At 71.6% G+C, this 57,671-nt stretch carries 36 protein-coding genes (1 of these 36 running past the window's edge); 17 read left to right on the top strand and 19 right to left on the bottom strand.

The genetic code is table 11. From position 1 onward, the window contains the following. Nucleotides 1-765: the 3' portion of a hypothetical protein gene (locus ACWDNU_RS24965; RefSeq protein ID WP_449670677.1), read on the top strand. It extends 426 nt beyond the left edge of the window; 765 of the gene's 1,191 nt are visible here — the last part of the coding sequence; its start codon lies off the left edge, out of view; its stop codon occupies nucleotides 763-765. Nucleotides 766-1,152: 387 nt separating this feature from the next. Here the strand turns inward: ACWDNU_RS24965 and eccB are convergent, their stop codons facing one another. The 4 genes from eccB to ACWDNU_RS24945 all read right to left on the bottom strand — a co-directional run bounded on the left by eccB (nucleotide 1,153) and on the right by ACWDNU_RS24945 (nucleotide 5,311). Then, nucleotides 1,153-2,586, bottom strand: a complete 1,434-nt coding sequence (gene eccB, locus ACWDNU_RS24960) for a type VII secretion protein EccB (protein WP_449670676.1) — start codon at nucleotides 2,584-2,586, stop codon at nucleotides 1,153-1,155. A gap of 3 nt (nucleotides 2,587-2,589) precedes the next feature. Further along, complete coding sequence (gene eccD, locus ACWDNU_RS24955; protein ID WP_449670675.1) at nucleotides 2,590-3,963, bottom strand: type VII secretion integral membrane protein EccD; 1,374 nt, start codon at nucleotides 3,961-3,963, stop codon at nucleotides 2,590-2,592. A 299-nt stretch (nucleotides 3,964-4,262) separates the two neighbouring features. Then, the gene (locus tag ACWDNU_RS24950; protein WP_449670674.1) at nucleotides 4,263-4,946 is read right to left on the bottom strand and encodes a hypothetical protein; all 684 of its coding nucleotides are present in this window, start codon (nucleotides 4,944-4,946) and stop codon (nucleotides 4,263-4,265) included. A gap of 20 nt (nucleotides 4,947-4,966) precedes the next feature. Beyond that, nucleotides 4,967-5,311, bottom strand: a complete 345-nt coding sequence (locus ACWDNU_RS24945) for a hypothetical protein (protein ID WP_370936721.1) — start codon at nucleotides 5,309-5,311, stop codon at nucleotides 4,967-4,969. A gap of 163 nt (nucleotides 5,312-5,474) precedes the next feature. On the opposite strand from ACWDNU_RS24945, the gene ACWDNU_RS24940 reads away from it, so the two are divergent. Next, nucleotides 5,475-7,511, top strand: a complete 2,037-nt coding sequence (locus ACWDNU_RS24940; protein WP_449670673.1) for a protein kinase domain-containing protein — start codon at nucleotides 5,475-5,477, stop codon at nucleotides 7,509-7,511. 11 nt (nucleotides 7,512-7,522) lie between these two features. On the opposite strand, the gene ACWDNU_RS24935 is transcribed toward ACWDNU_RS24940, so the two are convergent. Genes ACWDNU_RS24935 through ACWDNU_RS24920 form a run of 4 tightly spaced genes read right to left on the bottom strand, consistent with a single transcriptional unit; the run spans nucleotide 7,523 to nucleotide 13,739 of the window. After that, a complete protein-coding gene (locus ACWDNU_RS24935) occupies nucleotides 7,523-9,640 on the bottom strand; it encodes a transglutaminase TgpA family protein (RefSeq protein WP_449670672.1) in 2,118 nt (705 codons plus the stop codon). After that, entirely contained in the window at nucleotides 9,637-10,758 is a 1,122-nt protein-coding gene (locus ACWDNU_RS24930) for a DUF58 domain-containing protein (RefSeq protein ID WP_449670671.1), read from the bottom strand. The genes ACWDNU_RS24935 and ACWDNU_RS24930 overlap by 4 nt, the downstream gene beginning before the upstream one ends. 3 nt (nucleotides 10,759-10,761) lie before the next feature. Next, the gene (locus ACWDNU_RS24925; RefSeq protein ID WP_449670670.1) at nucleotides 10,762-11,715 is read right to left on the bottom strand and encodes an AAA family ATPase; all 954 of its coding nucleotides are present in this window, start codon (nucleotides 11,713-11,715) and stop codon (nucleotides 10,762-10,764) included. Nucleotides 11,716-11,726: 11 nt separating this feature from the next. After that, on the bottom strand, nucleotides 11,727-13,739 hold the full coding sequence (locus ACWDNU_RS24920; protein ID WP_449670669.1) for a fibronectin type III domain-containing protein: 2,013 nt from the start codon (nucleotides 13,737-13,739) through the stop codon (nucleotides 11,727-11,729). A 151-nt stretch (nucleotides 13,740-13,890) separates the two neighbouring features. Here ACWDNU_RS24920 and ACWDNU_RS24915 point away from each other — a divergent pair, with 151 nt between their 5' ends. Then, a complete protein-coding gene (locus tag ACWDNU_RS24915; RefSeq protein WP_449670668.1) occupies nucleotides 13,891-15,174 on the top strand; it encodes a type VII secretion protein EccE in 1,284 nt (427 codons plus the stop codon). Nucleotides 15,175-15,192: 18 nt separating this feature from the next. On the opposite strand, the gene ACWDNU_RS24910 is transcribed toward ACWDNU_RS24915, so the two are convergent. From ACWDNU_RS24910 to ACWDNU_RS24885, 6 genes are read right to left on the bottom strand one after another with little or no spacing between them, the layout of a single operon-like run. Further along, the gene (locus ACWDNU_RS24910) at nucleotides 15,193-16,917 is read right to left on the bottom strand and encodes an ABC transporter ATP-binding protein (RefSeq protein WP_449670667.1); all 1,725 of its coding nucleotides are present in this window, start codon (nucleotides 16,915-16,917) and stop codon (nucleotides 15,193-15,195) included. After that, a complete protein-coding gene (locus ACWDNU_RS24905) occupies nucleotides 16,914-18,581 on the bottom strand; it encodes an ABC transporter transmembrane domain-containing protein (protein WP_449670666.1) in 1,668 nt (555 codons plus the stop codon). Before ACWDNU_RS24905 ends, ACWDNU_RS24910 begins: the two co-directional genes overlap by 4 nt. After that, nucleotides 18,574-20,538 (bottom strand): B12-binding domain-containing radical SAM protein, encoded by a 1,965-nt coding sequence (locus ACWDNU_RS24900; RefSeq protein WP_449670665.1) that lies wholly within the window; start codon nucleotides 20,536-20,538, stop codon nucleotides 18,574-18,576. Before ACWDNU_RS24900 ends, ACWDNU_RS24905 begins: the two co-directional genes overlap by 8 nt. Then, a complete protein-coding gene (locus tag ACWDNU_RS24895) occupies nucleotides 20,523-23,855 on the bottom strand; it encodes an amino acid adenylation domain-containing protein (protein WP_449670664.1) in 3,333 nt (1,110 codons plus the stop codon). The genes ACWDNU_RS24900 and ACWDNU_RS24895 overlap by 16 nt, the downstream gene beginning before the upstream one ends. Next, nucleotides 23,852-26,137 (bottom strand): lantibiotic dehydratase, encoded by a 2,286-nt coding sequence (locus ACWDNU_RS24890; protein ID WP_449670663.1) that lies wholly within the window; start codon nucleotides 26,135-26,137, stop codon nucleotides 23,852-23,854. Before ACWDNU_RS24890 ends, ACWDNU_RS24895 begins: the two co-directional genes overlap by 4 nt. Further along, complete coding sequence (locus ACWDNU_RS24885; protein ID WP_449670662.1) at nucleotides 26,130-31,355, bottom strand: type I polyketide synthase; 5,226 nt, start codon at nucleotides 31,353-31,355, stop codon at nucleotides 26,130-26,132. Before ACWDNU_RS24885 ends, ACWDNU_RS24890 begins: the two co-directional genes overlap by 8 nt. Before the next feature lie 159 nt (nucleotides 31,356-31,514). On the opposite strand from ACWDNU_RS24885, the gene ACWDNU_RS24880 reads away from it, so the two are divergent. The 4 genes from ACWDNU_RS24880 to ACWDNU_RS24865 are packed head-to-tail and all read left to right on the top strand — an operon-like array spanning nucleotide 31,515 to nucleotide 38,196. After that, nucleotides 31,515-32,624, top strand: coding sequence for a hypothetical protein (locus ACWDNU_RS24880; protein ID WP_449670661.1), 1,110 nt, complete (start codon nucleotides 31,515-31,517; stop codon nucleotides 32,622-32,624). Continuing rightward, complete coding sequence (locus tag ACWDNU_RS24875; protein ID WP_449670660.1) at nucleotides 32,594-33,940, top strand: DUF6002 family protein; 1,347 nt, start codon at nucleotides 32,594-32,596, stop codon at nucleotides 33,938-33,940. Before ACWDNU_RS24880 ends, ACWDNU_RS24875 begins: the two co-directional genes overlap by 31 nt. 3 nt (nucleotides 33,941-33,943) lie before the next feature. Continuing rightward, nucleotides 33,944-36,604 carry an amino acid adenylation domain-containing protein gene (locus tag ACWDNU_RS24870; RefSeq protein WP_449670659.1) on the top strand — a complete coding sequence of 887 codons (2,661 nt, stop codon included), beginning with the start codon at nucleotides 33,944-33,946 and terminating at the stop codon, nucleotides 36,602-36,604. Further along, complete coding sequence (locus tag ACWDNU_RS24865) at nucleotides 36,601-38,196, top strand: beta-ketoacyl synthase N-terminal-like domain-containing protein (RefSeq protein WP_449670658.1); 1,596 nt, start codon at nucleotides 36,601-36,603, stop codon at nucleotides 38,194-38,196. The genes ACWDNU_RS24870 and ACWDNU_RS24865 overlap by 4 nt, the downstream gene beginning before the upstream one ends. A 371-nt stretch (nucleotides 38,197-38,567) precedes the next feature. Here ACWDNU_RS24865 and ACWDNU_RS24860 read toward each other — a convergent pair whose 3' ends face one another. The 4 genes from ACWDNU_RS24860 to ACWDNU_RS24845 all read right to left on the bottom strand — a co-directional run bounded on the left by ACWDNU_RS24860 (nucleotide 38,568) and on the right by ACWDNU_RS24845 (nucleotide 42,223). Beyond that, nucleotides 38,568-39,533: a hypothetical protein gene (locus tag ACWDNU_RS24860; RefSeq protein WP_449670657.1), complete on the bottom strand. Its 966-nt coding sequence runs from the start codon at nucleotides 39,531-39,533 to the stop codon at nucleotides 38,568-38,570. A 182-nt stretch (nucleotides 39,534-39,715) separates the two neighbouring features. Further along, on the bottom strand, nucleotides 39,716-39,946 hold the full coding sequence (locus tag ACWDNU_RS24855) for an MbtH family protein (RefSeq protein ID WP_449670656.1): 231 nt from the start codon (nucleotides 39,944-39,946) through the stop codon (nucleotides 39,716-39,718). A 155-nt stretch (nucleotides 39,947-40,101) separates the two neighbouring features. Continuing rightward, entirely contained in the window at nucleotides 40,102-40,572 is a 471-nt protein-coding gene (gene cynS / locus ACWDNU_RS24850) for a cyanase (RefSeq protein WP_449670655.1), read from the bottom strand. A gap of 49 nt (nucleotides 40,573-40,621) precedes the next feature. Then, nucleotides 40,622-42,223, bottom strand: coding sequence for a flavin monoamine oxidase family protein (locus tag ACWDNU_RS24845; RefSeq protein ID WP_449670654.1), 1,602 nt, complete (start codon nucleotides 42,221-42,223; stop codon nucleotides 40,622-40,624). Nucleotides 42,224-42,609: 386 nt separating this feature from the next. On the opposite strand from ACWDNU_RS24845, the gene ACWDNU_RS24840 reads away from it, so the two are divergent. The 6 genes from ACWDNU_RS24840 to ACWDNU_RS24815 are packed head-to-tail and all read left to right on the top strand — an operon-like array spanning nucleotide 42,610 to nucleotide 50,364. After that, complete coding sequence (locus tag ACWDNU_RS24840; RefSeq protein WP_449670653.1) at nucleotides 42,610-43,935, top strand: hypothetical protein; 1,326 nt, start codon at nucleotides 42,610-42,612, stop codon at nucleotides 43,933-43,935. Further along, complete coding sequence (locus ACWDNU_RS24835) at nucleotides 43,932-44,963, top strand: hypothetical protein (protein ID WP_449670652.1); 1,032 nt, start codon at nucleotides 43,932-43,934, stop codon at nucleotides 44,961-44,963. The genes ACWDNU_RS24840 and ACWDNU_RS24835 overlap by 4 nt, the downstream gene beginning before the upstream one ends. A gap of 1 nt (nucleotide 44,964) precedes the next feature. Continuing rightward, nucleotides 44,965-47,955: a hypothetical protein gene (locus ACWDNU_RS24830; protein ID WP_449670651.1), complete on the top strand. Its 2,991-nt coding sequence runs from the start codon at nucleotides 44,965-44,967 to the stop codon at nucleotides 47,953-47,955. Between the two features lie 54 nt (nucleotides 47,956-48,009). Then, nucleotides 48,010-48,537, top strand: a complete 528-nt coding sequence (locus ACWDNU_RS24825) for a hypothetical protein (protein ID WP_449670650.1) — start codon at nucleotides 48,010-48,012, stop codon at nucleotides 48,535-48,537. A gap of 9 nt (nucleotides 48,538-48,546) precedes the next feature. After that, nucleotides 48,547-49,359, top strand: coding sequence for a DUF3592 domain-containing protein (locus tag ACWDNU_RS24820; protein ID WP_449670649.1), 813 nt, complete (start codon nucleotides 48,547-48,549; stop codon nucleotides 49,357-49,359). Nucleotides 49,360-49,380: 21 nt separating this feature from the next. Then, complete coding sequence (locus ACWDNU_RS24815; protein ID WP_449670648.1) at nucleotides 49,381-50,364, top strand: hypothetical protein; 984 nt, start codon at nucleotides 49,381-49,383, stop codon at nucleotides 50,362-50,364. Here ACWDNU_RS24815 and ACWDNU_RS24810 read toward each other — a convergent pair whose 3' ends face one another. Next, nucleotides 50,365-51,528 carry a PucR family transcriptional regulator gene (locus tag ACWDNU_RS24810; RefSeq protein WP_449670647.1) on the bottom strand — a complete coding sequence of 388 codons (1,164 nt, stop codon included), beginning with the start codon at nucleotides 51,526-51,528 and terminating at the stop codon, nucleotides 50,365-50,367. Nucleotides 51,529-51,608: 80 nt separating this feature from the next. Here ACWDNU_RS24810 and ACWDNU_RS24805 point away from each other — a divergent pair, with 80 nt between their 5' ends. From ACWDNU_RS24805 to ACWDNU_RS24790, 4 genes are read left to right on the top strand one after another with little or no spacing between them, the layout of a single operon-like run. After that, the gene (locus tag ACWDNU_RS24805) at nucleotides 51,609-53,657 is read left to right on the top strand and encodes an acetate--CoA ligase family protein (protein ID WP_449670646.1); all 2,049 of its coding nucleotides are present in this window, start codon (nucleotides 51,609-51,611) and stop codon (nucleotides 53,655-53,657) included. Continuing rightward, entirely contained in the window at nucleotides 53,650-54,969 is a 1,320-nt protein-coding gene (locus ACWDNU_RS24800; protein ID WP_449670645.1) for an alkyl sulfatase dimerization domain-containing protein, read from the top strand. The genes ACWDNU_RS24805 and ACWDNU_RS24800 overlap by 8 nt, the downstream gene beginning before the upstream one ends. A gap of 47 nt (nucleotides 54,970-55,016) precedes the next feature. Further along, nucleotides 55,017-56,339, top strand: coding sequence for an MFS transporter (locus ACWDNU_RS24795; RefSeq protein ID WP_370936693.1), 1,323 nt, complete (start codon nucleotides 55,017-55,019; stop codon nucleotides 56,337-56,339). Continuing rightward, nucleotides 56,339-57,520, top strand: coding sequence for an alkyl sulfatase dimerization domain-containing protein (locus tag ACWDNU_RS24790; protein WP_449670644.1), 1,182 nt, complete (start codon nucleotides 56,339-56,341; stop codon nucleotides 57,518-57,520). Before ACWDNU_RS24795 ends, ACWDNU_RS24790 begins: the two co-directional genes overlap by 1 nt. The last annotated feature ends 151 nt before the right edge of the window (nucleotides 57,521-57,671 follow it).

The following is a 57,671-nucleotide window of genomic DNA, read 5'->3' as shown; positions in this document are numbered from 1 at the left end:
GGCGGGAACTTCGACATGTCGATGCTCAAAGTGGTCTCCGGAGCGGGGCTGGAAACACCCGGCGACGTGCTTCCGTCGGCGCCCGGCGGCAACGCCTCCGCCGAAGGCAACTCGCCCGCCGACTTCATCAAGGCGGCCACGTCCGGCGTCAGCTTCGCCTCGGCGGGCCTTGACGATCTCCAGGACCTGCAGAGCCTCGGTTCCGCACTGGGCGGCAGCGGCGACGCGGGCTCCGCGCTCCCGCCCGCGCACTCGGGCGGTCTCTCGCTGGCGGGTCTCAGCCCGGATCTGCCCGCGGCGCTGTCCGCCGCGGGCGGCTCGCTCGGCCTCTTGCCCGGGCCCGGAGCCGGGGGCGCGCCGGCCGTGTCCGGGCTGCCGGGTCTCGCCGGGGCCTCGACCGCCGCGAGCCTGCTGCCCGCGGCGAGGCCCGTCACCGGCAAACGCGCCCCCGGTCTCGCCGGAGAAGTCCAGGCGGGCTGGGCCGAAACCCCGGCGGCGGCCGCGGCTCCTGGCGCCGCCGGGCCGATGATGCCGGGGCTCGGCCAGGGCATGTCCTCCGGCACGCTCCGGCCGGGCTCGAGCGAGTCTCCGACCGGGCGCTCGGGCTCCGCCCGGAAACCGGCAAAACGCACGGAGGGGGTGCCCTCGGCGTTGCGCGGGCGCGCGGGCGCCGGCGACCCGGCCGGATTCACCCTGTCCGCCCGCCGGCGCCCGGACGAGTCCGGGCCGCCGCTCGACGAGGATCTCTGGTCCGCCACGCGCTGAGCGGACGGAAAAGCGCCGGTCGACTGGGTTGTCGACCGGCGCTTTTCGTTGCCGGAAACACTGTTCTCTCCGCACTGCCCCGGATCGGGTGCCCCGGCCCGCCCGGCATCAGCCGGCCGACGCTTTCTCTTGCCAGCGAACGCTGTTCCGGCAAGCGAACGGCGCCGTCCTGAATCATGTCGCGCGCGGCAACGCCCGGACCGACCCGAGCAAAGTCAGATGTTCGGCACTCCCCTGCCGGGAATCACTGTTCCCGCCGCACAGTCCGGCGGCAGGCGCCCGAGCCCGCCCGTCACTCACCGCCGCAACCAGGTTTTCCTTGCGCGGCAACACTGTTCCGCGCCTCGCCCAGAACGCCGCTCCCCGGGTCCAGCGTTCCGGGCCGGGTCAGCCGACCAGGGTCTGGCGCTTGGCCGCCTCCGGGTCGAGGCTCGGCCCTTCCGGCAACCGGGACACCAGCCCGGCGGGCAGCCGGACCGGCGGCGCGGCCCCGTAACCGAGGATCTTTCGCACTTCCGGCGTCGCCAGCGGATACCGCCTGCCCAGGTCGGTGACGAGAGTCAGCGTGCCCGCCGGAGCCTGCGCGGACGGCATCGCTTCGACCAGCGCGGCCGAACCCGGCGGAACGTACACGCGGTCGGCGAGCGGGGTGCCGTCCGCGGAACGGCGAGCGGTGGCCGCCATCGGGTCCGCGGGCGGCAAAGACGGGTCGAGGCGCAGCGACGGCGCCGTCTGGCCCGGTGCGAAAGTCGCGCACACGGTCGCTTCGCCGTCGCCAAGCCGGACGATCGGCGGGCGCGACGACGGCGCCGCGTCCGCCGCCGCCGGGGCCGGGTCGAGTTGCCGTGCGGCGGCCGCCTCCGCGGGCGCCAGCTGGGCCGCGGCGGGCCGGCCGCCTGGATACGCGGCCGTCATCAGCCGCGCGTCAGCGAGCTGGATGTCGTACTGCAGCTCGGTGATCGGCTGCAAGGCATCGGGCCCGGCGAGGTAGTACTGCTGCCCGCCGCCCGCTGACTGGACGACGAGCAGCATCCCGGTGCGCAGTGTGCGGCCCGGCACCGCGGTCGACGGCGAACCCGCCTGTGCTACCGGGAGCGGGCCGAGCGGGGCGCCTTCCGGCAGGACGTCCAGCCATGCCTGGCCGACCCGGAGCCACGGCTGGGACGCCAGCGCCAGTCCCGTGCCCACCGCGTCGTAGTCGGCGATCCGGTGCCGGCGCCCGTGCCAGACCAGGTAGCGGTCCCCGTTCGACACCAGCTGGACCAGCAACGCGCCGTCGCCCGGCTCGGCGCCGCCGCCGGGGCCGGTTCCGGCCAGCAGCACCGATTCCTCGATCCGGCTGCCCGCGGCGTCGCTGGCCGGAACGGAGCACAGCGACCACGATCCGGTCAGCAGCCGGTCCGCGCCCGGCAGCGCGTCCGGCGCGTCCGCGATGCCGATCCGCGGCCCTCGCCGGACCCCGGCCAGCGAATTGCGCGAAACCTCTTCCGCGGCGCGGTAGTCGCCGAGCAGCAGCAGCGCCGACGCGTAGTTGGCGACCGGGTAGAGCCGGTCGTTCAAGTAGACGTAGCGCGTGCCGGTCTCCTTCTCGACGATCACCGCGGAATTCTTCTTCCAGGATTCGTCGCCTCCCGGCGAGATCATCCCGAACAGGCCGACCACCGCCAGCGACACGACAGCCAGGGACAGGCTGACGAACGCCGCGCCCGCCGGACGCCGGAACGGCGGCTGCTCCGGATCCGTCTCCCGCGCGACGAGCGCGGAAATCGCCCGCTGCACCAGGAATTGGTACGCCTGCAGCTGGTCCCTTTTGGACACCACGGCTCAACCCCCCAGTCCGCGAGCGTAGGCGTAGAGGCCGAGCACCCAGCACACCAGCGGCACCACCGCGGCGACGACGAGGATCTCGCAGTATTCGCCCGCCCGGCCCAGATACGGGTTCGCGGCCCGGGTGCTGAGCAGCACTCCGGCCGCCAGCACGACCGCGGCGAGCGCGAACAGGATCGCCAGCACGGAGGCGCCCGGGAGCGCGGCCGCGGGCCCGGCCGCCAGGCACGCCGCCCCGAACAGCCCGGCGGCCAGCAACGGGATCCGCTGCCGGGCCACCGGGTACAACCGCGCCCGCAAGAGCAATCCGGCCGACAGCACGGAAAGCAGCACCACCGAGGAGGGCTGGCCGGCGGCGGCGAGCGACAGCTCGCACCAGAGCACGGCCGCGGCCGCCCCGCACAGCATCCCGGTCAGAAGCCCGTCCGCGCGGGCCACCGCCGCGTGCACCTTGGCGACCGGCGGCTGCGGATCGTCTCGGACGAGATCGGCGGTCGAGCGCGGCAGCACCGGCATCGGCACCTTCCCGAACCGCAGGGCCATCGGCGCGAAAGCGATGGACAGCAGCAGGAGTCCGCCGGCGACCACGGCCGCGGCCTGTGCCCCGGTCAGGTCCGCGGCCGAAGCCAGCGACCCGCCGAGCACTGCGGACACCCCGGCCGTGCCCGCCGCGACGAAGAACGGCTGCGCCGCGGTCGCCCCGAGCAGGCCGATGACCGAGGCCACGAGCAGCGCCGCACCCGCGAGGACCACCTGCCCCGCGGACAGCTCGGCCAGCGAATGGCCGTCCGCCAGCGCGAGCGCCCCGCCGACCGCGGCGTACGGCAGCGCGACCCCGGCCGGGACCGCTCCCGCCGCCGCGTCGCCGACCGCGCGCGCCAGCACCGCCCCGGCCGCCAGCAGCGCCAGCGCGGCCAGGAAAGCCCACAGCGCGGGCGTCCCCCAGGGAGGTCCGGCGCGCAGGACCGCGAACAGTCCCAGCAGCGCCAGCAGCGCCCCGGCAGCCAACCCCGCTCGCCGCGTGTGCCGAGGTCCCCAGCTGCCGCCGGTCCGACCGGCTCCGGTCGCGATCGCGTCGACGAGGTCGTCGTATTCCGGCTCCGGCCAGTCGAGGTCGCCCGGGGTGAGGTGGAGGATCTCGCCGTCGCCCACGCGATACGCGCGGAGCGTCCGGTTCAGGTCGAACGCGGTGCCGTCGGCCCGGCGAAGCTGCCAGCCGCCGCCGGAAGCGCCCTCGTCGGCCAGCCCTTCGCCGGCCCGCGCCAGCAGGCCGGGCAGCAGCTCGGCGACGAGCGCGTGCTCGGGCAGTGCCATGTCGATGCGCCGGCGCGGTGCGGCGACGGTGATCCTGAGGAGGCCAGCGGTCTGCATGCCTCCAGGATCGGCCGGAACCGGCTCGCGCGGGGAGCCGAGGCAGGAACCTGCCGCGCCCCTGGACCGTCCATGATGGACAGTTCGGCTCAGCCGCGGGACCGACGCACGAGCACGACCCGCTTCGGGGAACGGCCAGAGCGGACCCGGGCCGTGTGAACGTCACCGGCACCGGCGGGCACTTCCGGTATTTCGCTTGCCGCGCAGCGCTTTCTCCCCAGGCGGTTCACTCCCGCGCACGACAAAACCGTGCCCTCGCACCGGATTGGGCCGGTGCGAGGGCACGGTTCGGCGCGAGTTCAGCCGCGCACTCCGCACAGCGTCGTTTCGAGCCGGGCGGCGAAGTCCAGGACGGTGTCCGCGCGCAGCTGCCAGCCGGACGAGACCACGCGGTGCAGCGTGCGCACCACCAGAACCGCGCCGTCCGCGCCTGGCGTGATCATCAGCAGGCGATCGACCTCCCAGCTCTGGTGGGCAGTGCCGCTCGGCAGCGTTTTCGTCTGGCCCGCGCGGGTGCTCGACAGGCGGTTGGCGGCTTCGAGCAGGTCCGCGTCGGCGTTCAGCCGGTCCGCGACCGCCGGGTCGCCTTCGAACGGGGCGAGTCCCCGGCCGCCGGGTGCGCCGAGCGAAACCCGGACCGGCTTCGGCAGGTACAGGGGCACCGCGTAGACCAGCGCGCCCAGGCCGAGCGCCCGGCGCACCGCGGTGCGGCCGCTCATCACCGCGGCCCGGAGTTCGAACGGGCGGGGCTGCTGAGCGTCGAGGTAGACGAAGCAGTCGGTCGGCGCGGGCATGCCGCTGAAGCGTTCGCGCGGCGGCAGAAGACTGCCTGCCGGGACGCCGGTGCTGTTGCCCGGCAGTGTCATCGCCGTCATCGCCGCCGGAGCGGCGGCGAGGCCGAGTTCCTTCCGCACGGTCGCGGCGACGTCGGCGGCGACCGTGGCGGGTTCGGCGCGACGGCCGGTCCACAAGGCGGCGGACATCGGAATTCCCCCTTCGGTTTTCAGGCCGTGCGCGCGGACCCGCTCAACTCATGCAGGCGCGCTGAAGCCGCCTGCAATTCGGACTGGAAGCGGCCCGGCCGCAGCTGCGCGAGTTCCTGCCAGCTGTCCACCGCCGCGCGTGCCTTGGCGAGCGCGTCCTGTCCGCGGGCGGCCAGCTCCTCGCGCTCGGCGTCGAACTGCTGCGCCTGCCGGAGCACGGCCTGCGAGCGGTCCTCCACCGGAGCCGGAGCGGCGGCTTCCGTACGGGCGACACGGCGCTTGCGGATCGTCATGCTGAGCCAGCCGACGCCGAAGATGATCAGGCCGGTGAGGATCGGCTTGGCGAGGATGTGCCAGATGTCCATGGGTGGTTCCTTGTCCGTTCCAGGCGGCGCGCGGCCGCCGAAGCTGTGGTGACGGGGTCGAAACTAGGCAGCGGCGGATGAGGTTTCGATGACACGCGCACGCGAGGCAGGAACCTGCCCGGGCATTGCGCCGGACCCGGCCGCACAGGGGAGAATGGCGGTCATGAGCATCGGGGTGGGCGAGGAACGGCTGCTCGCCGAGGGACCGGTCGCCAAGGTCTACGCGGGCCGGCTGGCGGGCGAGGACGTGGCGGTCAAGGTGTTCGACGGCGTCCTCGACCGCGACACGGCGGCCCGGTTCGACCGGGAACGCAAGGCACTCGCCGCCGTGCGCGGCGAACGGGCGATCCTGCCGGCCGACGAGGTCGGCGAGCTGTCGGACGGCCGTCTGGGCGTGCGGATGGAGCTGTGCCAGCGGTCGCTGGCGCACCTGCTCGACGGACAGCTTCCGGTGCGCGACGTCCTCGCCGTCGGCTGGACCGTCTCCGCTGCGTTGGCCGCGGCGCATCAGGTGGGCGTCGTGCACGGCGGGGTGACGCCGCACAACGTGCTGCTGCGCCGTTCGGGGGAGCTCGCTCTTGCTGATTTCGGACTGGCCTTGCGCCGCCGCTTCCCGCGCGATCCGCTGCACGCGGTGGACTACGCCGCGCCGGAAACGCTGCGCGACGACGCTCTCTCCGAGGCCAGCGACCTGTACGGCCTCGGCGCGGTGCTCTACACGGCGCTCACTGGTTCGTCGCCGTTCCCGCGCCACACCGGGCAGCAGCGGGCCGAACGGATCCTGCAGGTGTTCCGCGATCCCGTGCCGCCGATCCGGGTGCCCGGGGCGCCGCCCGCACTGGTCGACCTGATCGGGCGGCTGCTGGCCAAGGACCCGGCGGACCGCCCGCAGGATCCGGCCGCGGTGGCGGAGACGCTGGAGCGGCTGTACCAGGCGAGTGCTGCTCCGGCCGAGGTGGAATTCGACGATTTCGCGGGGCATGGGCAGCAGGGTGGGTTTGGCGGGGTGCCGCAGCCGGGCGGGTTCGGCGGGGTGCCGCAGCCCGGAGGCTGGCTTGGCGCCGCGCCGCGGGCTGGCGGTTTCGCCGCTGCCCAGGCTGGCGGTTGGCCCGGTTCAGGCCAGCAGTCCGGGAATTCCGCCGCCCTTCCGCAATCCGGCGGTTTGGGGGGCGCGGCACCGCAAGCCAATGACTGGCCCGGCCAACAGCCCGGCAGCTTGGCCGCACTCCACCAGCCGCCCGGAGGTCCCGGCACTGCACAACATCAGCAGAGCCCCGCCCCGCAGCTGCCCGGAGTCGGCCAAGCACCCCAGCAACCAGACGGCGGTCCCATCGCCGCACCGCACCAAGCCGCCGACTCGCCCGGCCCTGCCCAACCGGCGAGCGGCTTCACCACATCCCAGCACCAATCCAGCGGTTCGGGCGGCGCGCCGCAGCAGCCCGAGGGCTTCCCCGGCGCACCTCGCCAAGCCGACTGGCCCAGCCCCGCCCAGCAGCCCGCCAGCTTCGCCGCGCCCCAGCAGCAACCCGGCAGCTCAGGCAGTGCACCGCAGCAACCCGGCGATTTCTCCGGCGCACCCCAGCAACCTGCCGACTCCTCCCACCTCGCCCAGCAGCCGGGCAGCTTCGCCGCGCCCCGGCAACCCGGCGGTCTGGGCGGCGTTCCGCAGCACCCCCACAACCTCTCCGGCACAACCACCCCAACACCGGGCCGGACCCTCCTGCACACCTTCGACGACACCAAAGAACCCCGCCGCGCCAAGAAGCTCCCCGGCATCGCCTGGTGGCCCGCACTCGCCGCCGGACTGGTCGCGGCCGTGGGCGCGCTGATCGCGATTCCGATGCTCACCTCGAAACAGGACCCCCGCCCCGCGCTCCCCCTCGCGAACGCGCCGTCGTCCGGGCAGCTGCCGCCTGCCGAGCGGGCCCCGGTGCCGGACGTGCATCTCGCCCTCGCCGCACCCGCCGATCTCGGGACTCAGATCAAGCTCACCTGGACTGCCGAGGGGAATCTGGACTTCGCGGTCGTCGTGGGGGCCGAGCGCATCCCGCCGATGGTCCTCACCGCCCACCGCAATCGGACGATGTCGGTCCCGGTCGACCCGGCGCGCAAATACTGCTTCCAGATCCGCGCGACGGACGGCAACCACGTCTACGAAACTCCCCCGGTCCCGATCCGCGGCGCGGTCTGCACGTCCTGACCGGCACTGTCCTAAGCAGACCGCCGAAACAACGAACGCGGGTCGAAGACCGCGCGCACCCGGCTCAGCAAGGGACGTCCGGCCAGCGCCCGGCGCAGTTCCCGGATTTCCATCCACGCCACGCCGACCGCGCTCTCCGACGGCGGGAACCGCGACCACAGCGCCGAATCCATCACCCCGGACAGCCGCAGCACCGGATCCCGCACCCGCTCCCCCAGTGCCGACCCGGCCGATTCCGCCAGGTCCCGGGGCGTCATTCCCACCCGGTAAGCGACGCCGTGGGCGCGCAGCCGGTCCCGGGCTTCCGCCCACGCACCGAAAATCGCGTCTTTGCCGAGGCGGCGGCGTCGGCGTCTCGTCCGGAGAAGCTTCGCCAGCGGCACGGCGACCAGCGCGCACAGCATCAGCCCGGGTACGACTGCCGCGGCGATCCACCACGGCCAGCCAGCCGATCCGGAGACGAACGAAGCCGCTTCCGGCTTGCTGTCCGGCGGCGCTACCGGCGGCTGGAGTTTTTCCAGCGGCGGCAACTGCGACTGCGCCCGTCCCGCCGCACCCGCCAGCCCGGACGACTTGGCGGACGTCGCGGCGGACTTCGTCGGGTCCAGCGGCACCCAGCCGACCCCGGCGACCGCCACCTCCGGCCACGCCAGCGCGTCCCCGCCGTGCACGACGTGCGCTCCGGCGGTGTCGGCACCGCGATAGCCGACCACGAGCCGGGCGGGGATGCCGGTGATCCGGGCCAGCGCGACGTACGCGGCGGCGAACTGTTCGCTCGTCCCGCGTTTCGACACGGTCAGGAACTGCCGCAACTGCGGCCAGGACGCCCCGGTCGGCAGGTCGTCGCCGACCGCGAGCTGGTAGTTCTGCTGGAGGAAACGCTGCAGTTGCAACGCGGATTGGAACGTCGGGCGCAGGCCGTGCACCGCGGTCCAGGCGAGCCGCGCGACGTCGTCGGGCACCGCGCCGACACCGCTGAGGCCGCCCGGCGTGTCCGCGTCGACTGGTGCTGTGGCTAGAGATTTCGGATCAGCTTCCGGGGCCGACCAGGTCATCCGGTAGTCGGTCTGCCCGCCCGGGGATGCCGAAAGCAGCACGCCCGCACCGGGATCCACCAGCGGCGCCGCACCGGTCACGCTGGTCAAGCCGGGCTGGCTCGGCAGCCACGGCCCGGACAGCGGAGGCACGCTCAGCTCCGCCGAGACCTCCGGCGCGCCGGGCACGCCGTCGATCCGCGCGCCCAGCCGGCGCAGTTTCGGTTCGGCCGACCAGTTCGCCCCGTCGAACCCGTTCAGCACGACCAGCCGCCACCGGTCGACCGGAGCGGTGCTGCGGTAGCTGAACACCGGACGCGCCGGATCGGCCAGCTGCCCGGCGATCTCGTCGAGGGGGTTGCTGACCGGGGTTTGCGGGGGCGGCACCGGATGGCCGTCGGCGAGCCGGAACGGCACCCGCCCCGCCGGGTCCAGTCCGCCGAAAGCGAGTGCTCCGGCGGCGATCGCGACCACCAGCGGCAGCACCGCCAACGCCGCCGAACCGGACGGCCGCCGAAGCCGCAGAGAACCGCCGCCGGACCGCGACGCCCACAGCAACAGCCCGGCTGGCGCGAAATACGCGACAGCGGCGTACAGCGCGGTAAAACCGGTAAGCGCCTGATACGCCTGCGCCAGACCCGCCACCGCCAGGCTCGGCAGCAGTGCCACGAGCGGCATTCGCAGGCGCAGCAACAGTTCCAGACCGAGCACGACGGCCAGCAGCACCGCCAGCGGCACGAACAACAGCTGTCCGGCGTCCGGCCGCGCGGGCCAGGTCGATTGCAGTGTTTGCAGCCAGCTCTCGGTCAGGCCATGGCTCAATCCCTGAAGCGAGGCTCCCGTCGGCAGCCCGGAGATGGTGGTCGAAAACAGCGTGGTCTCAACGATTCCGAGCAATCCGGCGACCAGCACGATCAGCGGACGCCACGCCGAGAGCCGAGGCAAGCGAAGGCACAGTTCGGCGCTCGCATAGCCGAGCAGCACGACCACGAGCACCGGCAACAGCAACGCCGACAATCCGAAAACGGGTGCGAACAACAACCCGGCCACCGTGGTGGAGCCGAGCAGTCCGGTCACCGCCAACCGGGCGTTCACCCTTCGCCCCGGGCATTCCACTTCGCCGCCGCGTCCGCCGCATCCACCGCGTCGATCGAACCGGCGCGCACGCCCGGCTCGCGAACGCCCAGCCGGATCACGGTGTCCGGCCGCCAGCGCAGCGCCGCCCCGAGATCGGCCTGCGGTCCGGTGACCACCACCAGCGCCCCGCCCGGCCGCGCACCAGCCAGCCGCGCCGCGGGCAGCAGCAGCAGCGAATCGTCCGAATCCTGCGCGGCCAGACAGAGTTCGTCCAGCAGCAACCGAGCCGTCGGAACCCCGCTCCCCACTGGGGTTTCGAGCCCGGACGACGTCAGCAACCGGCAGTGCTGGCCCGCCATCGCGGACGCGTACAGCAGCGACGCAACGACCTCGACAGCCTCCTCGAACACCTCCGGCCGCATCGCCTCCGGCCGAGTGTCGAGCACGGCGGTGAGCCGCGATTGCGCCGGATCGGCGTAGTCGCGCACCATCAATCGTCCGGTCCGGGCGCTGGCTTTCCAATGCAGGTGCCGGACTTCGTCGCCGAGCATGTACTCGCGCACAGCCAGCAAATCCGCCGAACCGCGCAGCGGCGGATCGGTGATCGGGCCGTCGTGGTGGTGGCGCGGATGGCCGGAAGCGGCCGGGCGCATCGGGTTCAGCCGCGGGTACACCCACAGGCACGCGGCCGCGCCCAGCGTCCGGTCGGCGCGCGCGAACCCGAACGGATCCGATCGGTGCAGCACCAGCGGCCCGACCTCGAGCCTGCCGCGCGCACTGGTCGGAAGCTCGTAGTGGTAGGTCGCCGCGGCGCCGGGCGCGAGCGCGCGGACCTGCACCTCGCGGGTGTCCGCGCCGACGCAATCCTGCGCGGAGAACCCGCCGTGCCGTCGCTCGCTTTCGTTGCGCACCGCCAAGGTCGCCAATGCCGGACGGCCGCGTTCGATGCGTTCCGGGTGAACGGACCGCGAGACCTCCGCCTTCGGCCGGGCCCGGGTCACGAGCACCGCGGCGAGCACGGCGCCCGCCACGATCCCGGCAAGCACGCGCAGCAGCGGGTATCCGGCCAGTTCGCCGAGCCCGTAGCCCAGCACAGCACCGGCGAGCGCCGCGATTCCGCGGCGGGTGAGCCGCACGCCTCAGCGCCCGGGCGCGGCCGTCGGGGCGGCGGTGTCGGCGAGCAGTTCGGCCACGACGTCCTCGGGCCGCCGCTGGTTCAATTCGGCGTCCGGGGTCAGCACCAGCCGGTGGCACAGCACCGGAAGCGCCACGTCCTTCACGTCGTCCGGGGTCACGTAATCGCGGCCGTGCGTGGCCGCGAGGCCTTGCCCGGCACGGATCAGCGCGATGCTGCCGCGCGGGCTCACGCCGTAGCGCACGGCCGGATGCCTGCGGCTCGCCGCGGCGAGGCGGACCGCGTACGAAACGACCTCGGGCGCGAGGTACGCCTGCCGCACGCGGGCGATGACCTGCTGCACGTCTTCGATCCGCAGCACCGGCCGCAGTTCGTCGGCGGTGACGCCCGCGCAGTCGCCCATCACGACCATCACTTCCGCGTCGTGGCTCGGATAGCCGACCGACAACCGCATCAGGAACCGGTCCAGCTGCGCCTCGGGCAGCCGGTAGGTGCCCTCCATCTCGATCGGGTTCTGGGTCGCCACCACCAGGAACGGCCTCGGCACCGGCTGGGTGACCGCGTCGACCGTGACGCGGCGCTCGGCCATCGCCTCGAGCAGCGCCGCCTGCGTTTTCGGGGTGCCGCGGTTGATTTCGTCGGCGAGCACCACGTTCGCGAAGATCCCGCCGGGGTGGAACTGGAACTGCTCGGCGTGCTGGTGGTAGACCATCACGCCGAGGATGTCGCCGGGCAGCAGGTCCGGGGTGAACTGGATGCGGTTCCACCGGCCGCCGACACTGGCCGCGAGACAGCGCGCCAACGTGGTCTTCCCGACGCCGGGCACGTCCTCGATCAGCAGATGCCCCTCGGCGAACAGCGCCGCGACCGCCATCCGGACGACGTCCGGATGGCCGCGCAGCACCGTCTGCACGTTGTCGGCAATGAGGTCGTAGGCCGCTTTCGGCGTGAAGCTCACGTTCGCCCTTCTCATGAAGTGGTCGGAACGCCGGTCCAGCTGTCGCTCGCCGAACCCGCGGAATTCCGGATCGTAGCCTTGATAGTGATCGCGCCTCCCCAGATCACGTTGGAAATCGTGAGCTGAGTGGTGCCGGAACAGGACTTCGAGGGCGAAGTCGCGCCCATGAACGAGGCCTGGCAGGTGGCCGCGCCGCCGTTGGGGTCCGCGTTGACCGTCACGATCAGCGCGTTCGTGCTGCGCACGCTCGTGATCTTCACCGACGGCGGGCCGGACGCGACAGTCGCCCGCGCCGAACCGGGGCTGCCGGTGAGCTGCCCCGAGCCGTACGAGGTGATCGCCCGGACCGTGAAAGTGACGGTGCCGCTCAGTCCTTGGAAACTGGTCGACGTCCCGGACACCGACCGGTCGCCCTGTCCGGACGCGCTCACCGCGTAGTGGTCGAGGTCGGCTCCGTGCAGGTCCGGGGTCGTCCAGCTCACCGAAACCGCGCCGTTCGACCCGACGGTCGCGGTGACCTTCGGGGCCTCGGCGGCTCCGCCCGGCACGACCGAGCGGGAACTCGCCGCCGCGCCCCGGCCCGCGGAGTTTTCCGCGGCCACGCTGAAGGAATAGGACTGGCCGTTGGCCAACCCGTCCACGGTGACCCGCGACCGCGCACCGTCCACTGTGGTCGAACCGCCGGACCAGGAAACGACATACCGGACCACCCGGGAACCGTTGCTGGGAGCGGACGACCACATCACTGTGGCCGAACCGGTGCCCGCAGTCGCGCGGACGTTGCGCGGCGCGCCCGGCGGGGTCGGCTTCGCGACCGGCGGAGGCGGATTGTCCCGCTGCGCGGGCGGACCCGGCGGCGCGGGCGGCTGGCTGCTGGGCGTGGTCTCCGGCTGCGGCGGCGGGGTCGGCTTGGGCTGCGTCTTCGCGCTGACGTCCACGTCCGCGGCCACGCCGTCGCCGCCGTCGACGACGACCATGTGCGAGCCGTCGTGGTTGTCGACGTAGATCCGGTGGTCCTGGCCGAGCGACAGCCGCGGCTCGCCGCCGCCCTCGGGCACCGCCTTGCTGCTCTTCAGCGCGCCCTTGCTGTCGTAGGTGCGCACCTCGTGCCGGGCCTGGTCGACCACGGCGACGGTGTGCGCCGTCGCGACCGGGCCCGCGTAGTGGCCGCCCTTCTCCAGCGGGACCGACACCGGCCGCGCGACCGGACGGCTCTGCAGCAGGCCGGCGGCGTCGATCAGGTGCAGCTGGCCGTGATCCGGGTCGACGACGGCGAGCCGGCCGTCGACGTCGTCGCTCGCCACCTGCGCGGTCGCGGGCAGCGAAAGCCCGAGGTCGGCCGGTTCGCCGAGCCCGTTCGCGCCGACCGAGCGGAGCACGCTGGCCGTCGTGTCGAGCACGACGGGCCGGTCGCCGACGACCGAAAGCGACGCGTCGTGGCCCTGCGGCAGCTGCGCGGGGCAGGTCAAGAGCGTGGCGCCGCGCGGGAGGTCGCAGATCGAGCCGTTGTCGATGCGGTGCACCCAAAGCGTGCCGTCGGACGTCGCCACCGGCGCGGACAACGGGCCGCCGGTCGGCGCGGTGGCCGCCGGGTCGCCGAGGCGCGCGATCTGCCCGGCGTTGCGGTACACGAGGTACGGGCCGCCCGCGACCTCCAGCACGACCGGCTCCTCGGCCGACGGCGGCGCTTTGCTGCTCTCCACGCCGAGCGTCGACTTGCTGAACTCGGTGATCCGCGTCCGGTCGACGACGTAGCCCGACCGGCCGCCTTGTGCCACCGGGCTGCCCGCCTCCGCGCCGGGGACCGCCGCCTGGGCGTCGACCTGGCCGGTCGCGCCGTCGACGTGCACCGCCGACTGCGACGAGGTGTTGTAGACCCAGTGCCCGGCGTCCGCGAACTGCAGGTCCGTGGGCAGCGAGGCGTGCCCGGTGACGGCGATGCCGACCACGGCCAGTGCGGCGACGACGACCGTCCCCAGCCGGAACATGGCGGCGCGCCTCGCGCGCGGCGTTTCTGTGGTCACCGGCGGACCGTAACCGCGTCGGCTACAGCCGAGATACATCCGGAACCCATGCCCGGACGCTAGAGGACGCCGTTGAAATCCTGATTAAACGTGCTGTCACGGAAACCTCAGCTTCTCCCCGCGACCCTGTCCGGGACGTGAGGAGGCTGCCGTGACCCATCCCGGCGAGGCACATCCCGGCCGGCGCGCCAGCGCCCCGGCGCGACCGGTCGCCGGCCCGGTGCCGCTCGCCCGGCCGATCGGCCAGGGCCAGCAGATCCCCGTGCCGGCGGATGCCCAGGCAGCGGCCCGCACCGCGGCACTGGCCGCCTTGACCGCGGCGAGAGCAGCGGCTCCTTCCCCGGTGGCGACCTATGCGCAGCCGTGGCGCCCGGTCGTGACGACACCGCCGCCGCCAGTGCACCTTCCGGTTGAGCGACGTCGCCGGTGGGGCGCACTGCAGATCGTCTGCGGGCAACTGGTGCTGGTGGCCGCTGTCCTGGCGATCGGCCGACCATGGCCGGTGGCGGCCACGATCGGACTCGGCGCCGTGGCGCTGCTGACCCTGACCTCACTGCGGTACCGCGGCCGCTGGGGCTACGAATGGCTGTCGCTTTCCCTGGGCTACGCGCTGCGCGACCGGGAACGCGAACTGGCCGACGCCGACGAGACCGGCCGCGCCCTGCTGCGCACGCTTTCGCCGGAAGGTTCCGGACATCCCGGGCAACTCGGCGACGATCCGGTGTTCCTCTTCAGCCGCACGGACGGGATCTCCGCTGTCCTGCGCCCGAACTCGCTTCCGCCGACTCCGATCCCCGGCCCCGAAGCGCTGCTGCCGCCTGCCGAACCTGGCACCGGTTTCGTCGCGCAGGTGCTCTATCACGCGGGCGTCGACCGTCGGCAACCGCCTCGAATTTGGCTTGCGCTGCAAGCATTGCGCACTGTCGAGCGCTACGAGGACGATGCGGTGCGCCAAGCGCTGACCAACGCGCTGCGGCGGGTGCAGCGTCGCCTGCGCCGCGACGGCGTGCCGACGAGTCCGTTGGGAGAGCCCGAATTTCTCGGCTCCATCGCGTCGCTCGCGCACGTCACCGCTGGCCGCACCCAGGTCCGGGAGCAGTGGCGGCTTTGGCACAGCGGCCCGGTGTCCCAGACGGCGTTCCGGCTGGACGGCTGGTCCGCGCTCCCGCCTGCGACGACTCCCCGGCTGATCCACGCGGTGCTGGGCGCGACGTCCCAGACCGCGGTGACGCTGTCGCTGGCCGCCCGCCGCTTGGGCGGGGTGCCTGAGGTGGCGGCCGTCGTGCGCGTCGCCTCTCCGCATGCGGCGGCGGTCGAGCAAGCGGGGCAGGTGCTGGCTCGGCTCGCCGGGGAATGGGGGCTGCGGCTGGATCGGCTTGAGGGGCGGCAGAGCGACGGGTTGACCGCTACTTTGCCGCTGGGGGCGGTTTGCTGAGCTTCGGTTCCGGGAGGTTCAGCTGTGCCACGACCGCCACAGCGCCGCGTAAGTTCCCTGTGCGGCAAGCAAATCCGCATGGCTTCCGAGTTCCGTGAGCCTCCCGTGTTCCAGCACCGCGACGCGGTCGGCGTCATACGCCGTGTGCAGGCGGTGGGCGATCGCGATCACCGTCCGGCCTTCCAGGACCGCGGCGAGGGATCGTTCGACGCGGCGCGCCGCGTTCGGGTCGAGCATCGCGGTGGTCTCGTCGAGGATCACCGTGTGCGGGTCGGCCAGCAGGACGCGGGCCAGTGCGATCTGTTGCGCCTGAGCGGGATCGAGCGGATGGTCACCGCGAGTCGGATCGCCGAGTTCGCTGTCCAGGCCGTCCGGCAGGGTTTCGGCCCAGCCGACCGCCTCCAGCGCCCAAGCGAGCCGGTCGTCGGGGGCTTCGGGGGCTGCCATGGCCAGGTTGTCCCGCAGCGTTCCGACGAACACGTGGTGTTCCTGCGTGACCAGCAGCGCCCGGCCGGGGGCGAGCCGGTGCACGTCCACGCCGCCGAGGGTGACGCTGCCCGTTCGCGGGGTGTCCATTCCGGCCAGCAACCGGCCTAGCGTGGATTTGCCCGCGCCGGACGGGCCGACGATCGCCAGCCGTTCGCCGGGGTGCACTGTCAGGTCCAGATCGTGGAGGACGTCGGCGGTGCCGTCGTAGGCGTAGCGCAGGGCCTTGACTTCGATCCGGTCGTCGACGGGCGCCTCGGCGGTCGGCTCGTCGTCGGCCGCGGCTTCGGCGACGCCTTTGATTCTCGCCAGGGACGCACCGCTGCTTTGCAGTTGCTCCAGCCAGAACAGGACGTGATCGAGCGGGTCCACAAGCTGCCACAGGTACAGTCCGGCCGCGATCACCGCGCCGAGGCTGAGCAGCCCGGCCCGGTGTGCGGCGCCGCCCCCGACGAGCGTCACCGCGACGGGGATCGAGTGGGAGAACACTGTTCCGGGGATGAACACCGTTCGGAGCGACAACGTCCGCATCCGGGCAGCGTACGAGGCCTCGATCGCGCGTTCCGAGGCGTCGATCCGCTGCTGCTGAAGGCCGAACACCTCGACGGACCGGGCGCCTTCGGCGGTGGCGGCCATGGCGTCGGCGAGCGCGGAGTTCGCTTCGCCCTCGGCGAGGTAGGCGGTCCGGGACCGGTTCAGGTACCACCGGGTCACGCACCACATCAGCGGGATGCCCGCGAGCGCGCACAGGCCGAGCAGCGGATGCAGCGCGAAAACGGCGCCGAGGATGAACACCGCTTGCACCACCGAGACGAACAGGTCCGGGACCGCGTCGCGCAGGGTGCCGCCGACCTGTGCGACGTCGCTGGAGCCGCGCGTGATCAGGTCGCCGACGCCCGCGCGTTCCACGACGGAGACTGGCAGGGCGAGAGTGTCGTCCACGAACCGCTCGCGCAGGCTGGCCAGCGACCGTTCCCCGAACCGGAAAGCCGCGTACCGCGCGAACCGGGTGACCAGCAGCTGCGCCACCGCGAAGGCGACGATAGCGACGGCCAGGAAGTCCACAGTGGACACTTCAGCGCCCGCGGCGACCCGGTTGACGATCTCGCCGACGAGCCACGGGGCGACGAGGCCGAGGGCCGCCGCCGCGCAGTTCAGCAGGACGATCACGGTCACGGCGCGCGGGTCGGCGCGCAGGAGTCGCAGGGCCTCGTGGCGTACCGCGCGTTTGTCCGCGACGGGCAGCGAGCCGCTCACACCTCGCCTCCACGAGCCACCAGCGATCGATACCCAGCCTCCCGGCCCAGCAGCTCCGCATGCGAACCCGCCGCGACCACCCGTCCGTCGCTCAAGAAAGCGACCCGATCCGCCTTCGCCAGGAACAGCGGCGACGTGCTCACCACCACCGTGGTCCGGCCCTGTCGCGCCGCTCGGAGCCGGTCCGCGATCAGCGACTCGGTATGCGCGTCCACCGCCGCGGCCGGATCGACCAGCAGCAGGACGTCCGCATCCGCCAGCACAGCACGCGCCAGCCGCAGCCGTTGCCGCTGTCCGCCGGACAGGCTCCAGCCCTTCGCGTCCACGGTGGAGGAAAGCCCGGAAGCCAGTACGTCTTCCGCGGCCGCGACCTCCAGCGCGGCGGTGATCGCGTCGTCATCCCGGTGAGCGGCAAGGGTTTCCCGCAGCGAACCAGCGAACAAATACCCGTCGACGTCGCTCAGCACGACCCGGCGGCGAACCTCCGCCAGCGAGACCGCGCCCAACGGAACGTCGCCCCAACGGACGTCCGAATCCGTGAGCCGGGCGAGTCGTTCCAGGACCGCGGCGGCTTCGGCCGTCGTCGAGGTAGCGAGCACCAGGAACTCCCCCGCGCGCACCTCCAGGCCAGAGACGCCGTCAGCGATCGCGGCTTGCCCCGGCGGGCCCGAAACCGCACCGGCCCGCGAGGTGACCTCCGGGCGCAGCAACAAGATCCGCACCACCCGCCGCGCGGCCACCAACCCGAGGCTGATGTCCCCCGCTCCCTCGATGAAGTACGACACCGGCACCACCAGCACGGCCACATACCCGTACACCGCGACCAGCTCGCCGATCGTGATCTCCCCCGCCGCGGTCATCCGCGCCGCGATCCACGTGGCCGCGCCCAGGAACAGCGCGGGCAGGCCGACTCCGAGCGCCTGGATCCAGCTGATCACCGCGCCGATCCGGTTGCCCTCCGCGCGCAGCGCCTGCGAAGCACGCCGGTAACCGCCCGCGAACCGGTCCTTTCCGCCGATTCCGCACAGCACCCGCAATCCCCCGGCGATATCCGCGGCCCGGGTCGTCAGCGCCGCCTCCTGTCGCCGGTACTCGGTCTCCACGTGCTGGAGCCGCCGCAGCAGCGGTCCGGTGAGCACGACCAGCAGCGGCACCCCGAGCAGAACCACGAGCGCCAGCGTCGGCGACACCGAGAACAGCAACACCGCGACCACCGCGAAAGCCACGATGCCGCCGAAACCGGGGCCGGTGACCGTCAGCGCCCAGCTGATCCGCATGACGTCGGTCGCCGAGATGCTGACCGCCTCGCCCGCCGAAACCTTCCGCGGCAGGGTCGCGCCGACCTCGACGGCCTGACGCGTCAAGGCCCGCACGGTACGGAAAGAAGCGTCCATCCGTACCTGGGTCATGGTGCGGTGCCGCACCGTCTCCAGCGTCGCGTTCACCGCGCCGATGCCCACGATCGCGGCGGCCCAGCCCAGCAACGCGGCCATGCTCCCGCCGCGCAGCCCCTCGTCGACGGCACGGGACAGGAAGTACGGCGGCAGCATCAGACAGCCCATCCACGCCGCGCTGACCAGCCCGCCGGACAGCACCCGGCCGGGTTGGCGCCGCACCAGCCACCACAGGTAGCGGCCCGGCCCCCGGGTGTCCGGGTCAGGCACCGGCACCGTCCTGAACCGTCACCAAGCCTTTCGCCACCAGTGCGTCCACAGTGGAATGCAGTTCGCCGGCGCGCGCATCACCTTCGGCCAACCGGCGCAGGACCTTCTCCTCGTTGTCCCCCAACGGGTGCACACGCGAGTGATTGCGATCGAGGGCAATCGTGATCGCCAGATGAGACTTCTCGAAACCCGCGTGCGAGGACTCGGCGTCGCCGAAGTGGACCGCACCGGAGTTGGCGACCAGGACGCGATGCAGCACGACCCCGTCGGCCAGCGACAGCTTCGCCTCGGCGGGCAGCGGATCGGCCGCTTCTCCGCCGCCGTCGAAGAACATCCGGAACGCGTTGGGGCCGAAGCGGGCGGTGTAGAGGATGTCCTCCGGCACGTCGATCAGCGCGACCTCCGGGTAGAGCCGCTGGATCCGCTCGGCCAGCCCGGTGGAGACGCCGGTGTCCTCCTCGTAGTCGAGGTGGTACCAGCGGCGCGCCGGGTCGTCCTTGACGGTGATCCCGTACACCTCGGGCTCGTCGGCGATCGGCGCGCCCTTGAGCAGCCGGAACGTGCCCGCGTCGGCGCGGCCGATCACGTGCCGGTGGTCGCGGACGAAGCGGTAGGTGTCCTCCGCCTCGGCCGCGGTCTCCGACGGGAAGTCGCTGAACACCCCGGCTTCGACAGAGATCCCGGCGGCGTGGCACATCGCGAGGATGTCGGCCATCCGCCGCGGGGTCGTGCCCTTGTCCATCGCCTTGAGCACGCGTTCGTTCGCGCTTTCGAGTCCCATGTAGAGCCGGATGCACCCGGCTTCGCGCATGGTCGCGAACACCTCCGGCGTGAAGCCCTTCTCGAAGCGCGCGACGCCGTGCCAGCTGATGTTCGTCTGCCGTTCCAGCAACGCCTCCGACAGCGACCGCAGGTGCGCGGGCAGCATGACGTCCGCCTCGAAGGAGAACACGTCTTCGCCGGTGGACGCGACCACCGACGCCACGTCCTCGGCGATCAGTTTCGGCGAGCGCATCCGGTAGGGCGCGATCTTGATGAAGGCGTAGTTGCAGAACGCACACCGGTTGAAGTAGCAGCCACGCGTGGGCATCATGCAGATGACCCGCTTGGGCGCGAAGTAGTCCTCCAGCGGCAGCATGGTGAAATCCGGGGCGGGCAGCCAGTCCAGGTTGAGCTGGTAGGTGGGGTCGAGTTGCTCCAGGACCGCGCCGCCGACGTACCGGACGATGTTCCGCACCGACGCCGGGTCACGGCCTCCGGCAAGGGAATCCGCGAAGTGCAGGAGAGTCTCGTCGGCCTCTCCGACGAGGAACGAGTCGAGCCAGCGGCTGAACCGGGCGTCGGCGGTGAGCACTTCCCGGCCCCACGTGATCACCGGCCCGCCCGCGGTGACGTGCACGCTCGGATCCTGCCGGCGGATCTCCTCGGCGAGCAGGAACGCCGGGATCAGCTGCGAGAAGTACGGCACCGAAAGGCCGATCAACCGCGGTTTCCGCGCCAGCAGCGACGGCACGGCCACGTCGCGGAAGTAGCCCGCGAGCGGCCCGGCTTCGGTTTCGACCGCGTGCGCGACCTCCTCGTAGCTGTCGTAGGTCGCCTGCGAGTAGGAGTACTTGCCGAACCGCGACTCCGGTTGTCCCGCGGTGATCAGGTCGCCGGCGAGATGGAAGATCCGCTTGGCGTAGAGCAGTTTCGCCGGATCGTAGAAGTCGACCGGATCCCGCAGGATGCGCCGCGACTCGGCGATGTTCGCGACGACTTCGGCGGCACCGCCGTCTGACACCGCCGCGAGCGGTTCCGGCCGCAGCAGGTGGTCGAAGGCCTCCAGGTTGAGGTCGCGGAGTTCGACCTCGTCGTGCCCGCCGCGCCGGAGCACCGCGCCGAGCAGCGGCAACGCGCCGTGCGGCAGCGAAGGATCCGCCGCGGGCGGGAAGACGAGCGTTACCGGGAGGCCCATGACCGCCCTCCTCGTGTCTGGGCCCGGTTCCGGCGGGCGCGGGCCCGCCGGTCGGCCGCTTCGAGTGCGGTGTCCGCGGCCTGGCCGTCCAGGAACGCCGCGAACGCGCGCACGGTGGGATAGCGGAACAGGTCGACGAGCCGGGCGCGGCTGCCCCACTGCCGTTCGATCCGGCCGTGCAGGACCGTCAAAGCGAAGGAAGTCCCGCCGAGGTCGAAGAAGTTGTCGGCGACTCCGACCGAGCGTCCGTCCAGGACCTCGGTCCACAGCCGGGCCAGGTCTCGTTCGGTGTCGGACCAGATGCCTTCCTTGACCGCTGGCTCCTCGGCCGTCGCGACTTCGTGGATTCCTTTGCTGAGCAACGGGTCCAGTTCGGGTTTCTCGCCGGTGGTCACCAAGGCGGCGATCCATTCGAGGTACGCGGTGAGCAACCGGTCGATCCGGTCGGCCTCGTAGAGCGCGCGGTCGTAGAGGAGTTCGACGCCGAATCCGTCCTCGTGGCGTTCGACGTAGACGGTCAGGTCGAACGCGGAGCCGGGCTGTCCGGCGGGCAGGGTTTCCGTCGCGACGCCCGGCAGGACGAGTTCGCCGGGCGCGAAGCCGTAGACGTTGAAGAGCACCTGCACGAGCGGACCACGGGTCGGCTCGCGGGGCACGCGCAACTCGGCGACGATGCGTTCCAGCGGTGCGGCGGGGTGCGCGAGTGCCGCCACGAACTCGGCCGCCGCGCCCCGAACCGTGTCGGCGAAGCTCCGCGTCTCGTCGGCGCGGCAGCGCAGCGGGGCGATCTCGACGAAGAAGCCGACCAGGTCGTGGAAGGCGACGTGGCCGCGGTCGGCGACCGGGGTGCCGATGACGAGGTCGTCGCGGCCGGTGACGCGGTGCAGCAGCTCGGCGAACGCCGCGAACAACACCACCGACGATGTTGTGTCCACAGTGGACGCTAGTGCTTCGACCGCGGTGGAGACGTCTTGGCCGAGCTGGCCCTTGACGAGGGCTCCCCGGTGCGTTTGCGCTGGTGGCCGAGAGTGGTCGCGAGGGAGATCGAGGACGGTCGGCGCGTCCGAGAGATGTTCGCGCCACCACTGGAGGTCTTCGGCGGAACGACGCCGGTCGCGTTCGCTTCGCCAGGCCGGGTAGTCGGCGTAGCTGACCGGCAGCGGGGCCAGCTCGCCGGTATAGGCGGTGGAGAGGTCGCGGCAGAACGGGTCGAGCGACCATCCGTCGAACACCGCGTGGTGGAAGGTGATCGCGAGGACGTGGTCGTCCGGGGCGAGCCGCAGGAGCTTCGCCCGTACCAGCGGGCCGCTAGCCAGGTCGAACGGCGCGGTGGCTTCGGCGGCCAATTCCGCCTGGAGCTGGAGGGCGGACGTGTCCAGAACCGGCAGCGGCAGTGCGGACGGTGGGTCGGCCACCGCTCGGGGCGTGCCGCCGTCGGCCGGGAACCGCCACCGCAGTACCTCGTGCCGGGCGAGGACTGCGGTCAGCGCGGCCTGCAGCTTCGCCGGGTCGACTGGTCCACGCAGTCTGCGGGCCATCGGCGTGTTGTACGCGGCAGAGCCGGGGGCAAGCTGGTCGAGGAACCACAGCCGTCGCTGTCCCGGCGAGAGCGCTGGCGGATGTCCGGTGGTCAGTTCGATCTCGTCGGTGCGCTTCGCTGTTTCAACGCGGGCAGTGAGCCCGGCGAGGGTGCGGCTTTGATAGATATCGCCGACCCCGACGTCACGGCCCAGCTCGGCGCGCAGGGCGGCGGCCATGGTCATCGCGGTCAGGGAATGCCCGCCGCCGGCGAAGAAATCCTCCCCTTCGCCGAGCAGCCGGTGCCACACGCGGGCCACCACCGCGGGCAACGGCTCGTCCGCCGCACCAGCCGCCACGGGCTCGGCGGCGACCAGCTCTCGGAGCCGGTTCAGATCGACCTTGTGCGAGGCCAGCAGCGGCAGCTCGGGCAGGCAGAACACCCGCGTCGGGACCATCGCGGCGGGCAACCGGCCAGCGCAGTACTCCCGCAGCGCCGACGGCTCCACGGTCTCCGGGACGCAGAACGCGACGACCGTTCCGGAAACCGTGTCCGCGACGGCGTGCTGGACCTCCGGATGTGCCCGCAGCGCGGTCTCGATCTCGCCGAGTTCCACGCGCTGCCCGCGGATCTTGACCTGGCGGTCCAGCCGACCGAGGAACTCCAGGTCCCCGTCCGCGGTGCGGCGCACGAGGTCGCCGGTGCGATACGCCCGGCCGCCGCTGCCGAACGGATCGGCGATGAACCGTTCCGCCGTCAGCCCGGGCCGCCCGAGGTAGCCGCGAGCGAGCCCGGGGCCGCTGATCAGCAGCTCGCCGGGGGTGCCAGCGGGCACCGGGCACAGCTTCTCGTCGACCACGTGCAGCCCGTGCTCCCCCAGCGCACGCCCGATCGGGATCGGCCGGGTCCACTCGCCGCGGGCGTCGAAGGAGGACACCATGACCGTGGTCTCGGTCGGCCCGTAGCTGTTGAGAAACCGGCGGCCCGGCGCGGTCCACCGTGCGACCTGCTCCGGTCCCGGTGCCTCGGAACCCGTCCCGAGCACCGTCAATGCGGGCAGTCCGTGCGGTTCGACCAGCGGCAGCACCGAAACCGGCAGGTTGGCGTAGGACACCTCGTGGGCGCGCAGGAACTCGTGCAGCCGGACCGGATCGAGTCGGTCGGCCTCATTAATGAGCGCCACCTCCGCGCCGAACGCGAGCGCGACCCCGATCTCGTGCAGCGAGAGGTCGAAGCCGCACGACGCGAAGGCCAAGACGCGGGCGTTCCGGTCGAGCCCCACCCACTTGGCGGCGGCTTCCAGATGGGCGACGAGGCCGCCGTGTCCGAGCGCAACGCCCTTCGGTTCGCCGGTGGAGCCGGAGGTGTACATCAGGAACGCGAGGTTGTCCGGGTCGATCTCGACCGGCGATGCGGCCGCTGCAGTGCCCTGCCGGAGACGCGGAATGCTGTGGTACGCCAGGGCTTTCTCGCCGTCGTCGTCGACGAGGACCAGCTTCGGCCGGGCATCGGCGAGGATGGCGTCGCGGCGGTGGCGAGGATGGGACAGCTCCAGCGGCAGGTACACCCCGCCCGCCAGCATGATCCCGAGAAGGCCGACGAGCATCTCCGGCGTGCGTCGCTGGCACAGGCCGACGGGGGTCTCCGGGCCGACACCGCGGGCACGCAGGGTCGCGGCGAGGCCAGTAGCGGCCGTAGCCAGCGAAGCGTAGGTGAGGCGCCGGTCCCATTGGCGCACGGCGATCGAGTCGGGGCGCTGCTCGGCGTGAGCCAGAACCCGTTGTGGCAGAAGGGTCATTCGGCCGCCTCCGGATCCCGCAGCTGGACACGCAGCTCCGACAAGTACGTCCGCCCTTCGGCATCAGGCACCCACGCGTGCTCCGGGCCCGGCAGCAACTCGGTGAGCGTCAGCGCGCTGTCCGCTCCGGCACGAGCGGCCGCCCGCAGCGCGGAGCAGAATCCCGCCACGTAGACCGGGCTGGTGAAGTCGACGTAGAGCGGTTTGCCCTCGGTCGCGAACTTGGCGAAAACCCGTTCCGGCAGGCGCAGCGCACGCCGCCAGCGCCGCACCGCCAGGTACAGCTCGCGATGCCCTTCGATCTCGGACAGCCCGGTCTCGCCGACGGTCGTCCGCCAGCTTTCCCGGCACACCACCAGCCGGTCCACAGTGATCCGCGGCGTGTGCGGTCGCACGGTGGCCGAGCGGAACGCGTCGACCGCCCGCATCATCAGCAGTTCGGAGAACAAGTCGAGCACTGGACGACGGAAGCCAGGACCGAGCACGAAGAGTTCGCCGTCTTCGTCGGTGACGGATAAAGCAGCGATCCGCACCAGCCGCTCGGGATCAGCACCCGGCGCGTCGACGAAACCGAACTGACGGTCGTCGGAGTTCTCCAGGCAGCGGTTCACCCGCGCGGTGACCCGCGGCCACGTGGAGGGGAACAGCGGCAGCATCCGGCCAGCACCGAGGTCAGTGCGCAGGTCGGCGCGCAGCTGCTCGGGATCGGGGTGGACGCGGACGGTGACGCCGGAGTCGAACGTCGGCCACGAAACGTGCAGCTCGCCGAGGACGGCGAAGAACTCCCCGCGGCGCAGAGCGTCCAGATTCTCCGCGCACAGCTGGAGATCCGGACTGTGCAACCGCGCCCCGGCCCACCCCGGGCGGCTGGCGGGGAACAGCGCCTCGACGTCGAGGCTGGCGCTGTCGCAACGGATGTCCTCGGACTGGGAGTCGAGCGCGAACAACGCCGCCCACCGCCAGGAGAACCCGGCCAGCACGGCGGCGACCGGTCCGTCGTCCTGGCCGAAAAGGACGCCGCGCGCGAGGTACCACAACTGGCCAAACGGGACATCCTGGCCGCCGTTGTCCTCGGCCAGGTCGGCATGCAGCTGCTTTAGTCCATTGTGGACCGCAGTGGCGAGTTCGGCGGTGAGCCATCGGGCGAGGTGCGCCATCCGGGTGAGCGCGGGCCCGAGTCCGGCCAGCAGCCCGGTGCCGAAGCTGACGTCCAGGTCCCGGATCGTGTCCTCGTAACAGGGAGTCCGGCCCGCATACATCTCGCCAGCACGCTGCCGTGGTGCGCTGCCGGTGACCGCGGTGACCTCGTCGTCCAGTTCCGCGAGGGCGGTCAGCAACGCGTCGGCGTCGCCCGCCGCCTCGGCCACCCGCGCCCGTGCCCGGTCGAGACGGTCGAGCCCGGCGAGCGCGTCGTGCCGGATCCGTTCGTCGCCGATCGCCTGGATTCCCCGGTACAGCGTCGATTGGGCGGTGTAGTTCAGCGGCAGATCGATGCCCCACGACACCAGCGAACGGTCGTGCAGGTCGGCGAGCATGCGTTCCAGGTCGGCCCGCGCCGCGAGGGTTCCGTCGAGCTCGGCCAGGACTTCCCGGGCGGGCCGCCCGTCGCAATGAGCGAGCAGCTGTGCTTGCTGCGGGGTGAGGGTCCGGGCGGGTTCGGTGGGGTGCAGCAGCCGGGTTCCGTCGAGCGCGAGGTGCGGGGGCAGCCGGACCGGGAGCCACGACCGGGTCTCGCTGTCCTCGGCCAGGTGCCGGGCGTACGCGTCGAGCACCCAGTACTCGAGGTGGGTCGCGCGGGCCCGGACCAGGCGCGGACCGATCTCGGCGGTGACGACGTCCGGCCGGGAGCTGATCTCGGTCCAGCTGACCGGGCCGAAGAAGCCGATCGTCTCGGTCTTGGCGCAGTAGCGCTGCCAGTAGCGGGCGAGCAGGTCCTCGTCCCGGCGGCGGCGCCGGTTCAGCCGCGCGGGTTCGGGCTCCGCCGCGATCGAATCGGCCACGCGCAGAACGCGCGCGTTCTGCCACACGAGCGCCTCGCGGAACAGCGGGTCGGCCGCGATCTTCGACAGCGCCCGGCTTCCCTGCGCGGCGGCCTCGGCGAACGCCTGCTCGGCCTCGTGCTGGTCCACGGTGCCGTCGAGGTGCGCATCGACGATCGCCGCGGCTTCGGAGCAGGTGAAGGCCGCGAGTCCGTCGGCGGGGAAGCCGGTCGTACGGAGCAGGGCCGCGCGCCAGACCTTCCAGTCGCCGCCGGGGACCTCGACGAGGTGCGCGTCAGCCACTGGCGTCGCCCCGCATCCGGGCGACCACGCCCGCCATCGCCGCGACGGTGGGCGCTTCGAACAGCACCTGCATCGGCACCCGGACGCCGACCGCGCTCCGCACCTGGGAAATCAGCTGGACCGCGGTCAGCGAGTTCCCGCCGAGTTCCGCGAAATCCTCGTCCACGCCGACCTCGGCGATCCCGAGCACGTCGGCCCACACGCGAGCGATGGCGGTCTCCAGGTCGTCGGCGGGCGCGGCGTCGGGGCCGGAAGCCATGATCGCCTCGGAGCGCTGGCGGATCCTCGCCAACGGGACCGCCGAGACGATCGCCCGAGGCCCGAGGCCCGCGCCGAGGAGCCGGTCGAGGAGGTCCACCGCCTCCTTCGGACGCAGCCCCTCGCCGGTCGGCGCGGCGGGTTTGCCGCTGAGCGCGGCGACGTCCGTGCGGCGCATGACGAAGTCGGCGACCGTGAGCACCGGGTCGCCGCGTTCGTCCACAACGGACAGATCAGCGGTGATGACCTCGCCGTCTCGGGTGCCCTGGTAGCGCGCCCAGGCCCACAGCCGCGCGGGGAACGGCCGGTGCACGACCAGTCGTCCGTAGCTCAGCGGCAGGTACTTGCCCTGTCCGTCGCTGGCCACCGAGGTGACCTCGTCGAGCACCGCGGGGTGCAGCGGCAGCCTGGCCGCCTCCGCCTGGACGGCGTCGGGGAGTTCGAACCAGGCCAAGCGGCTCGTGCCGTCGGCGGTGTCGGTCGTGTGCCGCAGGCTGCGCCACCTCCCGCCCAGCGCGAAGCCGCCCGCCTGCCCGAGACGTTCGCCGTTGTAGTCCTGACGCTGTCCGCTGTGGCTAGCGCGAAGCGCGCGCAGATCGACAGGCTCGGCGTCAGCGGCGGTCCACCTTGCCCGGGCCTCGGCGTGCACGCCGCTCTCGCTGGCGACTTCGACTCGGTACTCCCCCGCGTCGGCGCGCACGGTGACCCGGATCCGGGCGCTCTCCTCGTCGGCGAGCACCAACGGGCGCACGAACACGAGATCACTGAGTTCGGTCTGATGCCGCGGCGAGGATCGCGGCACGTGGTTCTCGAACGCCTCCCGGATCAGCTCGACGTGCGCGGCTCCCGGCATGAGGGCGCGGCCTTGGTGCCGGTGCTCGTCAAGCACCCAATGCGTTGCCGGGGAAACCGTCCCGCGGTATCCGCCGTTGCCGTCGCGATGAGTCAGGATCGGGTGGTCCCAGGCCTCGCCGGGCTGGTCGAGGACGCGCCGCCATTCCCGGGGCACCTCGGTCTCGACGGCCATGCCGACCTCCAGCCACCGCCCCCAGTTGACCGACAGCCGCCGTACCGGCCACCCGTCGGCGGCACCCGCGCACGCGTCGAGATAAGCGTTCGCCGCGCTGTAGTCGACCTGTCCCGGGGCTCCGACCAACGCCGAGGTCGAGGAGCACAGCACGAGGAAATCCGGCGACAGATCGCCGAAGGCGGCGCGGAGGAGGCTGGTGCCGAGCAGCTTCGGGCCGAGCACGCGTTCGGCCTCGGCGCGGTCCCACGCCTCGATCATCTGACCGCCGGCGACGCCCGCCGCGTGCACGATGCCGTCGAGGCGGCCGAACCGTCCGATCAGGACCTCCCGCACGCGGGCCAGGTCTTCGGCGGCGCTGACATCAGCCGCGACGACCTCGACTTCCGCCCCGGCCGCCCGCATCCGGCGGATCGCCGCGACAGCCCGGCCGAGGCGATCGGTCTCGCCCAGCGCGTCCCACTCGTGCTCCGGCGGGAGACCGTGGCGGCTGGTGAGGACGAGCCGTGCCGCGACCCGCTGCGCGAGGTGCTCGGCGACGGTGATCCCGATCCCCCCGGTACCGCCGGTGATCAGGTACACGCCTTGCTGGCGCAGCGTTGTCGAGTCCACTTCGGACAGTCCGGGAACGGGCTGGTGCTCGGGTACCCACCGGCGTCCGCCGCGCAGGGCCACGACCGGATCGCCCGGAGCAGCGCGCAGTTCCGCCAAGAGAGCACCGGTGGCGCGGTCGCCCGGCCCGAGGTCGAGGTGACGGACGCGCAGGACCGGCAACTCGATCGGGGCGACCTCAGCGAACGCAGTCACCGTGGCGCTGGCCGGATTGACGAGGTCGGCACCGGTGACATCGCGCGCGCCCCGGGTGAGGACGTCCAGTCCGATCGCGCCGCTCTCCCCCGACTGAGCCTGCGCGGTGCCCGCGAGCGCCCGCGCGCAGGCGATGAGGCTGAACAATCCGCGGTCCTGGGCACGAAGCGGGTCGTCCTCGTCGGCGTCGAGCAGCCAGGCGTGGGCGATCCGCGTCGGCATTCCGCCGCGCGCGGCGAGGTCGGCGAAGAGGCGGGCGTAGTCGTCCGGTTCGGTGGCGCGGACCCGGTAGGAGTTGCCCGGCTCCTCGCCTGCGACGACAACGTCGGCACCACTGCGCCGGAGCGCCGCGACCAGGTCGGCGCCGCGCGGGCCGTCGCTGAAGACCAGCCAGCTGGACGGTTCGCCGGTCGCCGTCAGCGGCGCGGTCTGCCGCCAGGTCGGCACGGAAACCCAGCTGTGGTCGACAGGTTCCGGAGCGGGTTGCGGCGTGCCCGGCGGGTCGGGTTCGACGAAGTAATGCGTGCGCTCGAACGGATAGGTAGGCAAAGGCACGCGACGTCCGGGAGTGCCGATGCGATCGGTGCGCACCGGGACTCCGACCGTCCACAAGCGACCTGCCGCGGCATACAAGGTCTCGACGTCGCCGCGAGAATCGCCAGGCGTCGGCAGGCTGGGCAGGGCGAGCGGCCCCTTCGACCGTGCCGCGCCGCGTGGCCGGATCCGCGCCAGCCCGGCCAGCTGCCGCCCGGGACCGCATTCGACCAACGCCCAGGAACCGTCCGCGAGCAGCCGCTGCACGCAGTCGCCGAAGCGGACGGTGTCGCGCAGCTGCCGGACCCAGTGGTCAGGGTCGACGGCCTGTTCCGGAGTGATCCAGTCCCCGGTGCGGGTCGAGAGGTAGGGCCGGTTCGGGCGGCGCAGCGACACTGCCGCGACCTCGGCGCGGAACTCCGGGAGGACCTCGTCCATCAACGGCGAGTGGAACGCGTGCGAGGTACGCAGGCTGCGATGCTGGATCTTCTCTGCGGACAGTTTCGCGGCGAAGTCTTCGATCGCTTCGCCAGGTCCGGCGACCACACAAGCCCCCGAACCGTTGACCGCGGCGAGCGACAGGTCCGCAGGCAGCCATTCGCGAAGCCGGTCCTCGTCCATCGAGACGGCCAGCATGGCTCCCGGCGGTGCCTGCTGCATCAGCCGTCCTCGCGCACACACCAGCCGGACCGCCTCGGGCACGGTGAACACCCCGGCTTCGGCAGCCGCCACGTACTCGCCGACGGAATGGCCGATCATCGCCTCGGGTTCGACGCCCCACGACCGCCACAACCGGCTCAAGGCGTAGCCGACGGCGAACAGCGCGGGCTGCGCGAACTGGGTCTCCTCCGGATGCTCGGCGAGCAACTCTCGCAGATCAGCGCCGAGTTCGTGTCGCGCCAGCGCAAGACATTCGTCCATTGCAGACTGGAAGACCGGTTCGGCGCGGTGCAGCTCGTCGCCCATGCCCGGGTATTGGCTGCCCTGTCCGGAGAACAGGAACGCGACCTTCGTGGCGGGATCGGCGACCGCTGCGGCGGGACGAGCCAGCGCCCGGACAAGGTCTTCCCGAGTCCGCGCGACCATCGCGGCGCGGTGCGGATGTTCGTCCCGCCCAGCGCGCAACGTGTGGGCGATGTCGGTGAGACTCAGTTCCGGGGAGTCCGCGACGTACTCGGCCAGCCGCGTCGCCGCCGTCTGCAGGGCGCTCTCGGTCTTGGCGGACAACGGAATCAGCGCGACTTCCGCAGCCTCAGTCACAGGCAGCACGGGCGGTTGTTCGACCACCAGGTGCGCGTTCGTGCCGCCGAAGCCGAACGAACTCACGCCCGCCCGGCGCGGCCCCGTCGCATCCCAAACCCGCGCGACTGTGTTGACGGTGAACGGCGAGTTCGCGAAATCGATGTCCGGATGCGGCGCGGTGACGTTCAGCGAAGGCGGCAGCATCCCGTGGGACACCATCAGCGCGGCCTTGATCAGGCCGACCACCCCGGCCCCCTGGCTGAGGTGGCCGATGTTGGACTTGGCCGAGCCGATCGCGCACCGCTGCCCGTCGCGCGGCTCGCGGCCGAAAACCTCGGTCAGCGCGGCGATTTCGATCGGATCGCCGAGCCGGGTGCCGGTGCCGTGCGCCTCGACGTAGCCGATCTCCGCCGGAGTCACCCCGGCGACGCTCAACGCCTGCGCGATCACCGCGGTCTGCCCCTTCGGTCCGGGGGCGGTGAAGGACACCTTTTCCGAGCCGTCGTTGTTGACCGCGTTGCCGAGGATCACCGCGTGGACGTGGTCGCCGTCCTCGACCGCCTCGGACAGCCGCTTGAGCACGACGGTCCCGCCGCCGCTGCCCCACACCGTCCCCGACGCCTGCTCGCTGAACGGCGCGCAATGCCCGTCGCTCGAATCGACGCCGCCGACGCGGGGCAGATAGCCGCGGTGGTGCGGGAGTTCGATGTTGGTTCCGCCCGCCACCGCCAGGTCGCATTCGCCGGACCGCAGGGCCTCGCACGCGAGGTGCACCGCGACCAGGGACGTCGAGCACGCGGTCTGCACGGTCATGCTCGGTCCGCGCAGGTCGAGCTTGTACGAGGTGAAGGTCGCGAGGTAGTCCGGCGAGTTGCCGACCATCGTCAGGCCGCGGCCGGCCGACTCCCAGATCCGCCGGTTGCCGCGGATGTTGCGCCAGAGGTAGTCGTCCACGCCGGTGCCGCCGTAGACCCCGACCTCGCCGCGGACGCGGCCCGGCGGATGGCCGGCGTCCTCCAATGCGGTGTGGCACAGCTCGAGGAACAGCCGCTGCTGCGGGTCGGCCAGTTCGGCCTCGCGCGGGGTCATCCCGAAGAACGCGGCGTCGAAGCCCGCCATGTCGTCGAGCACTGGGGCGGCCGGGACGAACGCGGGGTCGTCGAGCTCCTCGACCGGCACGCCGGCGGCGAGCTGCTCGGCGCGGGTGAACCGCCGGACCGACTCGACCCCGGCGGTCAGGTTGCGCCAGAACTGGCGGACGTCGGCCGCGCCCGGCACCCGGCAGGCCATCCCGACGATCGCGACCGGTTCGACGGCCGGGCCGGGGTCAGCGGAGTCACCGATGGCCATACCGCCTCACTCATCGCACATCTCGGCCGACAACCTTCTCCTCGCCAGTAGATCCAGGCCGCCCGCGTGCGTCCATGCTTTCGGACCCAGGCGAAACCACGGTGGCGAGCGGGCGGACGCGGCTACCGTGAGCCCCGTTCTCCCGCGAAAGGACCCAGATTGACCGAGAATTCGGCCCGGGTGCCCCACGTCGTCGTCGCCGGGAGCGGATCCCTGGCGCGCAGTGCGTGTTTTTCGCTTGCCCTGGCGAGGATTCCGGCCGCGGTGCACGTCCTGGCGCGCAGGCCCGGCAAGGCTCAGGAAGTCGCGGATCTCGCCGAAATGCGGGCGCGGCTGAGCGGCTCGCCAGTCTGCTTCGAAGCCGGGGACCTGACCGACCTGAGAGAGGTCTTGGCGCGGGCTCAGCCGACGGTGGTGCTGAACTGCGCCTCGCATCAGTCGCCGTGGGAACGGATGACGAGCCCGTCGGAGTGGACGAACCTGCTGCGCCGCGGCGGTTTCGGGCTCACCCTGCCGCTCCAAGCCGGACCCGCGATCTCGCTCGCCCAGGCGGTGGCGGCGGCCAGTCCGGAGTCGCTGCTGGTCAACGGCTGCTTCCCGGACGCGGTCAACCCTCTGTTGAAAGCCCTGGGGCTGCCGGTGTTCTGCGGCATCGGCAATGTGATGACCCTCGCCGCCGCACTGCGCGCGACGCTCCCCGCCGACGACACCCGGACGTTGCGCGTGCTCGCCCACCACGTCCACCTGCACGCGCCCGACGACGATGCCGACGAAGCGTTGGCCTGGCTGGACGATGAGCCGTTGGCCGACGTCACGGCCCGGCTGGCCAAGCTCCGCGCGGTCGACCGCCGAGAGCTGAACGCGGTGACCGGGCACGCCGCCGCGCTCCTGGTCGAAAGCCTGCTGACCGGCGCGGACCTCCGGACGAACGTGCCGGGACCGCTCGGGCTGCCGGGCGGGTATCCGGTGCGGATCCGCGCCGGCTCGCTGACCCTCGACCTGCCCGTCGCCGAAGACGTCGCGGTGCAGCGAAACCAGCACGATGGGCACCGCGACGGAGTCGTGGTCGCGGGCTCCGACGTCGTGTTCGGCGAAACCGCGCGCGCGGCCTTGCTGGCTTACCTGCCCGACGTCGCGGCCGGATTCCCGGTCCAGGACACCGCTTCCGTCTGCGACCGCCTCCTGGAACTGCGCGACCGTCTGCGCTCCCCTGCCCCTGTCCCGAACGAGGAGGAGCGATGCCCGTCCCCCGCGCGTCCCGGAACCTGATCACCGACTACTACGCCCGGATCCGCGCGGACATCGAACGCCGCGTGCCCGCTCCGGTCACCTCGCCTGGCCGGTTCGCTCCCGGGTCCGCACTGCCCGATCTCGACACCGCGACCCGGGAGTACTTCTCCGTCGCGACCGCCGCGTGGGGCCCGTTGGCAGAAATCGACGGCCACTCGATCCGGCTGCTCGACCTCACCGGAAACCCCGGCACCCACACCACGAAAACCTTCGCCTCCCTGCTGATCGTCGCGAGGGCGGTCGAGCACATCCGCCGCACCGGCGAGCCGATCGTGATCTTCACGCCGACGTCCGCGAACAAGGGCGTCGCGCTGCGCGACGCAGTAGACCGCGCGATCGCGACCGGCCTCGTCCGGCCCGGCCAGCTCCGGGTGATCGTGCTCGCGCCCGCCCGTTCCGAGGCGAAATTCCGTTCCAGCGCGCTGTCCCGCGAACCGGAGCTGGCCCGCCGCAATCCGGTGCTCCTGCTGGACAGCCCACGACCGGAGCAGGTCAAAGACCTCGCCCGCGAATTCGTGGCCCGCGAGGAAGTCCGTCCCGGTTCACCGCGGCTTTGGTTCACCCTCGACCTCGACAACTACCTGGTCGCCGACGCCGCCCGGGCCTTCTTCGAACACGACGTCGACCCAGCTCGCGGCAACCGCTGGCACGCGCACGCTGTGTCGAGCGCGTTCGGCCTGCTCGGCTACCACCAGGGCCGGGAACAGCTCGAAGCGGATCCGGCCGCGCACCCGGGTTTCCTGCTGGTCCAGCATCTCGGCGCGCCCGACATGGTGCTGAGCCTGCTCCACGGCGACCACGACCCCGCGAACGCGCCGCAGTACCGCCGCTCGGCCGGGCACTACGTCCAGGACGCCGACCCGCACTTCCCGCTGTCCACAGAGGACCCGGACGAGGTGCTGGAGCCGACGTTCTACACCCGCCGCCCGGCCACCTCGCAGACGATGGACCCGCTCGTGCGGCGCTTCGGCGGAACCGGGATCGTCGTGTCCCGGCGGGAGTGCACGAGCCGGTACGCGATGATCCGCGACCTGCTGAACGCCGCCGGACGGCCGATGCCCGCCGACCACGCCGAGCTGCGGGAGTGGTCGCTGGTGATGGCGATGACCGGCGTGCTGAACGCGATCGAGCGACGGCTGGTCCCGGCGGGCACCGAGATCGTCCTGCACGCGTCGGGGACGTACACCGCCGCCGACTACCAGCCGATCGAACCGTCGGCGCTCGTGCCGGTCGCCGGGTTGGACCAGGTGCGGGCCGCGGTGGACGCGGCGCTGGCCGTCCCGGCGGGGCGGTGACCCGTGCGGGCGCTGCGCATCACCGGACCGCTCGACCGGGCGGAGCTGTCTGCCGTCCTGAAGCGGATCGCCGCCCGGCTTCCGGACGATCCGCCCTCCACAGCGGACGCTCTGCCAGAGGACGCGTCTCCTCTGCGGGCAAGCCTGCGTTCTCTAGCCGAGGACGAGCACGAGTTGCTGGTCGCTCCGCCCGACGCCACTCACCTGTGGTTCGGGCAGTTCCTGGCACACCTCGTCGCTGAACTTTCCGGTTCTTCCGCACCCGAGTTCACCCCAGCCGTCGCAGCGAGCCACTCGGTCGGCTCCCGGCTCGACCTGGCCGCGTCCGGCCGCTGCGCGCGGTTGACCACCGACCTCGACGCGCGCTTCGCCGATCAGCCCGCGACGGTGTTTCTCACCGCGATCGCCTTGCTGCTGCGGCGCTACACCGGCACCGCCGCGGTACCACTCGGCCTGCCCGACGGCTCGGCGCTCATCGTCGACCTCAGTGAGGATCGATCGGTTTCGACCGCACTCAGCGACGTCGCCACCGCCCAGCGCACGGCGGTCACTGGAGTCGAAGTAGCGGTTGCGGCCGACGAATTCCTCACCGGACTCGACAATCGGAGCCTGCGCGCTTTCGCCCTCGGCGAGGACGGCCCGCCCATCACCGCAGGCAGGCTCAGCCTGGAACCGGTCGCCCGGTCCTCGACGTCGTACGACCTGGAGATCGTCCTGTCCCTCCGGACGAACCGCCCCCGGATCACCTGGCTCGGGCGCCTGCCGGAATCCCTGCTGGCCGATCTCGCCGCCGACCTGCCCACCCTGTTGGCCGAGATCCTCGACCACCCGGGTCGCTCCACGGCGGCGTTGCTGCCCCACGCCCGCGGCGACCGGACAGCGACCCTCGAGCCCTCCGGCGAGCCCCTGTTCCCCGCCGACGCGACCTCGATCGCACACCGGTTCGCCGAGATCTGCCAACAGTTTCCCGCCAATCCGGCGATCCTCACCGACACCGAAACCCTCACCTACGAAGAACTCGCCGCCCGCGCCGCCGGAACCGCCGCCCTGCTGCGGTCCGGCACTGGCCCCGTCGGGTTGCTGCTCCCGCACGGACCAGCGCACATCGTCGCGATCGTCGCCGCCGCCCTCACCGGACGGCCGTACGTTCCGCTAGACCCGCATCATCCGCCCGACCGGCTGGCCGCGATCCTGTCCCACGCAGGCGCCACCACGGTCCTGACCGACCCGGAACACCAGCCCCTGTGCGACCGGATCGCCCCGACGCTGACCGTGCACCAGCTGTCCACAGTGGAATCCCGCCCAGCGGACATTACGGCGTCCGGTGATTCCCTCGCCTACGTCCTGTACACCTCGGGATCGACCGGCAAGCCGAAGGCAGTCGCGCAGCCGCACGCGAACGTCCTCTTCCAGGTCCGCAACCACGTCGACAACTTCCGGATCAGCCCCGCCGACCGGCTCGGCCTGCTCACGTCCTTCGGCTTCGACATGGCCGTCACCGACCTGTTCTCCGCGCTGCTCAGCGGTGCCGCCGTGGTGCCGTTCGACGTCGCCGCGCACGGCGTCACCGCACTCGGCGAGGTCCTCGCGAAACACGAGGTGACGGTCTACCACTCGACGCCGACGATGTTCCGCTACCTGACCGACTCGCTCGGCGACCGTCGACTGCCCGCCCTGCGCGCGGTTCTCCTCGGCGGCGAACAGGTGCGCCGCGACGACGTGGAACGGGCACGCCGCGTCGGTGCGCCGGATTGCGTGTTCGTCAACGGCTACGGTGCGACCGAGATCAGCTTCGTCACGCAACACCATCTGGGACCCGACGCGGTCATGGACGGCGAGGTAGTCCCAGTCGGCCGCCAGTTGCCGGGCGTCGAAGTCGTCCTGCTCGACCCGGCAGGCCGCCGCACCTGCCTGCGCGGCGAAATCACCGTGCTCAGCCAGCACATCGCGCCGGGCTACTGGCGGGATCCATCCGCGTCCGCCGGGAAGTTCGTGACGATCGACGGCGTGCCCGCCTACCGCACCGGAGACCTCGCCCGCAGGCTGCCGGACGGCACCCTGATGCACCTCGGCCGCGCCGACCGGCAGGTGAAAATCCGCGGCTACCGAGTCGAACTCGGCGAGGTCGAAGCGGCTCTGTGCGCTCAGCCCGGGGTCGCGCAGGCCGTCGCTGTCGCCGGGCAGAGCGAAATCCTCGCGTACGTCGTGCCACGGGGCTCGCGCCCGGATCCGGCCTCGCTGCTCGACGCGCTCGCCCGGAAGCTGCCGCACTACCTGGTCCCGCGTTCGGTCACCGTCCTCGACACTTTCCCGCTGACCAGCACCGGAAAGGTCGACGTCCGCGCACTACCCGTTCCGTCGCCGGCCCGCCGACCTCAAGGCGACGTGCGCCAGGCGATCACCCGCGCCTGGTCGACCGTGCTCGGCCTGCCGAACCCGCCTAGGGACAAAGACTTCTTCGCGCTCGGCGGCCACTCCGCACAGGTCCCGGTGCTGAAACGCCTGCTGGAGGAGGAACTCGGCGTCGAAATCCCCCTCGGCCGGTTCTTCGACCACCCCACGATCACCGCGCTTGCCGACTCCCTGGCGACCAACCCCGACGGTGCGCTAGACCGAGTCGGCGACCGCATGTCCCGCCGCCGCGCCGCCCGGCGGTCCCGATGACCGAGGACATCGCGATCATCGGCATGGCATGCCGGGTCCCCGGCGCGGCGAACCCGGAGACGTTGTGGCGCAACCTGTTCACCGGCGTCGACCCGATCCGCCGCTACACCGACGATGAACTGCGCGCCGCCGGAGTCGAGGAAGCACTGCTGCGTGCCCCTGATTTGGTGCGCTCAGTCGGCCACCTCGCCGGAATCGCCGACTTCGACGCCGAGTTCTTCGGCTACAGCGCGGACGAAGCCGCCCAACTCGATCCGCAACACCGACTGCTGCTGGAAACGTCGTGGTCAGCCTTCGAGGACGCAGGCTACGACCCGGCTTCGTGTCCCGACACCGGAGTCTTCGCCAGCGTCGGCCCGAGCTGGTACGAGCACTACCGCTTGGCCGGCGCCTGGCCCGGCGCGCACTCAGTAGGCACCGCGACCGACCATGCCGCCGCCCGCGTGTCCTACGCACTCGGCCTGTCGGGCCCCAGCCTGGCCGTGCAAAGCGCGTGCTCGTCTTCGCTGGTCGCGGTATGCCTGGCCGCACAAAACCTCGCCGACTTCCGCTGCGACCTCGCCCTCGCCGGCGCCGCCGCCATCCCCTACCCAGCCCGCCTGGCCGCAGGCGACGGCTTAGTCTCCCTGTCCGGCCGCTGCCGCACCTTCGACGCGGACGCGGACGGCTCGGTCTTCGGCAGCGGCTCCGGCGCCGTCCTGCTCAAACGCCTCGCCGACGCTCTCGACGACGGCGACGCCATCCACGCTGTGATCCGCGGCTGGGCAATCAACAACGACGGCGACCGCCCCGATTACCGCACTCCCAGCGGCAGCGGACAGGCCGCCGTCGTGCTGGAAGCGTTGCGGGCAGCGGAAATCGAGACAGTCAGCTATGTGGAAGCACACGGCAGCGGCACCCTTCTCGGCGACGCACTGGAAGTCGACGGCCTCGACCGCGCCTTCCGGCTCGCCGGGATCCCCGGGTGCCTTCTCGGTTCGGTGAAGCCCGCGATCGGCCACCTGGACGGGGCGTCCGGGGTAGTCGGCCTGATCAAGTCCGCCCTGGTCGCCCGGCACGGCATTGTTCCGCCGACCGCGCATTTCCGGCGTCCGAACCCGCATCTCCCTGTCTCGGGCGGTTTTACGGTCAACACCGAGCCCGTCGAACTGGCCGCACCCCGCCGAGTCGGAGTCAGCTCATTCGGCCTCGGCGGGACGAACGCGCACGTCCTCGTCGAGCAACCCCCGCCGCTCCCTCGCCCTGAGTCTTGCTCCCAGCACCTCCTCGTCCTGTCCGCCCGCACCCCGCAGACCCTGGCGACTGTCGCGGCCCAGCTCCGGGATCGCCTGGCCCGCGAACCGGACCTGCCGCTGGCCGACGTCGCGTTCACCCTGGCCACCGGTCGCCGGGCGTGGCCCTTTCGGCAGTTCGAAATCGTCGGGAGTTCCCCATCCGCCGAGCTGGCGAACCTCGGCAGGCGGTGGATGGAGGGCGGCACGCCGGACTGGTCAACGGTCTTCGCCCCCGGCCGCCGCCGAGTGTGGCTGCCGACCTATCCATTCGAACGAACCCGCCACTGGGCCAAAGGGGTTCCGGTGCTACCCGAATGAGGCCAGGTCATGTCACGCAACTTCCGCCACGACCAGCCCGGACGCGCTCGGAGACTGGTCCCGGCCTCGCGACGCCACGCAACAGCCCGCGGAATCGCCGCCGAGCAAGCTCCAACCACCCGCCACCTGGTCACGCGGCCCTGCCCGGCCGAGGGCAACTCAGGTCACCCACCACCTCCCGCCCCGCCACCAGCTCAGCGCGAAACCGCCTCCCTGTCCGCGATGCCACGCAGCAGCCCGCGGAACCGCCGTCCAGCAAGCTCCAACCACCCGCCACCAGCCCAGCGGCGCACTGCCCGAAAGCCCCTGCCCGCAAGCCGCCCAACCGGCACCGTTCAACCGCGCCCGCCAGCGATCCTCCCTATCGGAGGTCAACGGGCGTCGCACAACCGCGCATCGCTCGCCCGCACCAGCGAAGCACCCAGCTCCGTCGCCGTGTGCAGCACCTTCCGCCCCGCCCGCACCGTCATGATCAGCCCGGCGTTGCGCAACGCGCTCGCGTGTTCCGAAGCCGACGACAAACTCACCCCGGCCTGCACCGCGAGTTCCGTAGTCCCGCGCGGCACGACCGCCGCCCGCAGGATCGCCGCGCGGCGGGCCCCGACCAGCGCCGACAGGCCGTCGCCGGTCGATCGGCCCGGGCCGCTTCGCGCGGACACGCCCGGGATCGGGTACACGACCGTCACCGGTTCGCCCGCGCCGCCCGGGATCACTACCGTCTCGGGGGCCAGGCACGACGGCACGAAGTCCAGCCCGTGCGGCGCGGGCAGGTCCCGGTCGGCGGGACTGCCGATCTCCACCACGTTCCCGAGCTGGCCGATTCCGGCGGACACCGAACCGATCGCTCTCGCCACGCCCTGGCGCAGCATGATGTGCGCCCGCTGGACCAGGTCGGCCTGTGCGGTCGCCACGATCTCCGCCCACTGCGGCTCAACCAGGCTGCGGTATCCCTCCTCGACGGCCTTGACCAGCGCCGTTCTCGCGTCGTCGCTGCCGGAAGCGAGGTCGTGCAGCCACGCGGCGGGCTGCTTCAGCCGGAACGTCGCCGCGAGGTCGGCGCGGACCCGGTCGGCGGACAGGGCCGCGAGGTCGTCCAGCGCGGAGCCGATCTCGGCGCGGCGCGACACGAGGAAGTCCGGCACCTCGCCGCGCGCGGAGAACAAGTCGAACAGCGGCCGGATCGGGCGGGGCGGCCGGAGCCGCACCGGGAAATGCCCGGCGGGACGCGCGTCCCTTCTCAGCCGGCACAGCGCGCCGAGCAGTTCGACAACCGGAAGGGGGCCTTCGAGAAATCGGACGGACTGAAATGACTCCAGGGTCAGACGAAGCCGGATCACTATACCACCGATCTGACAGAAACGCCGTTTAATCCCCCTCCAGGCGAAGTCAATCAGGCCCGCGTACATGAAGAATACAATCGTCGCTTCAACCCCGAAGCGACGGCCATTAAATGCGCCCCAAAAGCATTTCCAAACGCGGCGACCAGTGTCGTTACCGGGATTTCCCGGCCCGGGAGGCGTCAGCGCGCAGGCGGCTCGGCGGCGTCGGCCATCGCCGCGATCAACGAGGCGGGCCGCAGGTCAGTCCAGTTTTCGTTGACATAGTCCAGGCACTCCGCCCGCGACGCCGGTCCGTGGACGGTCGTCCATCCGGCGGGCACGGCGGCGAACTCGGGCCACAGCGAATGCTGATTCTCGGCATTGACCAGGACGAGGTAAACCCCATTCTCGTCTTCGAACGGATTGGTCACAGCGTTCTCCTGTTCCGGTCGGCGACAACACCGCACTGAGAGCAGGATAGACCAGCATTGCCCCGACGACGAGCAGTTTGCCGTCCAGACTACCCGGTTCCGGAATTCTTCGCCGGAATCGGTTCAGAAAACTGGCGGGCCGGCCCGCCGCGCGCTCAGAACGGCTTGGTCGGCAGGTATTTGCCGTCCAGGGTGATCACAGCCCGCGAACCGCCCTCGGGGTCGTCGACCTTCTTCACGTCGAGCTTGAAGTTGATGGCCGAGATGATGCCGTCGCCGAACTGCTCGTGGATGAGCGCCTTCAGCGTCGTTCCGTAGACCTGCAGGATCTCGTAGAAGCGGTAGATGGTCGGGTCGGTCGGCACCCGCTCCGGGATCGAGCCGCGGACGGGCACCGTCTGCAGCTGCAGCGCGGCGTCGCCGTCCAGGCCGAGCAGCGAGGCCACGGCCTCGGCGGACTCCTTCGGCAGCGGGTGCTGCCCGAGCACGGCGGCGGTCGTGAACACCGCCGACAGACCGGCTGCGTCGGCGATCTGCTGCCAGCTGAGGCCCTCGCGGGTCTTGGCCGCCACCGCCTTCGCGGCCAGCTCCGCGCGGACGGCCGGGTCGAACTGGGAGTGCACCATGGGAGTCCTTTCCTCGGAGGGACCGCTTGCCGCCGCGCCGCCGGGGAGTTCAGCGGGACAGGACGCGCTCGTGCAGTCGCCGGACCGCCAGCCGCGCGGACTCGAACGCCCCAGCCTGCCAGGCGGTGAGGTGCGTGAGCCAGTCCCCGGCGAAGTACACCCGTCCGGCCGGTTTGCCGAGCAGCTGGTAAGCCGGGGTGCCGAGCGGAGGCGTGGCCCACGCGCTTTCGAGGTGCGGCATGAGATGCCAGGCGACCGAGAACGAGTTCGCCAGTTCGGTGCGGTGCTTCGCGCCGTGAATTTTCACGCCCTGCTCCACCGCCCGCCGCACCCGCTGGTCCGGGGAGAGCTCCCCGTATTGCCGGGCGTGGTTGCCGTAGCAGTAGTTCACGAGCAGCCCGCGCGGTCCGTGAAAACCGTGCGACGGGTACCAGATGCGTTCGATGTCCAGGTCGGTGTCGGTGATCCCGCCGTAGATCCGGTAGTCGGTCTCCCACCACCGGCTGTTGTACTCCAGGCCGATCTTCGCGGCCGTGCCGAGCCGCCACTGGCCGAGCGCGGCCTGGACGTCCGCGCCGAGGTTGTGCGGTATCCGGGCCAGCACCTGCGGCGGGAGCGCGGCGACGCAGAAATCGGCGACGAGGCAGCCCTCCTTGCCGTTCGGTTCGAGGAAGGTGACGGCGACCTTGTCCGGCGCGTTGACGATCCTGGTGACCTCCGTGCCCAGCCGAAGCCGCCGCGGACCGAGCACGCGCGCCAGCGCCGCCGGGATCCGGTCCATGCCGCCGACCGGCTGGAACATCAGCATCGCCTGCTCGTAGGTGAAATCGAAGGAGAAGTACCGGCCGGCGCCGTCGGCGAGCGTCTGGGCCAGCGAGGGCACCGGGCCCAGCGGCACGCCCGCCTGGTCGCCCGCGCCCGGATCGGTCGAGTAGCCGCGCCGGGACGAGCCGACGTAGCGCCTGCCCGCCGCCTTGTCCCCGATCGCGCCCCAGTCCCGCAGGAAATCGAGCAGCCGTTCCTTGTCCGTCGCGGTGAGTTCGCTGTCCAGCGCGCCCTGGTCGGTCGCCTTGGCGAGCAGTTCGCTGACATATCCGTACACGTCGGCTTTGGCGGTCCGGATCCGCTGCGGCTGCCGCATTCCGGCCGCTTCATTGAAAACGAAACCGCTCGCGTTGGCATTCGTGAAAACCTCGATCGGCACCCCGAGTTCACGGCAGTAATCGAGCGTGACCATCCATTGCGCGATCCTCGCCGGACCGGCGTTCAGATAGATTCCCTCGCTGAACGCGGCGGTTTGCTTATTTCCGCGCACATCGGTCTGCACGGTGCCGCCGCGCACGGTGAAGTTCCGGCCGCCCGGACGATCAGCCGCCTCCAGAACGGTGCAGTCGTATCCGCCCTTCGTCAGTTCGTACGCAGTCGCCAGCCCGGCAATGCCGCCGCCGAGAATCACCACTTTCGCCGCTCCGCGCCCGGTCAGCGTGAAGTCCGACCGGCGCGGCGGCTCGTAACCCGCGCTCGCGCGAGCCGTCGGCGCGAGACCCAGCGCCCCCATCGTCGCGAACATCGCGCCCGCGCCGCCCGCGGCGCCCATTGCCGAAATAAACCGCCGCCTGCTCAATCCCGGCGCCACGACAGAACCAGCCATCGGACATCTTCCCCTCTCCCCAAGAACCGCAAGACATAAGGATTTCCTCAGCGCGGCGAAGCTGCGGCGAGCCTACTGCAGATCGCGCGAGCCGCTCAATACAACATTCCGGGCAACCGGCCTGAGCCGCGCCGGGTTATAGCTTTAATCGCATTACGTCTTCCGCACCGCGGACCGTGCCGAACTTCTGTATCCGTTGCACTACCTGGCAGCCGAATTCAGCGAAAACCCGGGAAAACGCGCGTTCCCGCCTCATTCCGCGGTCGATTCCGCGTTCGCCGCCGAAGTCTCCTGCCTTTCCCGGGCGTTTCCACCAGCGGTGGAATATGCCCGTCGGACACCGGGCCGGGCGGCAGGATAAAGTGCGGGCGGAGCGAGGGGGCGCGATGACGGCAAGCGAGGGGCAGTCCCGGTTGCGCTCGGCCGTTCTCGCACAGGCCTGGCGACGGATCCCGGACGTCGAAGTCCTTTCGGCGGGCGACGGCGGTCCGTTGACCCGCACGGTCAAGAAGATCATCGATCCGCTGGTCATCCGCACCGCGGCTCGGCCCCGCCTGGGCCGCCCGCTGCTGGATCCGGCCGCGGCTGCGGAAGTGACCGAACTGCTGCTGGCCGATTCAGCGCGGCTGCGCGCCACCGCGGCATGGTTCACCCACCTGAAACGGCAGCGCCGGGCCCTGCGCATCACGGCGGGAAACGTCCAGGACGTGTGCTTCCCGCTCGCCTACGAACTCGCGACGGCCTTCGGCATGCCGGACGCCTCCGCGCCGGAGCGGGCCGCGTCGGCGTTGCGCGAATGGCACGGCGAAGACGGTGCGGCCGGAGTCGATCGGTTGAGCCGCTACCTGGCAGACCCCCAGCGCACCGCCGAATTGACCGCCGAACTGCGCCACCGCTGGCACACCACACCGCACCCGCACCCGCACCCGACGGAAGACGCCGCAACGCTGCTCACCGCGGTCGTCAACGGCTTCACCGACGAGACCTGGCAAGCACTCGCCGACTCCCCCGCCGGACATGCGTTCGGCCTCGCGTTGCGCCAGCCCGGAGGCACCACCGCGCTCGCCCGGGCCGTCCGCGAGGTTTCCGGACTGACCGCGCCTGATCTCGGCCTTCAGCGCGGCGAATGCACCGCAGTGCCGCCGCTGAACCAGCGCGACGAAACCGGCAGCGAGCTTCTCGAACGCAGCATCGAACGCCGCGTCCGCGCCACTTTGCGCCGTCTCCCCGCCGCTGACCAGAAACCCGTCGCGAGTCTCGTCGACGGAGAACTCAGCCGCACGGCCGCCGGATTCGGGCTCGAATTACCCGTGCTGGCAACCTGTTTCGTGCTTGGCGTCTTCCTCGCACCCGCGCTGCGGCCGCTCGACGGGCCCCGAGGCGACCTCCCGGAATTCGCGCAACGGCTCAACGCTCAGGTCGCCAGAGAGGGCTACGTCCTGTACGCACGCCGAGCCCTGGCCGGTTCCACGCCCCTCACCGCGCAGCCGGATGCCGAGGTTCTGCGAGAACTGCGCGAGTTCGCCAAGCGGTTCCTCGCGCGACTATGGGTACGGTTGCACGGCTTCGACGTCAGCGGCGAAGCTCCGGCCGCCGCAGCCGACATCCGAGACCTCCTCACCGGAGTCGTCCGCTCGACGTCGCTCGACCTGCGGACGAAGGTGCGCCGCGCCCTCGTCGCCAGCCTGCCGCGCTTGGAGGCCGCCTCGTGACGCATCCGGTGCATACTCCGGTCATCGCGGCGGACGGCTGCCTCATCCGCTTCGCGCTGGCCGATCTGCTCGGCGGTCCGGCGGCGTCGATGCGGATCGAACTCACCGACGCCGGCGCGGCCGAACCGTGGCTGACCAGGCTCGTCGGGACCGAAGCCAGCTTGACCGCACTCCGCGACGGGCACGTCGACGTCCCGGCCCGGCCGGAACTGGCCCGCCTCGCGCTTCTGCTGTGGGCCCGCCGCTGGTGGCCCGCCAGCCCGGCCCTCGGCATCCCGTCGCTCGACCCGGCGCTGCTGGACTTAGAAGCGGCCGTCGCGACCACGGCGGTTGAAGACGTCGCTGAGGGTCTGCTCGACGGCTTCGAGGCCAGTCCGGGAGAGCTGTTCGACGCAGCGAATGGCTTGTTCGCCGCAGGACCGGCAGCCGAGGAAGCCCGGCAGCTGTGCACGCGGCTTTCCGCCTGGTTCGACCGTCAGGACGACCTCGAACGAGCCGAAGCCGCAGCTGACCTGGCAGCTCGGGTAGCCCCTGGCCAACGTGCGTACGCCTTGGCGGCGGGCTCCGGCCCCTCGGCGTCCGGCGAGGGCGTCCTCGCCGCGGGAAGCGCCAGTGTCGATTGGGCCCGGGTCCCGCCCGGCGTTCTGGACGCCGCGGACGACACCGTGACCTGGCGAATCGTCGCGACCAGGACCGCCGCCCGGCTCGAGGTCGAAGTGGCGGGCGCGCTCGACGACGCGTCCCTCACCGCCGTCGCGACCCACGACGGCGAGCCTTTCGCTGAAGCCGCCCTGCACCTCGGCAGCGCAGGATTCGCCGGAACCGCGGACCTGGACGAAGCTGGGACCAGGCTGGCGGCGACGTCCCCCGACCGGATCGGTCTCGTCGTCGGCGCGGCAGCCCCGGACGTCAACGGAACCACGCCGGAAGACCGGGCCGAAGTGATCTCCCTGGTACGGGCCCGCGAAACGCTGCCGCCCGCGGTCCGGACCTTGGCCGAACGAGCCGTCGCCGACGAGGAGTTCTGACATGCTCGCCGGGTTGCCGCCGCCGCTCGAGCCGCCGGACCGGCCGCCGCCCCCGGAACTCGCCGACGCGGTTTCGCACGGCTACAACTGTCGTTGCGTCGCCAGGCATTTCGGCCTCGACCCGGCGGCTTACCAGGAACTGCCCGCGTGTGCGCTGACCGAAGCCGAGTACCAGGAACTGCTCGCCGAAGCCTTCGCCGTCCAAGCAGAGGCCAAGCAACTCGCCGTGGCGCGGGATGTCGCCGGTGCGCGGCGGGCGTACGCACGGATGCGGCAGCTCGCCCAGCAACTCGACCGCGTCAGTCTCGAAGTCGCCGCCGTCAGCGATCTGGCCACCGTCTGCTACTCCGCCGGCGATCTCCGCAACGCGCGCCAGTGCGCGGAAGCCGTGCTCACCGTCTTCGCCGTGAGCACCGCCGCCATCGTCCACTTCGGACAGTACGCCGAACTCCGGATGATCGAGGGATCGCGCGAGGTAGCGGAACGCGTCCTCATCTCACTGTCCACTGAGGAGGGCGACCTCGGCCGGGCGCGTGAGCTGCTCGCCGATCAGCGACGTCGCGCGGCGTTCCGGAAGGCGGCCGAACCTGGCCAGTTCCCGCGCGAGCAGCTCGACCCGTACGGTGCCGACGAGCTGGAGCTGCGCATCCTCGAAGTACGCGTGCAGGTGGCCGCCGGGGATCCGGCCGGAGCGCGCGACGCGATCGACGCGATCCTGACCGACCTGGACCGTCTCGCCGACATCGACGAGGTCCGCGCCCAGGTAGCGGCGCTGCAGGCGATGGCCCGGGCCGAACGCGCCCGCATCCGCCAGGCAGGCGGCGAGGAAGCAGACGCGACCGCGGACCTGCTGCGGCTCACCGCCCGCGGCGATGGTCCGGCGGCGGCGAAATTCGCCGTCGGACTGGCCGAAACCCGCGCGCTCGACGGCGATTTCCCCGGTGCGATCGCGACGATCGTCAAGGCCCGGGACGAACTCGCCGCCGCCGGAGTGACCGGAGACGTCGCCGAGGCAAGTTACGCACTGGGCACGTTGCTGCTGCTCGCTGGCGAGGTCGCGCAAGCGCGAGACCAGTTCGAACACGCGGGAAAGCTGTGGGCGGCGAACGGAGACACCCCAGGCGCGCGTCGGCTCGCGTCGGCGCTGGCTCGCTGTGCGGCGGCCGAGGGCGACTGGCCGTCCGCGGAGGAACACGTGGCCGATCTCCAGGCGGCGGCCCGCGAATCGGGCGAATGGCTGGAGTGCCTGCGCGCCGATTACCTGTCGGCCACGATCGGCTACGCACGCGGCGTCGACCCGCGCGCGGTGCTGGACCTGCTGCTCCCGGCAGCCCTCGCCGCGCAGGAGTACCGGTTCGCCTTCGCCTCGGCGCAGGCGCGCACCGCGTGGGCGAACGGCGTCGCAGGCCCGGCGACGGAACTGCTGATGGTCCTGCTGACCCAGCTCGGCGAAACGCGCCTGATTGCGGAGCTCATCGAACAGACCTGCGCGGTCGGCGCGTACCCGGAGGACCGTTCCCTGGACCTGACCGGCGAACTCCCCGCGCTGGCGACGCCGCCCGCCCAGACCGATCAGCTTCCGTTGGCAGCGCTGGGTTCGTTCACCTCGTCGCTCCCGCTCCGGCTCGCGCCGCCGCCCGGCCTGCGCTGGTCGCCGTCCTCGCCGATGGAGCTGGACGCTTGGTCCCGGCTGGCCGACGAACGGTACGGGTGCGGCTCGACAACGAGGACGGTCGAGACCTGGCCTGCCGCCGAACCCGGCCGCGAGACGTTCATCCTGCGCTACGCCGACGCCGGGCACACCTACCTCAGCTGGCGCACCACGAGCGATCTCGACACCGTCCACACGCACCCGATCGACGCCGATCTCGTCGACACCGCGCGCGGGTTCCTCGCCGAGGCATCCCCGACGCCGCGGGAAGGCGAACGGGTCGCCGACGCTGTCCGACGGTCGCTCGACGCCTTCTCCGCCGGAGAACAACGCCTCGCCCGCGTCCTCGCGCTCAACCTCCTGCCCGCCGACCTCGTCGCGCGACTCCGCCAAGCCACGCGCCCCCTGCTGCGAATCCAGCCGTCCCCGGCTCTTGCCGCGGTCCCGTGGGGCCTGCTCGCCCTGCCGGACCGACGCCCGGACCACGTGCTCGACGCCGACGAGGTCGACACCTGCTTCGACAGCGACCTCCGGATCCTCGACCTCGCCGACGTCTCCCTCCTCGCCCCCGCCGGAATCCCGCGCCGCGAGCCAGCCGCCGCCGGACCGCCTGTCTACCTGCTCGATCCGCGGATCCCCGGCCAGAGCGCGTTCGGCGAACTGGGTTCCGTACTGGGCAAGCAAGACGCGACTTCACCGCTGATCCGCCACCTCGACGCCCAACTCGCCACCGGCCCCGTCCGCCCCGCCGCCGCGCGCGGCCTGGACCTGGTTCGCCGCACCGACACCGATCGGCGGCTTCTCGCCGAACTGCTGGCCGAACCCTGTTCGCGGCTGGTGTTCGCGGGGCACGTCAGCCGCATCCAGGACGTCCACGGCGCGCAGACCGCGCTCCATCTGTCCTGTTCGGCCGGCCTGCCCGGCACGGCCGCCCCGATCGGCGCGCACCGGCCGTTCACCGCCGCCGACCTTGCACTGTCCGAAGTGGACATGCCCGCGCGGGTCGCGCTGATCGGCTGCGCGAGCGCGAGCGACTTCGGCCTGCCCGAACCGTTCGGCGTGCTGGTCGCCGCCGTCGCGTCCGGGGCCGGGCTCGTGGCCGCGACGGTGTGGGCGCTGCCGACGTCGGCCGCGGTGCCCGGCGCGGATCCGATGGCCGAACTGATCATCGCCGTCGACACCGCGCTGGCCGGGCCGGATCCGGTCGCGGACCTGTGCGCGTGGCAGCGGAACCAGCTCGCCCGCTGGCGCGAACAGCCCGAGCCCGCGCGTTCCCCGGTCTTCTGGGCAGCTCTGACCTGCCTCGACGCCACCGACGACGCCAAAACCTGGGTTCGGTAGCACCCCGCCCGCCTGAAGCTGTGTCCAGCACACCGGCACAGCGAAAGGCACCTCATGTTCAAGAAGATCCGCGACAAGATCAACGAGGCCACCCAGCAGGGCATGGCCCGCGGCGCGCAGGATTTCCAGCAGCACGCCGAGCAGTTCCGGCAGGCGGCCGCCGCGCAAGGGCACGACATCACCCCGCAGCTGCCGACTCCGCAGCTGGCCGCGCAGGCGTTCCGCACCGTCGCGGCCGACCCGGAGATGGCGGCCTTCACGGCGCTGCCGATGCAGGAGCAGCTGCGCCAGCAGCAGGAACTCCAGGCCTACGGCACCGAACTGCGCCGGCTCTACGACACCGGCGAAAAGGCCACCCTGGTGATCCGCGCGCTGGAGCCGACCGGACGGACGGTCGCCGGGCAGGCGCAGTACACCGCGACGCTGGAGGTCACCCGCGCCGACGGCATGATGTACCGGACAGTCACCCCGCTGATCACCCCGCAGGCGACGATCCAGCAGTACGCGCCCGGGACCCGGCACGAAGCCCGCCTCGACCCCGCCGACCCGGCCAAGGTCGCCGTGTTCGGCCCGATCGCGTAGGCGGCCCCGGTGTTCAGCTTGTTCGCGTTCGGCATGTCGGACGATCCTGAGGAGACCCGGGCGTCGAGCAGGCGGCTGTGGCTGCTCGGCCTTCCCGCGACGCTCGCCTGGGCGGTCGCCGGATGGTCGGGCGCGCTCGGGCTGCTGGACGGCTTCCGGCTGATGTCGCTGAACCGCGTCGGCGCGTGGGGGGCCGACGCGGGTCCGGCGGGGTCGCTCGTGCTGTTCTTCAGCCTGTCGGTCACGGTGGCCTCGTCGCTCGGCTTCGCGATGCTGTGGGGCGGCGGAATGTCGTTGCGCCGCATGGGCATCAGCTTCCGGGCCAGCTCGCTGGCCGCGGCACTCGGGGTGACGCTGGGCAGCGGCGTGGCGGCGCCGTCGTGGACGCCGCCGGAATCCGTGGGCGAGCGGCTGGCCTTTCTCGACGCCAAGGCCCAGCCGTGGTCCGATGTGGACTGGGTGATCTACTACGAGCCGTTCCTGGTACCCGCCGTGGCCGGGCTCATCGCACTGGTCCTGATCGTGGTGCTGCTGCGGACGTTCCTTCGCGCGGCCGAGGCGGACGACCGCGAGCAGGCGCTGCTCCGCTCCGGCCGTCAGGTGACGGGTTTTCTCACCCGCGTGGACTTCACGAACGTCTGGATCATGGGGAACCCGCGATTCGCCGTCACCGTGCGATTTCCCACCGAGACCGGCGAACGCGAGGTCGTGACGACCATGATCACGTCGCTGTTCCAAGCCCCTTCGCAGGGTTCGGCGGTGAAGGTCCGCTACGACCCGACGGATCCGAAAGCCGTTCTGGTGGAACCGATTTCCCTCTGACCGCTTCAAGGGAGCACTTCCATGGCCGCCATTCGCGGTTTCCTGACCGGCCTGGCGATCGGAGCCGCCCTGTGCTCGCTCGTCGTCGGGGTCATCGTCGAGAGTGTTCCGCTGTTCGCGGCCGGGCTGGGAATTCCGCTCGGCTACGGCATTCTCGTCTACCTCGGCGGCATGCCGCGGCGCGCCCGCGAGGCGGCGGTGCCACCGATCGTGGCGCTCGCGCGGATCGAAAGCCTGCGCGCCGGCGGCACCGAAACGGGCGATCTCCCGGTCGAGTTCATCCTCACGGTCGCGCCGGACGGGGCACCGTCCCATCGCGTAGCGGCGAGCCACACCGTCAACCTGGTCGATCTTCCCAGCTACCGCAAGGGCGACGTCCTCGTGGTCAGCTACCGGCAGGAACGGCCGTGGAAGGTCCAGATCGTCTCCAATCCTTCGCCGGAATGGCAGCGCCGGGCGGCCGACGCGGTCATCGAACCCGCCGCTGAGTCCACTTTGGTCAGCTCGCCGCCGGAAGGCTGCGTGGCCGGTCTCCTGACCTTGTTCGGGCTGCTGCTCGGCGCGGGCGCCGTTCTCGGGCTCTTCCGCGCCGAACTGTTCGCCCCGGACACGAGCACACCGCCGCCTCCCGCGGCCTCCGAGGTGACCTCTTCGGGCTCCGCGACGGTCGACGTCGGCCCGGACCAGTCCATGCTGGACGAAGGAGAGCTGCGCCGCGCCGTCGACGGGCTGGCCCAGAGCATCGACGTCTCGCAGACACTCACCGCCGTCGTCCAGGAACACCGGCTGACGGTCGTCTTCGCGCCAAGCGGAGTCCAGGTCCCGCGCTTCGATCTCCGCACCCTGCCCGTCGACCAGATCCCCGGACTGGTCCGGAAAGCCTTGCGCACCATCGACGTCGGCACCCCACAAACCTGGCAGGTCACCATCGTCCAACTGCCAACAGCGCGCACCACCCGCGTCACCGTCACCGGACCCCACGGCAGCGGCTCACTCGCCGGATGATCAGCCCGCCAAACCCAGCGACGCCCCGAGCAGCAACAGTCCCTTGGCAGTCCGCGGATCCGCGCCGGTCAGGTTCGCGATCCGCGACAGGCGATTGTCCACTGTGTTCGGATGAACGTGCAGCTTCCGCGCAGTCTCCCGGCGGTTGAAGTCAGTCTCGAAATACGTGCGGAGCGTCGTCGTCAGATCAGGCTCCCCACCCAGCCGCTCCGCCAGCGCACGCAGCTGAGGCGTCGCCGCACTGTCGTGATTCAGCTGGTACTCGAAAAGATGATCTGCCAGCACCGCAACGGTATCGGCGGCCGAATTCAACCGCAGCAACCTTTCCGCCTCCGCCACCGCTGCCGGGATCTCCGACAGGCCCGCCGCGTAAGCGTAGGCACCGGTGATCCCCACCCCCGTCGTCTGATGCGCCCGCGGAACAGCCTGCCGGGCCTCGATCAGCGCCGCCTCGCGGCTGTCCGACGGAAGCAGCAACAGCCCGCCATCCGGATCCAAAGCGGCCAACACATCTCCGGACAGCTCCCGGCGCAGGTGCTGCAACAGCAACCGCGCCTTCCGCTGTCCGGCCAGATGGCGACCGACCGCGTCGCCGACTGAATCGGCCGGGTCCGCGGCGAAGCGCAGGGCCAGCACGCCGTACGCCGGAGCGAGCCGGACGTCAGCCGGTTCCGGCACGAACTCCCCCGCCGCCAGCCGCCGGACCAGGGCGCGTGCCGCCTCGCGTTGTTCGTGGTCCGCGGTCTGGAATTCCTTCTGGTGCGCCTGCACCGCCGCGTTCAGCACTTGGTGCAGGCACTTCAGCAGCACCGCGGCCGTCTCGCCGGGCGGCGAACCGCCGGACAGATCCTGGATCTCCGCCCACATCTCCTCGGCCGCCAGCAGGTAAGCGTGCATGAACTCGCTGACCGGCAGCCCCTCCGCGCCCCGTTCCCGGCCGCGCCGGCGGAACAGCTCCAGCTCGTCCTCGCGCAGCTCGCCGTCTTCCTGGACGGCGCGCGCGAACATCCGGCCGAACTCGCGGCAGGTGTGCGCCATGTGCAGGTGCAGGTGTGCGGGCGCCTGGCCCCGGTAGTGCGGCGAGGTCTCGACGTACCGGCGGATCGTCCGCTCGCCCGTCTTCGGCAGCCGGTGCTCGAAGCTGCGCCACGACAGTTGTGACATATCACAGCACGTTAGCCGAAAACCTGGGCAATGTGCGCTACCAGCTGGAGGGGCCAGCGGCGACAGTTGGGGTTGTGTCCATGACCGCGATCACAGGAGGCCCCGGACCCATGCGCTGCGAGCCGCTGTTCCGCCCGAAATCGGTCGCCGTGGTCGGCGTGTCCGCGACCACCGCGCTGTCCTGGGGACGGATCGCGCTCGACCGGTTGCTGCGCGGCGGCTACGGCGGCGAGGTCTTCGCGGTCTCGCGCGGCCCGCTCGACCTGCCCGGCGTGCGGACAGTCGGCTCGCTCGCCGAGATCGGCTACGGCCCCGATCTCGTGGTCCTCGCGACCCCGGCGGAAACGGTCCCGGGGCTGGTCAGGCAGGCGCGCGAACTCGGCTCCGGCGCGGTCATCGTCTTCGCGGCGGGCTTCGCCGAGGGCGGCAACACCGCGTTGGAGGACGAACTGCGCGAGGCCGCCGGAGACCTGCCGGTCCTGGGCCCGAACTGCCTGGGCGTGGTGAGCCATCCAGCTGGGGTGCAGTTGTCGACGACCGTCTTCCTCGACCGCGAACGCGTCCCGCCGGGCCCGCTCGCGATCGTCACGCAAAGCGGCGCGATGGGCTTCGTGCTCGCTGACCTGCTCGAACAGGCCGGAATCGGCTACTCGTACTACGCGAGTGTCGGGAACGAAGCCTGCCTGTCCAGCCACGAAATCGGCAGCCACCTGCTCGACCAGCCCGACGTCGAGGTCCTCGTGCTCTACCTCGAAGGCGTGCGCGACGCGGACGGTCTCCGCGAACTCGGCCGCCAGGCGAGAGCGGCGGGCAAGACCGTGGTGGCCCTCGCGGTGGGCAGCAGCGCCGCCGGTCGGCAGGCCGCGTTGTCGCACACCGCGGCCGTCGCCGGTGACCACTTCCTGCTCGCCTCGCTGTGCCGCCAAGAGGGCATTCACCTGGTCACGGACGACGATCAGCTCGTCGACGCCGTGCTCTGCGCCCGCAAAGGCACGACGCTGCCCCCAGCACCACGACTGGCGGTGCTCACGATGTCCGGCGGCGCGGGCGGCATCCTCGCCGACAACCTCACCGCGCTGGGCGTCCGGATCCCGCCGTTGTCCGGCGCGACCCGCGCGAAGCTCGCCGAGGTCGGCGGTGTCGAAGCGGCGGACGACAACCCGGTCGATCTCGGCGGCAACATCGACCGCTGGCTCGACCGGGTCGGGGCTCTGCTCGGCGCGCTCGACGAAGACCCGGAGCTGGACGGCGTCGTGCTCTATCTGACGTTCGGCGACCGGTTCCGGGAGGCGTATCACCGGCTGGCCGCGGCTGCCGCAGCGATGCGGACGCCGACGTGGTTCATCTGGGCGTGTGCGCCGCCCGGCGAGCTGGCGAACGTCGGACGGCCGGACACCGTGTTGCCCAGCATCGGCGCTCTCGTGCGACGGCTTCGGGTGCTGGTCCCCGACCAGGTCCCGGAGCCCGCGCAGCGTCTTGCCGCCGACGACCGTCCAGTGTGGACTGAGCTGCGGGCGATCCCGTTGCTGGAGGACGCTGGCATCGCGCACATCGACACCGTCGCCGGGACCGATCTCGCCGCTGCGGTTCGCCAAAAAGGCTGGCCGGAACCGTATGTGGTGAAGGGCGATGCCGCTGATGTGCCACACCGGGCCCGCGCTGGGCTCGTCCGCGTCGGCGTCACTGCAGCCGAACTGCCTGCGGTGTTGGAGACGCTCCAGGCTCGGCTGGACGAGGTCTCCACCGACCCGGACCGCACGCTCGTCGTGCAACCTCTGCTGCCGCACACCGCCGAGCTAGCCCTCGGCGCGACGCGGGATCCGTTGTACGGCACCGCGATCGTCCTCGGCGCGGGCGGCGAACGTGCCGAAGACCCCACCGCACCCCGTCGCGCGCTGCTGCTCCCGGCGACCCCGGAGCAGCGGGCCGAACTGGCGGAATGGGCCGGCGACGTCCTCGCCGCCCCGGTCCCCGGCGTCGCCGCCGCGATCGACGGGCTCGTCCGCATCCTCGGCGACCACCCGGAATTCGCCGAAGCCGACCTCAACCCGCTCTGCGTCACCGGCGACGAACTGGTCGCTGTCGACGCGCTGTTCACCGAGACTCTTCAGGAGGCATCCCGTGACTGACCTGCTCGACTACGCGGACAAAGTCTGGCGAGGCGAGGCCGACACCCGCGTCTACCACACCGGCGCGCTGCGCAAGGACGGTCTGCACGAGCTGGCCGAGGGCGTCTGGATGTGGCCGGCGTTCGGCAACGTCTTCCTCTTCCCGACCGCCGACGGCCTGTTCTGCTTCGACACCGGCGAACGCCGCACCGCCAAAGACCTCTTCGGCGCGACCCGGGCCCGCACCGACGCCCCGCTGCACACCGCCGTCTACTCGCACGGCCACATCGACCACGTTTTCGGCGTCGGCCCGTTCGATCTCGAAGCCGAAGAACGCGGCTGGCGGCGCCCGTCGGTGCTGGCCCACGAAAACACGCCGCCGCGCTTCGAACGGTACGAGCGCACCCGCGGCTACAACACGGTGATCAACCAGCGGCAGTTCCAGTCGCCCGGTTTCCGCTGGCCGGACCGGTACCGCCACCCCGACCTCACCTACCGCGACACCACCACGCTGCGGATCGGCGACCTCGACGTCCGGCTGAAACACGGCCGCGGCGAGACGGACGACGCGACGATCGCATGGCTGCCCGACCGGAAAATCCTGTGCTGCGGCGACTTCTTCATCTGGTCCTCGCCCAACCCGGGCAACCCGCAGAAGGTGCAGCGCTACGCCGCCGAGTGGGCGCAGGCGCTACGCTGGATGGCCGGGCTGGGCGCGGAACTGCTGCTGCCCGGCCACGGCGTGCCGATCGTCGGCGCCGACCGGATCCGGACCGCGCTGTCGGACACCGCCGAGTTCCTCGAAACCCTGCACGACCAGACCGTGGACGCGATGAACGCCGGAGCCACGCTCGACGAGGTGGTGCACGGAGTCACCGCGCCTGCCGAACTGCTGGCCAAGCCGTATCTGAAACCGTCCTACGACGAGCCGGAATTCGTCGTCCGCAACGTCTGGCGGCTCTACGGCGGCTGGTACGACGGCAATCCGGCCAACCTCAAGCCCGCCCGCCGCGCGGAGCTGTCGCGCGAACTCGCCGACCTGTCCGGCGGCTCCGACCGGCTGGCCGCGCGGGCCCGGGAACTGCTCGCCGCCGGGGAACACCGGCTGGCCGGGCACTTCGCCCAGCTGGCCGTGGACGCGGCCCCGGACGACGAGACCGCGCACACCGCCCGCGCGGAAGTCTTTACCGCACTGGAGAAAGCCGCGACCTCGACGATGGCGAAGGGCGTCTACGCCTGGGCCGCCGCCGAATCCCAAGCCGTGCTGGACGGCACCGACCGCGCCGAGCAGCTGCGCACCCGCACCGCGGGCCGCACCCGCTGGGCTTTCTGACCCGCGACCACCCCGTCCGACAACGACGTTGAAATGGGGACCCCACGATGAACGCTCCCGCCCTCCCCGCCGAAACCGCCGCCCGCAAGCGCACCCGCGGCACCAGCGCCCGCGGCTGGGTCGTCACCGGGCTGCTGCTGGTGTTCATGCTGATCAACTTCGCGGACAAGGCCGTGCTGGGTCTCGCCGCGAAACCGCTGATGCACGATCTCGGCCTGACGCCCGAGGCGTACGGCCTGATCAGCAGCGGGTTCTACTTCCTGTTCAGCATTTCGGCGATCGTGGTCGGCTTCGTGTCGAACCGGGTGCCGACGAAGTGGATCCTGCTGGTGCTGGGCGTCGTCTGGGCGCTGACCCAGGCCCCGATGCTCGGCACCGTCGGGTTCGGCGCGGTGCTGGTCAGCCGGATCGTCCTCGGCGCGGCCGAAGGACCGGCGAATCCGCTGGCCATGCACGCGGCGTACAAGTGGTTCCCCAACGAGAAACGCGGCTTGCCCAGCGCGTTGCTGAACGCGGGTTCCGGCATCGGGGTGGCGCTGGCGTCGCCGCTGCTGACGGCGCTGATCGTCGGCTACGGCTGGCGGTGGGCGTTCTTCGCGCTGCTCGTCGTCGGCCTGGTGTGGTCGTTGCTGTGGGCGATCTTCGGACGGGAGGGCAAGGTCGCCGGAACCGCGTCCGTGCACGCGGACGAGGTCAAGACCGAAGCGGACGAACCCCGCGTGCCCTACCGCCGGATCCTCCTGAGCGGCACGTGGCTCGGCGGTTTCCTGGCCGGTTTCGCCGCGTATTGGGCGCTTTCCGTGCTGGTCGCGTGGGTGCCGCACTACCTCGAGACGGCGTTGCACTACAGCACGGTGACCACCGGGACGCTGGTCGCATTGCCGTGGATCGCGTCGGTCGTGTTCAACCTCGCCCAGGGCGCGCTCAGCGACCGCCTGATGCGGCGCGGGGTTTCAAGCCGGGTCGCCCGCGGTGTGCTCGGTGGCATCGCGGTGCTGATCTCCGGTCTCGCGATGCTGCTGTTCCCGCACACCGGAGGCTGGTTCCAGATCGCGTTGCTGACCGTCGCGTTCAGCCTCGGCGGGGTCGTGTTCGCGCTCGGTGTCACGATGAACGCCGAGATCAGCCCGACCCGGCAGCGCGGCGCGGTGCTGTCCATCAGCGTCGGCCTGGTCACCACCGCCGGACTGCTCGCGCCGTACCTCACCGGACGGCTGATCCAGGCCGCTTCATCGCCCGAGGGCGGCTTCACGCTCGCCTTCACGATCAGCGGCCTGCTGTCCATTGTGGGCGGTCTGCTCGCGATGTTCTTCGTCAACCCGGACCGCACCGCGCGGCGGCTCGGACTCCGCACCGAGGTGGTCGGCTGATGCCTTTCCAGGACACTAAAAACCCGCTCTACGGCACCGGCGAGATCACCGAGGTCGCGCCCGGCGTCCGCTCGATCGGCCTGCAAGGCAACAGCCTGGCGGTGGAAACCCCCTCGGGTCTTGTCGTGGTCGACACCGGCCCGTCGCCGGACCTCGTCGCGCCAGTCCTGGACGAGCTCAGCGAACCGGTGCGCTGGATCGTCTACAGCCACGGCCATCTCGGCTACAACTACGGCGTACCAGGGTTTTTCGACTACGCGGCCGCCCATGGCGAACGCCGCCCGACCGTCGTCGCGCACGAGAACGTCGTCCGGCGCTACCGGCGGTATCTGGAGACCGCCGGGTTGCAGAACCACATCAACACCCGGCAATTCCGCCGCCCGATGGCCGACCTGCTGGCCCCGCCGCCGATCACCTTCCCCGACCAGACCTACCGGGAAGCGATGACCCTCGCCCCGGACGTCCGGCTGCTGTGGGCCCCGTCCGAAACCGACGACGTGACCGCCGTGTGGCTGCCGTCCCAGCGGGTTCTGTACGGGAGCGCGGCAGTGATCAACGGCATCCCCAACATCGGGACGCCCATGCGAACCATGCGCGACACCGTCCGGTGGGCGGACACTTTGGACCGCCTCGCCGCGCTGAACCCGGCCGTACTGGTGCCGGAGTTCGGCCCGGTCGTCCGCGAGGACCCGGTCCGGCAGCTCACCATGACCGCCGCCGCCCTCCGATGGCTGCGGAGCGCGGTCGTGGACCGGCTCAACCAAGGCGCGCGGGTGGACGACATCGTGCACGATCTCCGGTACCCGGCCGAGCTGTTCGACGTGCCGTGGATGCGCGAGCATTACGGGCACCGGGAGTACATCGTCCGCGACATCGTTCGCTCGGAAACCGGCTGGTGGGACGGAAATCCGACGACGCTGCACCCGTCCCGCCCGGACACGGCGGCCGCTGCCCGGGCCGAAGCGATCACGGACAAGCAGGCGGTGCTCGACCAGGCGGAGCGGCTGCGCGCGGACGGGCGGGTGCAGGAGGCGTTGCACGTAATCGATCTGCTGGCGCTCGCGCCCGGGGACGACCCGCTGGTCAAGCAGGCGCGGGCGGTGAAGGAGGAACTGTGCGCGGTGCGGGCGGCGGAGGCCAGTAGTTACGTGTCGCGGAGCTTTTACCGCAGCGGCTGGTGACGCCGCAGCGATCCGGTCGCAGTTCGCGTCGGCCGCCTGATCCCGGCGGCTCCGCACCATGACCGGCCGCCAAACGCTGCCCCGCCCGGCCCGCGATGCAGATGTTCGTGAGGGGAACCCTGAGGGAATCTGATTCCCTCAGGGTTCCCCT

It is taken from the genome of Amycolatopsis sp. NPDC003676 (assembly GCF_053587275.1).
Note: the sequence above shows the minus strand (reverse complement) of the source record. Positions and strands in the feature narration are given on the sequence as shown.

Bases quoted from the DNA above. Each gene is read 5' to 3' on its own strand.
- eccD (WP_449670675.1), bottom strand. From the start codon at position 3,963: ATGCAGACCGCTGGCCTCCTCAGGATCACCGTCGCCGCACCGCGCCGG.
- ACWDNU_RS24950 (WP_449670674.1), bottom strand. From the start codon at position 4,946: ATGTCCGCCGCCTTGTGGACCGGCCGTCGCGCCGAACCCGCCACGGTC.
- ACWDNU_RS24945 (WP_370936721.1), bottom strand. From the start codon at position 5,311: ATGGACATCTGGCACATCCTCGCCAAGCCGATCCTCACCGGCCTGATC.
- ACWDNU_RS24940 (WP_449670673.1), top strand. From the start codon at position 5,475: ATGAGCATCGGGGTGGGCGAGGAACGGCTGCTCGCCGAGGGACCGGTC.
- ACWDNU_RS24900 (WP_449670665.1), bottom strand. From the start codon at position 20,538: ATGGGCCTCCCGGTAACGCTCGTCTTCCCGCCCGCGGCGGATCCTTCG.
- ACWDNU_RS24895 (WP_449670664.1), bottom strand. From the start codon at position 23,855: ATGACCCTTCTGCCACAACGGGTTCTGGCTCACGCCGAGCAGCGCCCC.
- ACWDNU_RS24885 (WP_449670662.1), bottom strand. From the start codon at position 31,355: ATGGCCATCGGTGACTCCGCTGACCCCGGCCCGGCCGTCGAACCGGTC.
- ACWDNU_RS24875 (WP_449670660.1), top strand. From the start codon at position 32,594: ATGCCCGTCCCCCGCGCGTCCCGGAACCTGATCACCGACTACTACGCC.
- ACWDNU_RS24865 (WP_449670658.1), top strand. From the start codon at position 36,601: ATGACCGAGGACATCGCGATCATCGGCATGGCATGCCGGGTCCCCGGC.
- cynS (WP_449670655.1), bottom strand. From the start codon at position 40,572: ATGGTGCACTCCCAGTTCGACCCGGCCGTCCGCGCGGAGCTGGCCGCG.
- ACWDNU_RS24845 (WP_449670654.1), bottom strand. From the start codon at position 42,223: ATGGCTGGTTCTGTCGTGGCGCCGGGATTGAGCAGGCGGCGGTTTATT.
- ACWDNU_RS24840 (WP_449670653.1), top strand. From the start codon at position 42,610: ATGACGGCAAGCGAGGGGCAGTCCCGGTTGCGCTCGGCCGTTCTCGCA.
- ACWDNU_RS24830 (WP_449670651.1), top strand. From the start codon at position 44,965: ATGCTCGCCGGGTTGCCGCCGCCGCTCGAGCCGCCGGACCGGCCGCCG.
- ACWDNU_RS24825 (WP_449670650.1), top strand. From the start codon at position 48,010: ATGTTCAAGAAGATCCGCGACAAGATCAACGAGGCCACCCAGCAGGGC.
- ACWDNU_RS24815 (WP_449670648.1), top strand. From the start codon at position 49,381: ATGGCCGCCATTCGCGGTTTCCTGACCGGCCTGGCGATCGGAGCCGCC.
- ACWDNU_RS24810 (WP_449670647.1), bottom strand. From the start codon at position 51,528: ATGTCACAACTGTCGTGGCGCAGCTTCGAGCACCGGCTGCCGAAGACG.
- ACWDNU_RS24805 (WP_449670646.1), top strand. From the start codon at position 51,609: ATGACCGCGATCACAGGAGGCCCCGGACCCATGCGCTGCGAGCCGCTG.
- ACWDNU_RS24795 (WP_370936693.1), top strand. From the start codon at position 55,017: ATGAACGCTCCCGCCCTCCCCGCCGAAACCGCCGCCCGCAAGCGCACC.
- ACWDNU_RS24790 (WP_449670644.1), top strand. From the start codon at position 56,339: ATGCCTTTCCAGGACACTAAAAACCCGCTCTACGGCACCGGCGAGATC.